The 57,671-nt window shown below is 61.3% G+C and carries 49 protein-coding genes (2 of these 49 only partly in view); 27 read left to right on the top strand and 22 right to left on the bottom strand.

From position 1 onward, the window contains the following. The 3 genes from holA to leuS all read right to left on the bottom strand — a co-directional run. On the bottom strand, positions 1–443 hold the start of the coding sequence (gene holA / locus BMY45_RS03520; protein WP_092394575.1) for a DNA polymerase III subunit delta. The gene continues 595 nt to the left of window position 1, outside the view; the window shows 443 of its 1,038 coding nt (coding positions 1–443); the start codon lies at positions 441–443; its stop codon lies off the left edge, out of view. Positions 444–482: 39 nt separating this feature from the next. Continuing rightward, a complete protein-coding gene (gene lptE / locus BMY45_RS03515; RefSeq protein ID WP_092394572.1) occupies positions 483–1,088 on the bottom strand; it encodes an LPS-assembly lipoprotein LptE in 606 nt (201 codons plus the stop codon). A gap of 88 nt (positions 1,089–1,176) precedes the next feature. Continuing rightward, positions 1,177–3,783, bottom strand: coding sequence for a leucine--tRNA ligase (gene leuS / locus BMY45_RS03510; protein WP_092394569.1), 2,607 nt, complete (start codon positions 3,781–3,783; stop codon positions 1,177–1,179). A gap of 293 nt (positions 3,784–4,076) precedes the next feature. Here leuS and BMY45_RS03505 point away from each other — a divergent pair, with 293 nt between their 5' ends. Beyond that, positions 4,077–4,397: a hypothetical protein gene (locus BMY45_RS03505; RefSeq protein ID WP_092394566.1), complete on the top strand. Its 321-nt coding sequence runs from the start codon at positions 4,077–4,079 to the stop codon at positions 4,395–4,397. 103 nt (positions 4,398–4,500) lie between these two features. Continuing rightward, complete coding sequence (locus BMY45_RS03500; RefSeq protein WP_092394563.1) at positions 4,501–5,262, top strand: YdcF family protein; 762 nt, start codon at positions 4,501–4,503, stop codon at positions 5,260–5,262. A gap of 156 nt (positions 5,263–5,418) precedes the next feature. Here BMY45_RS03500 and lnt read toward each other — a convergent pair whose 3' ends face one another. The 5 genes from lnt to miaB all read right to left on the bottom strand — a co-directional run bounded on the left by lnt (position 5,419) and on the right by miaB (position 10,857). Next, positions 5,419–6,942 carry an apolipoprotein N-acyltransferase gene (gene lnt / locus BMY45_RS03495; protein ID WP_092394560.1) on the bottom strand — a complete coding sequence of 508 codons (1,524 nt, stop codon included), beginning with the start codon at positions 6,940–6,942 and terminating at the stop codon, positions 5,419–5,421. A gap of 27 nt (positions 6,943–6,969) precedes the next feature. Then, on the bottom strand, positions 6,970–7,809 hold the full coding sequence (locus BMY45_RS03490; protein WP_025215634.1) for an HlyC/CorC family transporter: 840 nt from the start codon (positions 7,807–7,809) through the stop codon (positions 6,970–6,972). A gap of 40 nt (positions 7,810–7,849) precedes the next feature. Beyond that, positions 7,850–8,308, bottom strand: a complete 459-nt coding sequence (ybeY, locus tag BMY45_RS03485; RefSeq protein WP_047229507.1) for an rRNA maturation RNase YbeY — start codon at positions 8,306–8,308, stop codon at positions 7,850–7,852. Next, entirely contained in the window at positions 8,301–9,311 is a 1,011-nt protein-coding gene (locus BMY45_RS03480; protein ID WP_092394557.1) for a PhoH family protein, read from the bottom strand. The genes ybeY and BMY45_RS03480 overlap by 8 nt, the downstream gene beginning before the upstream one ends. A 217-nt stretch (positions 9,312–9,528) precedes the next feature. Continuing rightward, entirely contained in the window at positions 9,529–10,857 is a 1,329-nt protein-coding gene (miaB, locus tag BMY45_RS03475; protein WP_177193294.1) for a tRNA (N6-isopentenyl adenosine(37)-C2)-methylthiotransferase MiaB, read from the bottom strand. A 133-nt stretch (positions 10,858–10,990) separates the two neighbouring features. Between miaB and BMY45_RS03470 the strand changes: the two genes are divergently transcribed. Beyond that, complete coding sequence (locus BMY45_RS03470; protein WP_016773045.1) at positions 10,991–11,320, top strand: DUF1820 family protein; 330 nt, start codon at positions 10,991–10,993, stop codon at positions 11,318–11,320. 141 nt (positions 11,321–11,461) lie between these two features. On the opposite strand, the gene BMY45_RS03465 is transcribed toward BMY45_RS03470, so the two are convergent. The 4 genes from BMY45_RS03465 to BMY45_RS03450 all read right to left on the bottom strand — a co-directional run bounded on the left by BMY45_RS03465 (position 11,462) and on the right by BMY45_RS03450 (position 14,984). Then, the gene (locus BMY45_RS03465) at positions 11,462–12,016 is read right to left on the bottom strand and encodes a tetratricopeptide repeat protein (RefSeq protein WP_092394551.1); all 555 of its coding nucleotides are present in this window, start codon (positions 12,014–12,016) and stop codon (positions 11,462–11,464) included. A 219-nt stretch (positions 12,017–12,235) separates the two neighbouring features. Further along, positions 12,236–13,519 carry a glutamate-1-semialdehyde 2,1-aminomutase gene (hemL, locus tag BMY45_RS03460; protein WP_092394549.1) on the bottom strand — a complete coding sequence of 428 codons (1,284 nt, stop codon included), beginning with the start codon at positions 13,517–13,519 and terminating at the stop codon, positions 12,236–12,238. A gap of 24 nt (positions 13,520–13,543) precedes the next feature. Next, positions 13,544–14,170 carry a thiamine phosphate synthase gene (gene thiE / locus BMY45_RS03455; RefSeq protein ID WP_092394546.1) on the bottom strand — a complete coding sequence of 209 codons (627 nt, stop codon included), beginning with the start codon at positions 14,168–14,170 and terminating at the stop codon, positions 13,544–13,546. A gap of 16 nt (positions 14,171–14,186) precedes the next feature. Next, positions 14,187–14,984: a hydroxymethylpyrimidine/phosphomethylpyrimidine kinase gene (locus tag BMY45_RS03450; RefSeq protein ID WP_076383510.1), complete on the bottom strand. Its 798-nt coding sequence runs from the start codon at positions 14,982–14,984 to the stop codon at positions 14,187–14,189. A gap of 435 nt (positions 14,985–15,419) precedes the next feature. Here BMY45_RS03450 and BMY45_RS03445 point away from each other — a divergent pair, with 435 nt between their 5' ends. The 4 genes from BMY45_RS03445 (at position 15,420) to BMY45_RS03425 (ending at position 22,209) form a co-directional block, all read left to right on the top strand. Next, positions 15,420–17,804 carry a hybrid sensor histidine kinase/response regulator gene (locus BMY45_RS03445; protein WP_092394543.1) on the top strand — a complete coding sequence of 795 codons (2,385 nt, stop codon included), beginning with the start codon at positions 15,420–15,422 and terminating at the stop codon, positions 17,802–17,804. A gap of 74 nt (positions 17,805–17,878) precedes the next feature. Continuing rightward, positions 17,879–19,528: an acyl-CoA dehydrogenase family protein gene (locus tag BMY45_RS03440; protein ID WP_092394540.1), complete on the top strand. Its 1,650-nt coding sequence runs from the start codon at positions 17,879–17,881 to the stop codon at positions 19,526–19,528. Positions 19,529–19,975: 447 nt separating this feature from the next. Further along, entirely contained in the window at positions 19,976–21,475 is a 1,500-nt protein-coding gene (gene amn / locus BMY45_RS03430; RefSeq protein WP_177193293.1) for an AMP nucleosidase, read from the top strand. 167 nt (positions 21,476–21,642) lie between these two features. After that, on the top strand, positions 21,643–22,209 hold the full coding sequence (locus BMY45_RS03425; RefSeq protein ID WP_171061311.1) for a pseudouridine synthase: 567 nt from the start codon (positions 21,643–21,645) through the stop codon (positions 22,207–22,209). Here BMY45_RS03425 and BMY45_RS03420 read toward each other — a convergent pair. Continuing rightward, positions 22,204–22,413 (bottom strand): DUF2788 domain-containing protein, encoded by a 210-nt coding sequence (locus tag BMY45_RS03420; protein ID WP_047230243.1) that lies wholly within the window; start codon positions 22,411–22,413, stop codon positions 22,204–22,206. The genes BMY45_RS03425 and BMY45_RS03420 overlap by 6 nt on opposite strands. A gap of 109 nt (positions 22,414–22,522) precedes the next feature. Further along, complete coding sequence (locus tag BMY45_RS03415; RefSeq protein ID WP_092394531.1) at positions 22,523–23,968, bottom strand: SulP family inorganic anion transporter; 1,446 nt, start codon at positions 23,966–23,968, stop codon at positions 22,523–22,525. A gap of 415 nt (positions 23,969–24,383) precedes the next feature. On the opposite strand from BMY45_RS03415, the gene BMY45_RS03410 reads away from it, so the two are divergent. The 4 genes from BMY45_RS03410 (at position 24,384) to BMY45_RS03395 (ending at position 28,599) form a co-directional block, all read left to right on the top strand. After that, positions 24,384–25,733: a GntT/GntP/DsdX family permease gene (locus BMY45_RS03410; RefSeq protein ID WP_092394528.1), complete on the top strand. Its 1,350-nt coding sequence runs from the start codon at positions 24,384–24,386 to the stop codon at positions 25,731–25,733. A 27-nt stretch (positions 25,734–25,760) separates the two neighbouring features. Next, entirely contained in the window at positions 25,761–26,621 is an 861-nt protein-coding gene (locus BMY45_RS03405) for a MurR/RpiR family transcriptional regulator (protein ID WP_092394525.1), read from the top strand. Between the two features lies 1 nt (position 26,622). Next, positions 26,623–28,095, top strand: coding sequence for an N-acyl-D-amino-acid deacylase family protein (locus tag BMY45_RS03400; protein ID WP_092394522.1), 1,473 nt, complete (start codon positions 26,623–26,625; stop codon positions 28,093–28,095). Between the two features lie 135 nt (positions 28,096–28,230). After that, positions 28,231–28,599: a glyoxalase superfamily protein gene (locus BMY45_RS03395; RefSeq protein ID WP_092394519.1), complete on the top strand. Its 369-nt coding sequence runs from the start codon at positions 28,231–28,233 to the stop codon at positions 28,597–28,599. Positions 28,600–28,937: 338 nt separating this feature from the next. On the opposite strand, the gene BMY45_RS03385 is transcribed toward BMY45_RS03395, so the two are convergent. Beyond that, positions 28,938–30,857 (bottom strand): HAMP domain-containing methyl-accepting chemotaxis protein, encoded by a 1,920-nt coding sequence (locus tag BMY45_RS03385; RefSeq protein WP_092394512.1) that lies wholly within the window; start codon positions 30,855–30,857, stop codon positions 28,938–28,940. 367 nt (positions 30,858–31,224) lie between these two features. Beyond that, positions 31,225–33,489 (bottom strand): catalase/peroxidase HPI, encoded by a 2,265-nt coding sequence (gene katG / locus BMY45_RS03380; RefSeq protein WP_092394509.1) that lies wholly within the window; start codon positions 33,487–33,489, stop codon positions 31,225–31,227. Between the two features lie 362 nt (positions 33,490–33,851). Between katG and BMY45_RS03375 the strand changes: the two genes are divergently transcribed. Continuing rightward, on the top strand, positions 33,852–34,442 hold the full coding sequence (locus BMY45_RS03375) for a hypothetical protein (protein WP_092394506.1): 591 nt from the start codon (positions 33,852–33,854) through the stop codon (positions 34,440–34,442). A 99-nt stretch (positions 34,443–34,541) separates the two neighbouring features. On the opposite strand, the gene BMY45_RS03370 is transcribed toward BMY45_RS03375, so the two are convergent. The 3 genes from BMY45_RS03370 to BMY45_RS03360 all read right to left on the bottom strand — a co-directional run bounded on the left by BMY45_RS03370 (position 34,542) and on the right by BMY45_RS03360 (position 38,520). Next, positions 34,542–36,914, bottom strand: coding sequence for a TonB-dependent siderophore receptor (locus tag BMY45_RS03370; protein WP_092394503.1), 2,373 nt, complete (start codon positions 36,912–36,914; stop codon positions 34,542–34,544). 120 nt (positions 36,915–37,034) lie between these two features. After that, a complete protein-coding gene (locus BMY45_RS03365) occupies positions 37,035–38,018 on the bottom strand; it encodes a DUF4880 domain-containing protein (RefSeq protein WP_092394501.1) in 984 nt (327 codons plus the stop codon). Then, a complete protein-coding gene (locus BMY45_RS03360; RefSeq protein ID WP_092394930.1) occupies positions 38,005–38,520 on the bottom strand; it encodes a sigma-70 family RNA polymerase sigma factor in 516 nt (171 codons plus the stop codon). The genes BMY45_RS03365 and BMY45_RS03360 overlap by 14 nt, the downstream gene beginning before the upstream one ends. Before the next feature lie 205 nt (positions 38,521–38,725). Between BMY45_RS03360 and BMY45_RS03355 the strand changes: the two genes are divergently transcribed. Next, positions 38,726–39,559: an oxidoreductase gene (locus BMY45_RS03355; protein ID WP_092394498.1), complete on the top strand. Its 834-nt coding sequence runs from the start codon at positions 38,726–38,728 to the stop codon at positions 39,557–39,559. Between the two features lie 22 nt (positions 39,560–39,581). After that, a complete protein-coding gene (locus BMY45_RS03350) occupies positions 39,582–40,520 on the top strand; it encodes an AraC family transcriptional regulator (protein ID WP_092394495.1) in 939 nt (312 codons plus the stop codon). Between the two features lie 73 nt (positions 40,521–40,593). Here the strand turns inward: BMY45_RS03350 and BMY45_RS03345 are convergent, their stop codons facing one another. Continuing rightward, positions 40,594–41,280: a response regulator transcription factor gene (locus BMY45_RS03345; RefSeq protein WP_092394492.1), complete on the bottom strand. Its 687-nt coding sequence runs from the start codon at positions 41,278–41,280 to the stop codon at positions 40,594–40,596. Then, on the bottom strand, positions 41,255–44,632 hold the full coding sequence (locus BMY45_RS03340; RefSeq protein WP_092394489.1) for an ATP-binding protein: 3,378 nt from the start codon (positions 44,630–44,632) through the stop codon (positions 41,255–41,257). Before BMY45_RS03340 ends, BMY45_RS03345 begins: the two co-directional genes overlap by 26 nt. A gap of 321 nt (positions 44,633–44,953) precedes the next feature. Between BMY45_RS03340 and urtA the strand changes: the two genes are divergently transcribed. From urtA to BMY45_RS03295, 9 genes are all read left to right on the top strand, one after another. Next, entirely contained in the window at positions 44,954–46,198 is a 1,245-nt protein-coding gene (gene urtA / locus BMY45_RS03335; protein ID WP_092394486.1) for an urea ABC transporter substrate-binding protein, read from the top strand. Positions 46,199–46,297: 99 nt separating this feature from the next. Next, the gene (gene urtB, locus BMY45_RS03330) at positions 46,298–47,215 is read left to right on the top strand and encodes an urea ABC transporter permease subunit UrtB (protein ID WP_177193292.1); all 918 of its coding nucleotides are present in this window, start codon (positions 46,298–46,300) and stop codon (positions 47,213–47,215) included. Positions 47,216–47,225: 10 nt separating this feature from the next. Further along, positions 47,226–48,416, top strand: a complete 1,191-nt coding sequence (urtC, locus tag BMY45_RS03325) for an urea ABC transporter permease subunit UrtC (RefSeq protein ID WP_092394483.1) — start codon at positions 47,226–47,228, stop codon at positions 48,414–48,416. Continuing rightward, the gene (gene urtD / locus BMY45_RS03320) at positions 48,413–49,171 is read left to right on the top strand and encodes an urea ABC transporter ATP-binding protein UrtD (RefSeq protein WP_092394480.1); all 759 of its coding nucleotides are present in this window, start codon (positions 48,413–48,415) and stop codon (positions 49,169–49,171) included. The genes urtC and urtD overlap by 4 nt, the downstream gene beginning before the upstream one ends. Positions 49,172–49,181: 10 nt before the next feature. Next, complete coding sequence (urtE, locus tag BMY45_RS03315) at positions 49,182–49,871, top strand: urea ABC transporter ATP-binding subunit UrtE (RefSeq protein ID WP_092394477.1); 690 nt, start codon at positions 49,182–49,184, stop codon at positions 49,869–49,871. Between the two features lie 107 nt (positions 49,872–49,978). Continuing rightward, positions 49,979–51,208 carry a formamidase gene (fmdA, locus tag BMY45_RS03310; RefSeq protein WP_092394474.1) on the top strand — a complete coding sequence of 410 codons (1,230 nt, stop codon included), beginning with the start codon at positions 49,979–49,981 and terminating at the stop codon, positions 51,206–51,208. A gap of 10 nt (positions 51,209–51,218) precedes the next feature. After that, entirely contained in the window at positions 51,219–51,563 is a 345-nt protein-coding gene (locus tag BMY45_RS03305) for an FmdB family zinc ribbon protein (protein ID WP_092394471.1), read from the top strand. 14 nt (positions 51,564–51,577) lie between these two features. After that, positions 51,578–52,621, top strand: coding sequence for an aliphatic amidase (locus tag BMY45_RS03300; protein WP_092394469.1), 1,044 nt, complete (start codon positions 51,578–51,580; stop codon positions 52,619–52,621). Between the two features lie 3 nt (positions 52,622–52,624). Next, entirely contained in the window at positions 52,625–53,650 is a 1,026-nt protein-coding gene (locus tag BMY45_RS03295; RefSeq protein ID WP_256573618.1) for an AAA family ATPase, read from the top strand. Between the two features lie 112 nt (positions 53,651–53,762). Here BMY45_RS03295 and BMY45_RS03290 read toward each other — a convergent pair whose 3' ends face one another. Then, complete coding sequence (locus tag BMY45_RS03290) at positions 53,763–54,272, bottom strand: Lrp/AsnC family transcriptional regulator (protein ID WP_092394466.1); 510 nt, start codon at positions 54,270–54,272, stop codon at positions 53,763–53,765. Between the two features lie 197 nt (positions 54,273–54,469). On the opposite strand from BMY45_RS03290, the gene BMY45_RS03285 reads away from it, so the two are divergent. The 4 genes from BMY45_RS03285 to mdeB form a co-directional block, all read left to right on the top strand. Continuing rightward, positions 54,470–55,486 carry a 1-aminocyclopropane-1-carboxylate deaminase gene (locus BMY45_RS03285; protein ID WP_092394463.1) on the top strand — a complete coding sequence of 339 codons (1,017 nt, stop codon included), beginning with the start codon at positions 54,470–54,472 and terminating at the stop codon, positions 55,484–55,486. A gap of 138 nt (positions 55,487–55,624) precedes the next feature. Next, on the top strand, positions 55,625–56,083 hold the full coding sequence (locus BMY45_RS03280; RefSeq protein ID WP_092394460.1) for a transketolase: 459 nt from the start codon (positions 55,625–55,627) through the stop codon (positions 56,081–56,083). Positions 56,084–56,132: 49 nt separating this feature from the next. Next, complete coding sequence (locus tag BMY45_RS03275; protein WP_092394457.1) at positions 56,133–56,555, top strand: hypothetical protein; 423 nt, start codon at positions 56,133–56,135, stop codon at positions 56,553–56,555. Continuing rightward, positions 56,552–57,671, top strand: partial view of an alpha-ketoglutarate dehydrogenase gene (mdeB, locus tag BMY45_RS03270; RefSeq protein ID WP_092394454.1) — the beginning only. 1,577 nt of this gene lie beyond the right edge of the window; 1,120 of the gene's 2,697 nt are visible here — the first part of the coding sequence; it begins with the start codon at positions 56,552–56,554; its stop codon lies beyond the right edge, outside the window. The genes BMY45_RS03275 and mdeB overlap by 4 nt, the downstream gene beginning before the upstream one ends.

Below are 57,671 nucleotides of genomic sequence, written 5' to 3'. Positions count from 1 at the left end.
AACTGGCTGACGTCCACCGGCCAGATCTGTACGAACTGGGTCTGCTGACCTTCGACCAGGGCCTTGCCCCATTTGGTTTTCTGCGCGCTGCCGTCGAGTTTTGGCAGGCTGATGAGCAACACCGTGTCTTCGGCCGGCCGTGAGCAATATTCGATCAGCGCGGCGGCGCCCTTGTCACCGGGTTTGCCAGACGGCAAGCGCAGCTCCAGCAGACGCTTTTGCGCGAACAGCGACATGCTCGCACCAGCCTGCAACAGCGTGCCCCAGTCGAAACTGGCGTCGGCGGCGAACACCTGGCGTTCGTCGAAGCCTTGCTGGCGGGCGGCAGAGCGAATGGCGTCGGCGGCTTCCTGGCACAGCAGCGGATCATCGCCACTGATGATGTAGACCGGCGCGAGGGCGCCTTGCAGGTGTTTGCCGAGTTGGGCGGGAGCGAGCTTCATAAGAGAAGGCGAGCGGGGCGCCGGAGCGCCTCGCAAGGCTTATTCAGACGGGATTTGCATCGGCGACTGTTGCGGGGTTTCCGCCTCAGCCTTGCGCGCCGCTTCCAGTGCCTCGGCTTCTGCCTTGGCGCGGGCGTCGGCGGTCTGCTGCAACTGGTCCAGTTGGGCCGGGCTCAGTTGTTGCAGGCGCAGCATCATGCGTTGCACGAGGTCGCGACGCATTTCGTCACGTGCTTCGCTCGACTCCTGGTCGGAACCGGTGATGTTGTTGCCATCGTGCAGGTAGACCTTCTGCACTTGCAGTTTGTCGTCCAGCAACACCAGGTTGTTCTGGCCGCGGATCTCATAGCTCAGGACGTTGTTGAGTTCGTATTCGGCCGAGCGACCGGCACCGGCGTAACTCAGGCTGCGCTGGCTTTGCTGTTCGCTGGTCAGCACCAGTTTGTACGGCGCGCCGTTGTAGATCTTCACGCCGCTGTTCTCCAGCGTGTCACGCAGCATCTTCACGGTCTCGCCATAAGCGTCCCGGGCGCTGAGGTCCAGCTCCGTGATGGCCAGTTCGGTGGTGCCGGTGCCGCGCAGCTGGAAGCCGCAGGCGCTCAACAGGACCGCCAGGCCCATTACCAGCAGATTACGTTTGATCATCTTGTTGCTCCCCTTGAAACCCTATGGCTCGACAGTGCGGCCCCGCAGGTTATATTCGGCGCCCGGCCCAAGCCGGCGCCCGATCCAATTAGCTTGCGACGATGTTGACCAGTTTGCCGGGCACGACGATCACTTTGCGGATCGTCAGGCCATCGACGAAGCGCAACACGTTTTCATTGGCCCGTGCGGCGGCTTCGATTTCTTCGCGAGTGGCGGCGGCCGGCATTTCGATCTGGCCACGCAGCTTGCCGTTGACCTGGATGACCAGGGTCAGGCTGTCCTGCACCAGCGCGGTTTCGTCCACCACCGGCCAGCCGGCGTCAATCACCGGGTCAGCGTGGCCCAGGCGATTCCACAGCTCGTGGCTGATGTGCGGCGTGATCGGAGCCAGCAGCAGCGTCACGGCTTCCAGACCTTCGTGAATCAGTGCGCGATCCTGTTCGGTGCCTTGCGCGGCCTTTTCCAGGACATTCATCAGCGTCATCACCTGGGCGATGGCGGTGTTGAATTTGTGGTTCTGGCCGACGTCATGGCTGGCCTGCTTGATGGCCAGGTGGATCGAACGGCGAACGGCTTTCTGCTCGTCGTTCAGGCCGGCGACGTCCAGTTTGCCCGGCAGGCCCTGAGTGACGTGGGCTTGAGCCAGGCGCCAGACGCGCTTGAGGAAGCGGTGCGAACCCTCGACGCCGGAGTCGGACCATTCCGCGCTCATGTCGGGTGGCGAGGCGAACATCATGAACAGGCGGCAGGTGTCGGCGCCGAACTGGTCGATCATCGACTGCGGGTCAACGCCGTTGTTCTTCGACTTGGCCATCTTCTCGGTGCCGCCGATTTCCACCGGCAGGCCGTCTGCGATCAGTTTGGCGCTGATGACCTTGGCTTTGCTGTCGCGTTCGAGTTCGACGTCGGCCGGGTTGTACCAGGTGTAGGCACCGTTGGCTTCGCGACGATAGTACGTCTCGGCGATCACCATGCCTTGGGTCAGCAGGTTCTTGAACGGCTCGTTGGAGCTCACCAGGCCTTCGTCACGCATCAGCTTGTGGAAGAAGCGCGCGTAGAGCAGGTGGAGAATGGCGTGTTCGATGCCGCCGATATACTGATCCACCGGCAACCAGTGGTCAGCTGCGGATTTTTCCACCAGGCCGCCTTCATAGTGCGGCGAGGCGTAGCGGGCGTAGTACCACGAGGACTCGACGAACGTGTCCATGGTGTCGGTTTCACGCCGGGCCGGTGCGCCGCATTTCGGGCAGCTGCATTCGTAGAACTCGGGCATGCGTGCCAGGGGCGAGCCGGCGCCGTCGGGTACCACGTCTTCGGGCAGGACCACGGGCAGTTGATCTTCCGGCACCGGAACGTCACCGCAAGTATCGCAATGCACGATCGGAATCGGGCAGCCCCAGTAGCGCTGGCGGCTGATGCCCCAGTCGCGCAGGCGGAACTGGGTGCGGGAAGCACCGAGGTTCTTCTTGATCAGGGCCACTTCGATGGCGTCGAACGCGCCGGGGAAGTCCAGGCCGTCGAACTCGCCGGAGTTGATCAGTTCGCCGTGTTCGCCATAAGCGTCCTGCCATGGCGCTGGGGTCTGGTCGCCGGCGCTGGTACGCACCACGGCCTTGATCGGCAGGTTGTACTTGTGGGCGAACTCGAAATCGCGCTCATCGTGGGCCGGAACAGCCATGACGGCGCCGTCGCCGTAGTGCATCAGCACATAGTTGGCGACCCACACCGGGAGTTTTTCGCCGGTGAGCGGATGCTCGACGAACAGCGAGGTCGGCAGGCCTTTCTTCTCTTGAGTGGCGACATCGGCTTCAGCGACGCTGCCACCTTTGCATTCGGCGATGAACGCCTGCAGCTCGGGGTTGTTGCGGGCTGCCAGGGTCGCCAGCGGATGCTCGGCGGCCACGGCTACATAAGTGGCGCCCATCAGGGTATCCGGACGGGTGGTGAAGACCTTCAGGTTGCCCGCTTCGCCAATGGAGGCGACGTCGTAGGGGAACTGCACTTCCATGCCCCGGGACTTGCCGATCCAATTGCGCTGCATGGTCTTGACCTGTTCAGGCCAGCCGGTCAGCTCGTCGAGACTCTCCAGCAGTTCATCCGCGTAGGCGGTGATCTTGAAGTAGTACATCGGGATTTCGCGCTTTTCGATCAGCGCGCCGGAGCGCCAGCCGCGACCGTCGATCACCTGCTCGTTGGCCAGGACGGTCTGGTCCACCGGGTCCCAGTTCACGGTGCCGTTCTTGCGGTAGATCACGCCTTTTTCGAACAGGCGGGTGAACAGCCATTGTTCCCAGCGGTAGTAATCAGGCTTGCAGGTGGTGACCTCGCGGGACCAGTCCACCGCCAGGCCCAGGCTGCGCAGCTGGGTCTTCATGTAGGCGATGTTTTCGTAGGTCCACTTGGCGGGGGCCACGTTGTTCTTCATCGCGGCGTTTTCCGCCGGCATGCCGAAAGCGTCCCAACCCATGGGTTGCAGGACATTCTTGCCTTGCATGCGCTGGTAGCGGGAGATCACATCGCCGATGGTGTAGTTGCGCACATGCCCCATGTGTAGCTTGCCGCTGGGGTAAGGGAACATCGACAGGCAGTAGTAAGTCTCCTTGCCTGGCTGTTCACTGACTTCAAAGGACTTTTGCTCGTCCCAGAACGACTGGGCGGCGGCTTCGATTTCACGGGGCTGATAGTGTTCGTGCATGGCTACTTTTGTACTGAATGGGGTGGCCCAATCCTCTTCGTTGCCATGCTGGACGCAGACGACGCCTGATGCGGCGTTTTCGATGCCCAGCCGAGCTGGAAGTGGAGTTACAGGAAGCGCCGTAGCATACATGACCGTGCTCTGCCGAGGGAAACCCTGATTGCGTGCCGGGGCATTGTCGATACCCGGTGACGGCGGCTGTTCAGGGCCGTTGGTCGCGGCGCCCTGCCGGTTTGCCCAGCGAAGCTAAGCTTCTCAATGGGGAGTGAGTCTTATCTTCAATGAGGTGAGGGATGGTTGAATCACAACGAAAAGTAACTACACCTGAGTTGTACGAAAAACTGATCGATCGTCTCGGGATGGCCCTGGACGCTGCAAGAACCGCCGGTCGCTTGCGCGATGAACGCCCGGCAGAGCTGGAACTGCGTGGCTTGACGCCCGCAGAGTTCGAACTGGTCAAGGCTTACCTTGAGCAGGTCGGGCATCAAGCCCCCACAAGTGGGGCCCAGCTACTCAAGCGCCTCGATACACCCCGTTCGGCCAAGGTTGTATGGCTCAAGGATCGGACGCCCACCAGGGATGCTGTAAAAGTCCGGTCGCTGCAGTTCAAGTAAAGCCGGATTCACGCGTGTCGTTTTTTTTGATTCAAGGTTGTTTCGAATCTGTTGTCGCTTTGCGTCAACCCACCTAGGCTTCGGGCATCTATGGAGATGCCCGATGCCGTTTCGCTATTTCATCAAACAACTTTTATTGCCGCCCGGCATTCTTTTGCTGCTGTTGCTACTTGCCTGGTGGTGGCGCAACTCTCGGCCGCGCCTGGCTCGCCTGTGTTTCATTGCTGGGGTGGGCGGTTTCTGGCTGATGAGCTTGCCTGTGGTGGTGCAATGGAGCGCCAAGGCATTGGAGCGCGAGCCGCCGCTGCCTCGCAGCGAATGGGTGACATTGGCGCAACGTGCCGATGCCATCGTGGTACTCGGTTCTGGTCGTGATCGCGGTGACCTGGCCTGGGGCACCGACCAACCCACCGGCATCGGTCTGGAGCGCCAGCGGTATGCGGCGCGACTGGCCAAGGCATCGGGATTGCCGGTGCTGACCAGCGGCGGCTTGCATTATGGCTCCCCACCGAGTGAAGCGAAATTGATGGCCGATTCGATGCTCGATGATTTTGGTGTCACCGTGCGCTGGCAGGAAGGGCGCAGTCGCACGACCTGGGAAAACGCCCGGATGAGCGCCGAGATGTTGTTGCCGCAGGGCATCAGACGGATCGTGGTGGTGACCCATGCGTCGCACATGCCGCGGGCAGTGTGGAGTTTCGAGCGCTCGGGGTTTGAAGTGATTCCTGCACCGGTGGGCTTTCTGGGGCAGGACAATGCCCGCCCGCTGGGCGGCTGGATGCCGGAGTTCAAGTCGATCTGGCAATCGGGGCAGTTGATGAACGAGGCGGTGGGGCAGCTGGGGTATAGGTTGTTCTATCGTTGAGCGCTGTTGCTGCGAGGAAATTATCCCGCTGGAATGCGTCCGTAGGAGCTGTCGAGTGCAACGAGGCTGCGATCTTGCCCCAGACAATTGAGTCGCGAGCGAAGATCAAAAGATCGCAGCCTTCGGCAGCTCCTACCGGGTGTCACACGCCGGGTGTCAAACCGTCTTGGCCATCCGTCCCGCCATCAACGCCCAGCCCAGCAGCAACACGCACAAAATGATCAGCGGCCACGAGCGCCATTGCAGGTATGGCGTCAGCCCGTGCATCGGCACCACTTCGCCGTACAGGATGCCACGCTCGAATTGCGGGATCTGTGCGGTGATCTGGCCGAAGGGGTTGATCAGGCCAGTGACACCGTTGTTGGTGGAGCGAATCATCCAGCGACCGGCTTCCAGCGCCCGCATCTGGGCCATTTGCAGGTGTTGCAATGGGCCGATCGAGGTGCCGAACCAGGTGTCGTTACTGATGGTCAGCAGCAGGTCGCTGCGCGCCGAGAGGCCGGCGGCGAACTCCGGATAGACCACTTCATAACAAATGAACGGCGCGATCTGGTATCCCTTGGCTTGCAGCAACGGCTGGTCGGCCGGGCCACGGGCGAAATCCGACATGGGCAGGTCGAAGAACGCGATCAAACCACGCAGAATGTCCTGCAACGGCACGTATTCACCAAATGGCACGAGTTTTTGCTTCAGGTAAGTGCCGTCACCTTCGCCGGTCACGGTGATGCCGTTGAAATAACGCTTCTGTTGATGCACCACCTGGCGAATCGGCACGCCGGTAATCAGCGCCGAATTTCGCTCGGCGGCGAAGGTGCCCATCATGTCCAGGTAGCCCTGGGCGGATTCCTTGAGCACCGGCACGGCTGTTTCCGGCCAGATCAACAGGTCGACCCGTTTGGAGGCGAAACTCATGTCGCGGTACAACGCCAGTTGCGCGTTGAGCTGGTCCGGGTCCCACTTCATGCTTTGTTCGATGTTGCCCTGAATCGCCGCGACGCTCAGCGGATCACCCGAAGGGCTGGTCCAGGCATGGCCTTTGAGTGCCATGCCGGCGACCCATGGGCCGATCAGCAGGATCACGCCCGCTGCGATAAAGCTTTTGCGCCCGGTGCGGATCAACCGTGGCGCGTTGTACAGCAGCGCGGCGGTCAGGGCCAGGGTGAAGGACATCAGCCACATCCCGCCCAGCGGCGCGAGGCCGGCCAACGGGCCGTCAAGTTGGCTGTAACCGGAATACAGCCACGGGAAGCCGGTGAGGAACCAGCCGCGAAAGGCTTCCTGGCCCAGCCACAGGGCGGCGAAGGCCAAGGCGTCGGCCAGCGGGGCTTCGTTACGCCGCAACCACCGGGCCCAGAGCCAGGCGGGCAGGGCGAAAAACCAGGCAATGGCGGCGATGAACAGCAGCATCAAGAAACCGGCGAGCAGCACCGAGGCGCCGCCGAAGTTGTGAATGCTGACGTAGATCCAGCTGGTGCCGGCGCCAAACAGGCCGAAACCGAAACACCAGCCACGGCCGATGGCTTGACGCGGCGAAAGCTCGCGCAGGCCCGCATAGAACAGCCCGACCGCCAGCAGTGCCAGCGGCCAGATGTCGAACGGCGCCAAGGCCAGGGTGGTGATCGCGCCAGCCGCCATGGCCAGCAGGTTACCGGGCCAGCCGGGGCGGGTTATCCAGCGCATGTGTGTCCTTAGCGGGTCTCGCAGGGTTTATCGGGCAATGGGTGACAGGCGCAGCAAGTGGATCCGACGGCTGTCGGCGTTCAGGATGCGAAAGCGCCAGGAGCCGATTTCCGTGGTTTCATTGCGCTTGGGCAGGTGCCCGAAAGCACTCATCACCAAGCCGCCGACGGTGTCGAACTCATCGTCGGAGAACTGACTGTCGAAGAATTCGTTGAAGTTCTCGATCGGCGTCAGCGCCTTGATCAGGAAGTCGCCGCTGGGCAGCGGCTTGATGTAGCTGTCTTCCTCGACGTCGTGCTCGTCTTCGATGTCGCCGACGATCTGCTCAAGCACGTCTTCGATGGTGACCAGCCCGGCCACGCCGCCGTATTCGTCGATGACGATGGCCATGTGGTTGTGATTGGCGCGGAATTCACGCAGCAGCACGTTCAGGCGCTTGGACTCGGGCACGAAGGTGGCCGGGCGCAGCAAGTCCTTGATGTTGAAACTGTCGCCGTTCTCCTGAAGGATCAGCGGCAGCAGATCCTTGGCCAGCAGCACGCCCATGACGTCGTCATGGCTCTCGCCGACGACCGGGTAGCGCGAGTGAGCGGAATCGACCACGGCGGGCAGGAATTCGCGAGGTGTCTGGGTCGCCTTGATGCTGACCATCTGCGAACGGGGGACCATGATGTCCCGCACTTGCAGGTCAGCGACCTGGATGGCGCCTTCGACGATGGCCAGCGCTTCGCTGTCCAGCAGTTTGTTCTGGTGTGCATCGCGCAGCAGCTCCAGCAGCTCCTGGCGGTTTTTCGGCTCATGGGCAAAAGCCTGGGTGAGCTTGCCCAGCCATGACTTCTGCCCGTTGCTCGATCGATCTTCGCTCATAGCGATTACTCTGAATCCTTTGTCGTTACAGGTTGATGTATCAGTGTTCGTCGCCGGCGTAGGGGTCGGGGTGACCCAGCTCTGCAAGCAACGTTCGTTCCAGCGACTCCATTTCCTCGGCTTCGTCATCTTCTATATGGTCGTAACCCAATAGATGCAAGCAGCCGTGAATCACCAGATGGGCCCAGTGGGCCTCAGCGGTCTTGCCTTGTTCGGCAGCTTCGCGCTCCACCACCGGGATGCAGATCACCAGATCGCCCAGCAGCGGAATGTCGAGCAGTTCGTCGGGCACGTCGGCGGGGAACGACAACACATTGGTGGCATAGTCTTTCTGCCGCCAGGTGTGGTTTAGCTCACGGCCTTCGGGCTCGTCGACCAGGCGGATGGTCAGTTCCGAGTCGGCGCTGCGCTGGCGCAGGGCCAGCTCGCACCATTGGCGCAACTGAGCCTCGCTGGGAGCGGGGCGTTCGCTGGCCAGTTGCAGGTCAAGTTCAAGCATCGTGGCGATTGCCCTTGTCAGCGGTCGCCCGCTCATCCTGAAGGTTCTCGAAGCGCTCGTAGGCTTCGACGATGCGTTGCACCAATGGATGGCGCACGACGTCCTTGGGCATGAAATGCGTGAAACTGATGCCCGGCACGTCCTTGAGCACCTGGATCACATGGTTCAGCCCGGACTTGGTGCCACGGGGCAGGTCGACCTGGGTGATGTCCCCGGTGATCACCGCAGTGGAGCCGAAGCCGATCCGGGTCAGGAACATTTTCATCTGCTCGACCGTGGTGTTCTGGCTTTCGTCGAGGATGATGAAGCTGTTGTTCAGCGTACGGCCACGCATGTAGGCCAGCGGCGCAACCTCGATGACTTGGCGTTCGATCAGCTTGGCGACGTATTCGAAACCGAGCATTTCGTACAGCGCGTCGTAGAGCGGACGCAGGTACGGGTCGATTTTCTGAGCCAGATCGCCGGGCAGGAATCCGAGTTTTTCCCCCGCTTCAACCGCCGGGCGCACCAGCAGGATGCGGCGCACCTGTTCGCGTTCCAGCGCATCGACGGCGCAGGCCACGGCCAGGTAGGTCTTGCCGGTACCGGCCGGACCGATGCCGAAGTTGATGTCGTTGCCCAGGATTTCCTTCACGTAGCGCTGCTGATTCAAGCCGCGAGGGCGAATCATGCCTTTTTTCGTGCGCAGGGCCACGGCAGGTTCCGACGGAGCATGGTTCTCGAGTTCTTCGAGGGCTGACTCCTGCAGGAACAGGTGAACGGTGTCCGGCGACAACTCGCTTCCCTTGGTTTCCCGATAGAGGCGGCGCAGCAGGTTTTCCGCGGAGGTGGTGTGCTTGGGTTCGCCGATCAGTTCGAACTGGTTTCCGCGGTTGCGGATCTCGATGGCCAGGCGCTGTTCGATCAAGCGCAGATGCTCGTCGAATTGCCCGCACAGATTGGCGAAGCGGCGAGCCTCAAAGGGCTCGAGAATGAAACGATGTGGTTCGATGGGTGCGTTCAAGGTCGTTTTTAGCCGCCCTGGGGCAATTAAGATGAAATCAAGGATAACGCCAGTAGGCTGGGTGCGAAAGCTCTTAAACAGGCGAATCTGATTCCAGCGACCGGCGCGGTCTTTTGTGGGAGCGGGCTTGCTCGCGAAAGCGGTCTTGCATCCAGTACAGGTGTCGCCTGGTATGTCGCCTTCGCGAGCAAGCCCGCTCCCACAAGGATTCGCGTTGCTACTGAATCAGCGAGCCGCGCAGGGAGTGCGGTTGCGCGGCGTCGATGTGTACGTCGGCGAACTGGCCGATCAGGGCCGGGGTGTCGCAGCGGAAGTTGACGATGCGGTTGTTTTCGGTCCGCCCTTGCAATTCGCCCGGGTCTTTTTTCGAGTAATCGGTCACCAGAATCCGCTGGACGGAGCCGACCATTTGTCGGCTGATCTCGAAACCTTGCTGGTTCAAGCGATGTTGCAAGGCGTTGAGCCGTTCTTTTTTCACTTCTTCGGGGGTCTCGTCCGCCAGATCGGCCGCCGGGGTGCCGGGGCGCTGGCTGTAGACGAACGAATAGGAAAAATCGAAGCCCACGTCTTCTATCAACTTCATGGTCTGCTGGAAATCTTTCTCGGTTTCGCCGGGGAAGCCGACGATAAAGTCCGAACTGATGCAGATCCCTGGCACTGCCGCCCGCAGTTTGCGCAGCTTGGATTTGTACTCCAGCGCCGTGTGGTTGCGCTTCATGGCTGCCAGGATCCGGTCGGAGCCCGATTGCACCGGCAGGTGCAGATGCTTGACCAGCTCAGGCACTTCGGCGTGGGCCTGGATCAGGCTGTCGGAGAACTCCAGCGGGTGCGACGTGGTGTAGCGGATACGGTCGATGCCCTCCACGGCCGCCACCACGCGGATCAGCTCGGCGAGGTCCGCCAGGCGCCCGTCATGGGTCAGGCCGCGATAACCGTTGACGTTCTGCCCCAGCAGCGTGACTTCGCGCACGCCGTTTTCCGCCAGGTGGATGATCTCGGCGATGACGTCGTCGAACGGCCGGCTGACTTCTTCACCGCGGGTATAGGGCACCACGCAGAACGTGCAGTACTTGCTGCAACCTTCCATCACCGACACATAGGCGCTCGGGCCGTCGATGCGGGGTTCGGGCAGGTGGTCGAATTTTTCGATTTCCGGGAACGAAACGTCCACTTGCGGCAGTTTGGTGATGCGCGCGGCGTCGATCATCTCCGGCAGGCGGTGCAGGGTCTGCGGGCCGAAGACCACATCGACGTAGGGCGCGCGGTCACGAATGGCGGCGCCTTCCTGGCTGGCCACGCAACCGCCCACGGCGATGACCATTTCCGGGTTGGCCAGTTTCAGTTCACGCCAGCGGCCCAGCTGGGAGTACACCCGGTCCTGGGCGCGCTCGCGGATGGAACAGGTGTTGAGCAGGATCACGTCGGCGTCTTCGGCGCGGGCGGTGACTTCCAGGGCCTGGTGTTCACCCAGCAGATCGACCATGCGCGAGCTGTCGTACTCGTTCATCTGGCAACCGTGGGTTTCGATGTAAAGCTTCTTGGCCATGGACGGAGTCATCACGTGATTCAAAGAACCGCGCATTATAGGGAACAAGTCAGCCGGTTCCTACCGCTGTGCGAGCAGTGGCTATGCTATAGTTCGCGCCCTCATTTTTACCCGCCGATGTGTTTCGCCAGCCATGACCAAACGTGAAGCTCCAATCTACAAGGTGATTTTCCTCAACCAGGGCCAGGTGTTCGAAATGTACGCCAAGCAGATCTATCAAAGTGATCTGTGGGGCTTCCTGGAAGTCGAAGAATTCGTCTTTGGCGAGCGCACGCAAATGGTCGTCGATCCGAGCGAGGAAAAGCTCAAGGCGCAGTTCGAAGGCGTGGTGCGCAGTTTTGTGCCGATGCATTCGATCGTGCGTATCGACGAGGTCGAGCGCCTGGGCACCCCGAAAATCAGCGAAGCCCGCGGCGCGGTCGGTAATGTCATGCCGTTTCCGATGCCGATGCCTGAGAAGTAAGAATCAAGACCGAGTTGCCTTCATTCGCGAGCAAGCCCGCTCCCACAGTGGATCTCCTGTGAACACATTATTTGTGAACACTGAAGACCCCATGTGGGAGCGGGCTTGCTCGCGAAGGGGCCGGTAAGGCCACCGCAATGATCAGGGCAGTGGCGAGAAGGGCGTGCGCCCGTCGGCGTTCTGCAATTCCATCAGGTATTTGCGGAAGATCTGCCCCAGCACCTGGGTCGCGACTTCCAGCTCGTCGCGAGGCATCTGTTCGGCGACTTCGTCGGCGGTGTCCAGGGCTTCTTCGGCGCCATTGACCGCTGCCATCTTCAAGACAATGTAGGCCTGCACGTTGTTGGCCGGCACGCCTTCGCCATGGAAGAACATGCCGCCCAGCTTGTATTGCGCCTGGGCATGGCCTTGCAGTGAGGCTTTCTCGAAGTAGCTGAGGGCCAGCTTGAGGTCGCGCGGCGCAGCCTTACCGGCGTAGTAGAACTCGCCCAACTCGTATTGCGCTTGCGCATCGCCCGCGTCCGCCGCTTTTTGACAGGCGTCGAGTGCCGGTGCGAGATCTTGTGGCTGGGTGTTGAGCGTGCAACGGCCCATCGCCGGGATCAACAACGAGTTGCCGCCTGCTTGTGCGTTCACCAGCAGCGGCTGAAGGAGCAACAGGCAGCCCAGGGCAAGGGTGCGGCCGGTGCGGTTCATGGGAATCGACTTACCTCTGAGGGGCACGCGGACCCTCCGGGGGATCCAATAAGCGCGCATTATGAAATAAGCAGGGCCATCCTTACAAAGTCTTTACTCGTTTTTTCTGCTGCGAGGGAGCGCTATCGACAGCTTCGAGGGGTAATACGTAGGAAAAGAGGTAAGAGGTTGTCGTCAATCACTGACGCCAGCGTCAGCCGGCGTCAGTTATCCACAGGCTTACTTCAACGCGGCGAAGGCCCGCTCAGCGGCGTCGAGGGTGATTTTCAGCTCGGCCTCGCCATGGGCGATGGAGGTAAAGCCGGCTTCGAACGCGCTCGGTGCCAGGTACACGCCACCCTCGAGCATCAGGTGGAAGAAGCGCTTGAAGCGGTCAGCGTCGCTGGCCATCACCTCTTCGAAGGTCACGATGTCATCGGCGCCGCTGAAGTACAGGCCGAACATGCCACCGGCCTGGGTGGTCACGAACGGAATGCCCGCCGCGTCGGCACGAATCTGCAAACCGTCGAGCAGACGGGTGGTGTAGTCGGTCAGCTCGGCGTGAAAGCCGGGGCGGCTGATCAGACGCAGGGTGGTCAGGCCGGCGGCCATGGCCAGCGGATTGCCTGACAACGTACCGGCCTGGTAGACCGGACCCAGCGGCGCGATGCATTCCATGATGGCACGCTTGCCACCGAAGCAACCGACCGGCATGCCGCCGCCGATGATCTTGCCGAAGGTGCTCAGGTCCGGTGTCACGCCGTAATGGGCCTGGGCGCCGCCGAGGGCCACGCGGAAGCCGGTCATCACTTCGTCGAAAATCAGTACCACGCCGTGCTGGTCGCACAGGCTGCGCAGGCCTTCGAGGAAACCCGGCGCCGGCGGTACGCAGTTCATGTTGCCGGCCACAGGCTCGACGATGATGCAGGCCACTTCCTGGCCGACTTCGCCGAGCATCTTCTCGACCTCTTCGAGGTCGTTGAATGGCAGGGTCAGGGTGTGCTTGGCAAACGCCGCCGGTACGCCGGCCGAACTCGGTACGCCTTGGGTCAGTGCGCCGGAACCGGCCTTGACCAGCAGGCTGTCGGAGTGGCCGTGGTAGCAGCCTTCGAACTTGATGATGCTGTCGCGACCGGTGAAGCCCCGCGCCAGGCGAATCGCACTCATGGTCGCTTCGGTGCCGGAGCTGACCATGCGCACCATTTCCATCGACGGCACGATCGAGCAGACCAGGTCGGCCATCTCGGTTTCCATGGCGGTCGGGGCACCGTAGGACAGGCCATGCTGCAACTGGTTGCGCACTGCTTCCAGCACGTCCGGATGGCTGTGGCCGAGGATCATCGGTCCCCACGAACCGACGTAGTCCACATAACGCTTGTCATCCTCGTCCGTCACGTACGCGCCTTCGGCATGCTTGAAGAACAACGGGGTGCCGCCCACGCTCTTGAACGCACGAACGGGGGAGTTCACGCCGCCGGGGATATGTTTCTGGGCGTTGGCAAACAGGGTTTCGGAACGGGACATGGTTGGGCTCTCGAAATCGAAAAATTATTTGATCTGCAACAGATCGTTGAAGGCACGGGCGCGACGCGTCACTTCCAGGGGGCTGTCAGCGCCGAACAGGCCATGGACCACGGCCAGCAGGTCGACACCGTGAGCCACCAGCGCGGGGGCGTTGTCCAGGGTGATGCCGCCGATGGCGCACACCGGTATATGCAGTTTGAGCCTGGCCTGGTCGAGCAGTTCAAGGTTTGCGCTGGGTGCGCCGGGCTTGGTGTTGGAGTTGAAGAAGCGTCCGAACGCGACATAGCTGGCGCCTTCGCTGGCCGCCTGTTCGGCCAGCTCCAGGCTGGAATGACAGGTGGCGCCGATGATTGCATCGCGCCCCAGCAGCGCCCGCACCGGCGCCAGTGGGCCATCGGTCTGGCCCAGGTGAACGCCGACGCCCAGGCGCGCGGCCAGCTCGGCGTCGTCGTTGATGATCAACCGGGTCTTGTAGCGCTCGCACAGATTGCGCAGCGCTTCGGCTTCGCGCAGACGGCGGGCTTCGTCGCTGCTTTTATCACGGTATTGCAGCAGGGTGACGCCACCTTCCAGCGCCGCTTCTACATAGGCGAGGAATTTGCCGGCCAGCAGTTGGCTATCGGTGATGGCGTAAAGGCCACGTAGTTTCATTCCACAGCCTCCGGAGCTACGAGCAGAAATCCAGCGGCAGGCGCCGCGGAACGAACTGGCCTTTGCCCAATTGTTCGGCATCGCGCAGGGTGCGCCAAGTGTAATCCAGTGCTGTCTTGACCGCGCTGGCTAGGTGTTCGCCCTGGGCCAACCGTCCGGCCAGGGCGCTGGCCAGGGTGCAGCCGGAACCGTGGTAGCTGCCGGGCAAGCGCTGGCAGGTGAAGGTTTCGCGGCGACCGTCACGGCTGTACAGGCGATTGTGGACTTCATGTTCGTCGCCGTGACCACCGGTGATCAACAGGTGCTTGACGAAGGGCAGCAGTTTTTCGGCGCACTCATCGGCGCTGCCCTCGGGCAGTTCGGCGAGGATGCGTGCTTCCGGCAGGTTGGGGGTGGCAATGATTGCCAGGGGCAACAGGCGTTCGCGCATGGCGTAGCCGACTTCATCCTTGCCCAGGCGTCCGCCGCCACCGGCACGCAGCACCGGGTCGCAGACCATGGGCAAATGCGGGTGCGCCTGCAGCAGTTCGACCACCGTGTCGACCATTTCCAGTGAGCCGAGCATCCCCAGCTTGACCGCCGCTACCTGCGAATCGTTGAGCACGGCATTGGCTTGCGCCAGCACCCACTCCCGATCGAGCACGCGGAAATCGCTCACGTTAACCGTGTCCTGCACGGTCAGCGCGGTAACGGCCGGGGCGGCATGACAACCCTGGGCGAGCAGGGCTTCGATATCTGCCTGCAAACCGGCGCCACCACTGGGATCGTGGCCGGAGAGACAGAGGACAACGGGGCGAGAGCTGTAGATATTCATGGTGCGCGAGCTTACCACCAAACCCCTTGTCGGGCGCGCCTGTAGTGACGGGACTATCTACAGGCAGGATTTATTTGTGGCGAGGGGATTTATCCCCGCTGGGGTGCGAAGCGCCCCCATTCAAACTGTCTGATATACCGAGCCGACAGTTACTGGGGCTGCTGCGCAGCCCAGCGGGGATAAATCCCCTCGCCACAACCGAGCCTGACTCCAGGGCTGTATTGCACGCTGACCAAAGCAACAGCTCTATCTCAATGCTTCGCGCTGGAACGCCCGTTCTAGAGCCCTCTGTAGGAAAAATTTCAATGGTGCAAATTGGCCATCAACGGCTATGCTAGAAATGGATCCAACCAATAACAGGTAATGCCGGTTTTACGTCTACTCAGGGAATGGGGGGCTTCCTGATTCAACCGGACAGGCCACGCTGGGGCTTAAATGCGCTATTTGCTGATGTTGCTGCTGTGCTTGCCCGCTTTGGCAAGCGCCCTCGAGTTCGATGAATTCACCCAAAGCCTGCCCTTGGGCCATGCCCTGCAGGTATTCGAAGACACCAACGGCACGGCCACCATCGATGATGTCCTGGCAGAGGCCGCGGCGGGGCACTTCAAGCCCCATGACAAAGCGACGCTGAACGCGGGTTATTCGCGCTCGGCATTCTGGCTGAAAATAGATCTGCACTACCGCCCCGGCAATCCGGACGCCCAGCGCACCTGGTTGTTGGAACTGGCCTATCCGCCGCTGGACCATCTGGACTTGTATCTGCCTGATAGCGCCGGGGCGTATCGCCTGGTTCGCCAGACCGGCGATGCCTTGCCGTTCGCCAGCCGTGAAATTCGCCAGAACAACTACCTGTTCAGCCTGGACTTCAAACCCGGACAACGCCAGTCCGTGTACCTGCGCCTGCAAAGCCAGGGTTCGATCCAGGCGCCGCTGACGTTGTGGTCGAGCACGGCCTATCTCGAGCAACAACCCGTGCGCTTGTACGTATTGGGCATCATCTATGGCGTACTGCTGGGGATGCTGGTCTACAACCTGTTCATTTACCTGAGCGTGCGAGACACCAGTTACCTTTATTACATCGTTTATATCGCCTCGTTCGGCTTGTATCAGTTGTCGGTCAACGGAGCGGCCGTGGAGTATTTCTGGCCGGACAACCCCTGGTGGGCCAATGCCGCAACACCCTTTTTCATCGGTTGTGCGGGCCTGTTCGGCAGCCAGTTTGCGCGCAGTTTCCTGCAAACCGCGCAACACAGTCGTTGGCTTGACCGGCTGCTGCTGGCGCTGATCGTCTACAGCGCAGTAGTAGTGGGCCTGTCGCTGATGACCAGTTACGCTCTGGCCTTGCGCCTGGCGACGGCATTGGCGCTGGTGTTTACCGTGGTGATTTTCGCCGCTGGGCTGTTCGCCTGGTGGCGTGGCCTGCGGGTGGCGCGTTATTTCATCATCGCCTGGTCGGCGTTTCTGCTGGGGGGTGTGGTCAACACGATGATGGTGCTCGGTTATCTGCCGAACGTATTCCTGACCATGTACGCCAGCCAGATCGGCTCGGCCATCGAAGTGGCGCTGTTGTCCCTGGCCCTGGCCGACCGTATCAATGCCATGCGCGAGCAGCAGGCCCAGACCCTGTTCGATGCCGGGCAGAAACTTGAAGTGCTCAACCAGCAATTGGCCCACAGCAACAAACTCAAGGATGAATTCCTCGCCACCTTGACCCATGAACTGCGCACGCCGATGAACGGCGTGATCGGTTCTCTGGAGTTGATGGAAACCGTCGAAATGAACGAGGAGCTGACCCAGTATCAACAGACCGCCGCTGGTTCTGCGCGGGACATGATGCGTATGGTCAACGGCATCCTCACCCTTACCGAGTTGCAGGCCGGCAAGCTCAAGGCCTACCCGGCGCCGTTCAGCCTGCGCGCGATGGTCGACGCCTTGCAGGTGCAGTTCGGGGCCAATGCGGCGGTCAAGAGCCTGGATTTCAAGGTCGACGTGGCCCCCGGCCTGACGGACCGGCTGATCGGTGACAGTGGCAAACTGGCCCAATGCCTGGAATGCCTGCTGGACAACGCCGTCAAGTTCACCCGCACAGGGGGCTTGGCGCTGCGGGTCAGTGGCAGGCCGTCGGGGCTCGATCGGCTGGTGCTGTCCTTTGCCGTGATCGACACCGGTATCGGTTTCACGGACCTTGGAGAGGCGACCTTGTACCAGCGCTTCTTCCAGCTTGACGGTTCCATGACCCGGGAATACGGCGGCCTGGGTGTGGGTCTGGCGATCTGTCGACAGCTGGTGGAGTTGCTGGGCGGACGCTTGACCCACACCTCCGAACCCGGTCGCGGTAGCCGATTCCAGTTGGATGTCGAGGTGGAAGTGGCCTTGCCCGTGGAGGCGCCGACGCCATTCTCGTTCAGTCCGCGAGAAAGCGCGCGGTTGCCCCAGGATTGCACGGTGTTGCTGGCTGACGACAACAGCATTGATCTGCTGGTGATGCGCGGCATGTTGCTCAAGCTCGGTTACCGGGTGCGTACCGCCGACAGCGGCCGCGCGGCACTGGATATGCTGCAGGGCGAGAGTGTTGACGCGGTGCTGCTCGATTGCCAGTCGCCACCGCTGGACGGGGTGTCGGTCTGCTGTCAGATCCGTACGCTCGCCGGCTGCGAGGATCTGCCGGTGTTTGTGGTCAGTCCCCATCCGAATCACGAGCGCTGCACGTCGGGCGCGTTGACCGATTACCTGAGCAAACCGGTGAAATTCGAGGTGTTGCGCACGATTCTGCAACGACGGGTGCTTTGTCCAAGACAGGGTGAAAGCGCCGATATTTAGGCGGGTATGACACTTTGTTCGGCCTTGGGGCAGTGCTTAACTGAACCTCTGCTGGCCGACCAAGGAGCCCTGTCATGAACCTGCACCAGTTCGCCGAAACCCACGAGGTCACCAATCAGCCACCGTCCCTGGATGGCGCCAACCTCTATCGCATCGACCTGCCGCTGCAACAGTGGTCGCAGCGTTTCGGTGCGGGTTGGGCGCAAGGGCGGATCGACGCGTATGGGGCGCTGGCCGGCGGGCCGCTGATGGAAGCGGGGTTTCTGGCCAATCAGAACAAGCCGGTTTTTTCCAGCCACGATCGCTACGGTCATCGCATCGATCTGGTGGAATTCCATCCCGCTTATCACCAGTTGATGCGCACCGCCGTCGAGCATGGCCTGCCCAGCCTGCCATGGGCCCACCCGCAACCCGGCGCCCACGTCGCCCGAGCCTCGATGACCTATCTGCACAGCCAGGCTGAAGCCGGCACCGGTTGTCCGCTGACCATGACCTTCGCCAGCATCCCGGCGTTACGCTTGCAACCGGACCTGGCCGAGCTCTGGGTGCCCAAAGCGCTCGCCACCGAGTACGACTCGCGAAACGTTGGCATGGCCCACAAGGCCGGAGTCACCCTCGGCATGGCGATGACTGAAAAGCAGGGCGGCACCGACGTGCGGGCCAACACCACCAAGGCATATCCGGTGGGCGCCAGCGGTCCGGGGCAGGCCTATGAACTGGTGGGCCACAAGTGGTTCTGCTCGGCGCCGATGTGCGATGCCTTTCTGACCCTGGCCCAGACCGACAAGGGCTTGAGCTGTTTCCTGCTGCCGCGCCATCGCCCGGACGATACGCGTAATCAGTTCTATATCCAGCGGCTTAAGAACAAGCTGGGCAATTGTTCCAACGCCTCCAGCGAAGTCGAATTCCGTGGTGCGCTGGCCTGGATGGTCGGTGAAGAAGGGCGGGGCGTGCCGACGATCATCGAGATGGTCGCCATGACCCGTTTCGATTGCATGGTCGGTTCCAGTGCTCTGATGCGTCAGGCTCTGACCCAGGCCAGCCATCACTGCGCGCACCGCAAGGTCGGTGGCAAGTTGTTGAACGAACAGCCACTGATGCAAAACGTGCTGGCCGACCTGGCGCTGGAAAGCGAAGCCGCCCTGGCCTTGAGCCTGCGCATGGGGCGGGCGCTGGATCACTTGAGTGACGAACACGAGGCCAAGTTCGCGCGGCTGGTGACGGCGGTGGGCAAATACTGGATCTGCAAACGCGCCCCCGCGATGATCAACGAAGCCGCCGAATGCATGGGCGGTGCCGGTTACGTCGAAGACAGCATCCTGCCGCGCCTGTACCGCGAAGCACCGGTGAACTCGACCTGGGAAGGTTCCGGTAATGTGCAGTGCCTGGATGTGTTGCGGGCCCTGTCCAAGGAACCGGGCGTGCTTGAAGTGCTGTTCACCGAGTTGGGTGACGGCCACGGCGACAAACGCCTGGCTGCCCACATCGATCGGTTGCAGGCGGCGTTCAAGGATACCGCTGACATCCAGTACCGCGCCCGGCAATTGACTGAAGAGATCGCCATCGGCCTGCAAGCCAAGCTGCTGCTGGAAGCGGGCAACAGCGACGTCAGCGATGCCTTCATCGCCAGCCGCCTGGGTTCGGCTGGCGGGGCCTACGGCGCCTTGCCCCGAGGCCTGAATGTCGAGGCCATCGTGGCGCGCTCCACGCCCCAGGGTTTCTAAGAAGACTAAGAAACCCCTGTGGGAGCGGGCTTGCTCGCGAAGGCGTCGGCACATTCAACATCTTTGCTGACTGATACACCGCTTTCGCGAGCAAGCCCGCTCCCACAGGGGATTTGCGACGAATGAAGAATCTGCGGCTGGTGGTGATCAAGGGTGGGAGCGGGCTTGCTCGCGAAGGCGTAGGCACATCCAACATCACGGGTGACTGATACACCGATTTCGCGAGCAAGCCCGCTCCCACAGGGGATTTGCAACGAATGAAGAATCTGCGGCTGGTGGTGATCAAGGGTGGGAGCGGGCTTGCTCGCGAAGGCGTAGACACATCCAACATCACGGGTGACTGATACACCGATTTCGCGAGCAAGCCCGCTCCCACAGGGGATCTGCTGTGAATGATCGACCGCGCCCAATACGCCACTGTTCCCGTCAGGCGACGTTGCAGGCAAGATGAAGGCCTGCAAGTCAGAACACAGGAAGCTGATCGTGACCGAAGCGTTTATTGTCGTTCAAACCGCCGAACAAGCCGTGGATCGTCTGGCGGCCCTGCACGAGCGTGCGACCACTGCGCTGAACCAGGCGCTCAAGCGGTACCTCAAGGACCGCATCGAGCCGGATGCCGAACAGCGGGCATTGTTTCGCTATCCCGCCCTGCGCCTGACCTATCACTGCCACGGCGAAGTCCCGCAAACCACCCGCGCCTACGCCAAGGTCCAGTTGCCGGGCACCTACAGTGTCACCGTCACCCATCCGGCTGCGTTCCGTAAGTACCTGCTGGAGCAGTTGGTCCCGCTGATGCACGACTTTACCGTCACCGTGGAAGTGGGTGTCAGCGAGCAGAACATCCCGTATCCGTACGTGGTGGAGCAGGGTGATGAACTGGCCGGCTCCGGCGTGACCGCCGCTGTGCTGGCGCGGGTGTTTCCCAGTACCGACCTGTCGGCCGCCACCGATGGCATTGCCGACGGCCTCTACGACTGGGAAAACACCGACCCGCTGCCCTTGGCCCTGTTCGACGCCGCGCGCGTGGACTTTTCCCTGCGCCGGCTGGTGCATTACACCGGCAGCGACTGGCGCCATGTGCAGCCCTGGATCCTGCTGACCAACTATCACCGTTATGTTGACCAGTTCATCGTTCATGGCCTGGAACAACTGCGCAGCGACCCGCGTTTTGTGCGCATGGTCCTGCCGGGCAACGTGATCATCGAAAAGGGCATGGACCACGGTGAAGCCTCGGCGATCGCCGCAGGCGTGGTCTGGCACCGCTATCAGATGCCGGCCTATCACCTGCAGGCCAACGACGGCCATGGCGTGACCCTGGTGAACATCGGCGTCGGACCGTCCAACGCTAAGAACATCACCGACCACCTGGCCGTGCTGCGACCTCACTGCTGGCTGATGATCGGTCACTGCGGTGGGCTGCGGCAGTCCCAGACCATCGGCGACTACGTGCTGGCCCACGCTTACATGCGTCGCGATGGCATCCTCGACCGGGTCGTGCCGCCGAATATTCCGATCCCGGCCCTGGCTGAAGTGCAGATGGCTTTGCAACAAGCGGCCGCCAATGTCACCGGTGAAAAGGGCGACGAGCTGAAGAAGCGCCTGCGCACCGGCACTGTGCTGACCTACGACGACCGCAACTGGGAATTGCGCTGGGCCCAGGAGCGTCCGTTGATCAACCTGTCCCGCGCCGTGGCGGTGGACATGGAAAGCGGCACCATCGCCGCTCAGGGGTACCGCTTGCGGGTGCCATACGGCACATTGCTTTGTGTCTCGGACAAACCGCTGCACAGTGAAATCAAATTGCCGGGTTCGGCCAACGCGTTCTACGAACGGGCGGTCAACCAGCACCTGAAGATCGGCATCGCAGCGCTGGACCTGTTGCGCACCGAACTCAACTCGCTGCACTCGCGCAAGTTGCGCAGCTTCGACGAGCCGCCGTTCCGCTGATCGACTGATGTCCTGTTGATGGGGCAGTGGTTATTTAACGGTCGGGCCACTAGCATGGTCGGCCCAGACCGTTAGATGTTGTGTTTGCCATGCCCCGTCCGCCCCGTCCGCCCCGTCCCGCTTCCCGCCGTCCTGGCGCGAAACCTCCCGCATCCGCCCCGCGCCGTGTGGCCAAGGCCCCGCCGGCCGAGCCGCGACTGATCCTGTTCAACAAACCTTTCGATGTGCTGACGCAGTTCAGTGACGATCAGGGGCGGGCGACGCTCAAGGACTTTATCGACGTGCCCGGCATTTATCCCGCCGGGCGGCTGGATCGCGACAGCGAAGGGTTGCTGCTACTCACCAACGACGGGCAACTGCAGGCCCGCATCGCCGACCCCCGGCACAAACTGGCCAAGACCTATTGGGTGCAAGTAGAAGGCGAGCCCAGTGCCGAGCAATTGCAGCGTCTGTGCGATGGCGTGGAGTTGAACGACGGCATGACCTTGCCCGCACAAGCGCGGCAACTGGACGAACCGCAACTATGGCCGCGCAACCCGCCGGTGCGCTTTCGTAAAAGCGTGCCGACCAGCTGGCTGGAACTGGTGATTCGCGAAGGGCGCAACCGTCAGGTACGGCGCATGACCGCCGCGGTGGGCTTGCCGACATTGCGCCTGGTGCGGGTCAGGATCGGCGACTGGACGCTCGAAGGGCTGGATCAGGGCCAGTGGAAGGAAGTGCCGGCGCGTTTATAAGGTGCCGGTCTCGATCAGGCCGATCACCACGCTCTTGATGACGAATGCCGCCACGCCCAGTCCCAGCACGAAGAACAGGATGAACGAGCCGAAACGCCCGGCCTTGGACTTCTTCGCCAGATCCCAGACGATAAAACCCATGAAAATGATCAGGATGCTGACAAGGCCGGTCATCATCCACTCTTCGAAAACCACAGGATCCATCGAAACACTCCGGCGTGGGCGAGGTTGAAAAGGCGGGGCGAGTATACGGCATGGGAAGAGGGCGATGGATTGGGCTGCGACGGTGTGTCGCAGCTATTCGTCAGTCTTTTCAGTCGTGGTGGACGCCCGCCCGCTTGAGCATCTGTTTGCAGCGTTCGGACAAGTGAAACACCCGCAGGTGCTTGCCGGCCTTGCTATAGCGTTCACGCAGGGTCTTGAGCGCCGCGATGGCCGAATAGTCGACAAAGCTCAAGTGGCGGCAGTCCAGGGTCACCAGGGCCGGATCGTTGGCCGGGTCGAACTGGTTGAGAAACGGCGTGGTCGAGGCGAAGAACAGGGTGCCGTGCAGGCGATAGAGCTTGCTGCCGTCCGCCTCCAGATGCGTGTCGGCGTACAGTTCCCGGGCCTGTTGCCAGGCAAAGTTGAGCGCCGCAATGATAATGCCGCACAGCACCGCGGTCGCCAGATCGGTGAACACCGTGATGGTCGTCACCGCGATGATCACCAACACATCATTGACCGGCACTTTGTTGATCACCCGCAGCGAGGCCCAGGCAAAGGTCTGCTGGGACACCACGAACATCACGCCGACCAGCGCGGCCAACGGGATGCGTTCGATCAACGGCGACAGAAACAACACGAACAGCAGCACCATCACCCCGGCAATCACGCCGGATAACCGGCCGCGGCCGCCCGAACTCAGGTTGATCACGGTCTGGCCGATCATCGCGCAACCGCCCATGCCGCCGAACAGGCCAGAGGCCATGTTGGCCGCACCCAACGCCACGCACTCGCGGTCCGGGTAGCCGCGGCTCTCGGTGATTTCGTCGGTCAGGTTCAGGGTCAGCAGGGTTTCCAGCAGGCCGACCATCGCCATCACCACCGCATAGGGCGCGATGATCCGCAACGTATCCAGGTTCCAGGGAATGTCCGGCCAGACAAAGGCCGGCAGGCCGCCGGCGATATGCGCCATGTCACCCAGGGTGCGGGTCGGCAGGCCGAAGAAGTAGACCGCAAGACCCACCCCCAGGATCGCCACCAGGGCCGGCGGAACACTGCGGGTCAGGCGCGGCAACAGGTAGACGATGGCCATGGTCAGCGCCACCAGGCCGATCATCAGGTACAACGGGCCGCCGCTGAGCCAGCTCTCGCCACTCTTGAAGTGTTCCAGTTGCGCCAGCGCGATGATGATCGCCAGACCGTTGACGAAACCGAGCATCACCGGGTGCGGCACCATGCGCACCAGTTTGCCCAGCCGTAACAGCCCGAACGCCATCATGATCAACCCGCCCAGCAGCACAGTGGCCAGCAGGTATTGCACGCCGTGTTGCACCACCAGCGCGACAATCACCACGGCCATCGATCCCGCCGCGCCAGACACCATGCCGGGCCGCCCGCCAAACAGCGCGGTCAGCGTGCAAATGATGAACGCGCCATACAACCCCATCAACGGGTTGAGATGGGCCACCAGGGCGAACGCGATGCATTCGGGCAGCAAGGCAAAAGAAGTGGTGAGGCCGGCGAGGGCGTCGGCGCGAAGACGTGCTGGTTTCATGATTTTCCTGACTGCGCAGCGCTTGAACATCGGCTGCCGTGGGCTTGGTGCAAAAAAACAAGGTGGGGATGGTACGGAATTGAGCCCGATGCGGCCAGCCGTCTGTGGTGAGGGGATTTATCCCCGTTGGGCTGCATCGTAGTCCTAAGGCATTAGGCCCAATCTTGCTGGCACACCGAGTTGCCTGGTTTGGGGCTGCTGCGCAACCCAGCGGGGATAAATCCCCTCGCCACAAGAGAATGGTTGTGCATGAAAGTCCAGCGCGGGATTTTCATAGCGGCTGCATCGCGATGTCCGTCAGCGACATTTCTTGTCTGTGTACGAAAATTACTTTCAGCGTGTTTGAAGATTATTCCTCGAAATGATTTATGAGTTTCACAAACACAACGTCGTGACCCCATTCGAGGAGTAGCGCATGGCCCCTGCATTCGGTTATTGGCTGTTGGTCTACGCGGCCATCGCCATCATTGCACTGATCGTCTTGATCGCCCGATACCGGCTTAATCCGTTCATTGTCATTACCCTGGTGTCCATTGGCCTGGCGCTGCTGGCCGGGATGCCGCCGTCCAGTGTGGTTGGGGCGTACGAGGCAGGCGTGGGCAAGACCCTGGGGCACATCGCGCTGGTGGTGGCCTTGGGCACGATGCTCGGCAAGATGATGGCCGAGTCCGGCGGGGCCGAGCGCATGGCGCAAACGCTGATCGAGCGCTTCGGCGAGCGTAACGCCCATTGGGCCATGGTGTGCATTGCCTTCCTGGTGGGGTTGCCGTTGTTTTTCGAAGTCGGTTTCGTGCTGCTGGTGCCCATCGCGTTCACCATTGCCCGGCGCGTCGGCGTGTCGATCCTGATGGTGGGGTTGCCGATGGTCGCCGGGCTCTCGGTGGTGCATGCCCTGGTGCCGCCGCACCCGGCGGCCATGCTGGCGGTGCAGGCGTTCCAGGCCTCGGTGGGGCAAACCTTGCTGTACGCGATCCTGATCGGTATCCCTACCGCGATCATCGCCGGGCCCGTGTACGCCAAGTTCATCGTGCCGCGCATCCAACTGCCGGACGATAACCCGCTGGAGCGACAATTCCTCGACCGCGAGCCCCGGGCCAATCTGCCGGGTTTCGGGATAACCCTGGGGACCATCCTGCTGCCGGTGATGCTGATGTTGATCGGCGGTTGGGCCAACCTGATCTCCGAGCCGGGCAGTGGCTTCAATCAGTTCCTGCTGTTCATCGGCAACTCGGTGATTGCCTTGCTGCTGGCGACCCTTCTCAGCTTCTGGACGCTGGGCCTGGCCCAGGGTTTCAACCGTGAATCGATCCTCAAGTTCACCAACGAATGCCTGGCGCCGACGGCCAGCATTACGTTGCTGGTGGGCGCTGGCGGTGGTTTGAACCGGATTCTGGTGGACGCCGGGGTTACTCAACAAATCGTCGGCCTGGCCGAGGAATTTCAACTATCGCCATTGGTCATGGGCTGGCTGTTCGCCGCCCTGATGCGTGTCGCCACCGGCTCGGCCACGGTGGCGATGACCACGGCGTCGGGCATCGTCGCGCCTGTGGCGATCGGTCTGGGCTATCCCCATCCCGAGCTGTTGGTACTGGCCACCGGAGCCGGCTCGGTGATTTTTTCCCACGTCAACGACGGCGGCTTCTGGCTGATCAAGGAATACTTCAATATGACCGTCACTCAAACTTTCAAGACCTGGACCGTACTCGAAACGCTGATCTCCCTGGTTGCGTTCGGCCTGACTCTAGGACTTGCGCGCTTGCTTTAATCGCAGCGCTCCCACACAGGTGCCGTCATGGACATCCTTTACCAGATTCGCTCCCGTCAGGATTCCTTCAGCGCCGGCGAAGGAAGAATCGCCCGGCTGATGCTCGACGACGTAGGATTCGCCGCCTCGGCCAGTCTGGATGAACTGGCCCAGCGCGCCGAAGTGAGCAGCGCCACGCTGTCACGGTTTGCCCGTACCGTTGGCTGTCGCGACCTGCGGGACTTGCGCCTGCAACTGGCCCAGGCCAGTGGCGTCGGCAGCCGGTTTCTCGACCCCGCCGGCGCGCCCGAGCAATCGGCGTTTTATGGGCAGATCGTCGGCGATATCGAGACGACCCTGCGTCAGCACCTGTCGGCATTCGAAGAGTCTCGGTTCGGCGACGCCGTGCGGATGCTCGGCAAGGCGCGGATGATTCATGCGTTCGGGCTCGGCGGTTGGTCGGCGCTGTGCGGCGAGGAATTGCAGGTCCGGCTGGTGCGTTTCGGCTACTCGATTGCCGCCTGCCGGGATCCGGTGATGATGCGCATCACCGCCACCTCATTGAGCCAGGAGCATTTGGTCATCGCCTGTTCACTCACCGGCATCACCCCGGAACTGCTCGGCGCGGTTGAACTGGCGCGCAGTTATGGTGCGGCAATCCTGGCCATCACCCGCGCCGACTCACCGTTGGCCCGACTGGCCGATGTGGTGTTGCCCCTGCAAGGCGCCGAGACCTCGTTCATTTATAAGCCCACGGCGGCGCGCTACGGCATGCTGCTGGCCATCGATGTACTCGCCACCGAGTTGGCGCTGGCCCACCCTGAAGACAATCAAGAACGCCTGCGGCGAGTCAAACTCGCCCTGGATGATTACCGCGGCGGCGACGATCACTTGCCGCTGGGAGACTGAGATGCTGTACGACACGCTTATCCGCAACGCACTGGTCATCGATGGCAGCAACACCCCCGGTTACAGCGCCGACGTGGCGATCCGCGCCGGTCGCATCGAGCGCATCGGCGACTTGAGCGATACCCGGGCGCTTGAAGAAATAGACGCCGCCGGCCGTGTGCTGGCGCCAGGGTTCATCGATGTGCACACCCACGACGACACGGTGGTCATTCGTCAGCCGCAGATGCTGCCCAAGCTCAGCCAGGGCGTGACCACGGTGATCGTCGGCAATTGCGGCATCAGCGCTTCGCCGGTGAGCCTGCGAGGTGAGCCGCCGGACCCGATGAACTTGCTCGGCACGGCCCAAGCGTTCACCTATCCGCGTTTCGATGATTATCGTTCGGCGGTGGAGGCGGCCACGCCGGCGGTGAACGTGGCGGCGCTGGTGGGGCACACGGCACTGCGCAGCAACCACATGGACGATTTGTTGCGCACAGCCAGCGTGGGAGAAATCGCCGCCATGCGTCAGCAACTGCGCGAAAGTCTGGAGGCCGGTGCACTGGGGTTATCCACCGGCCTGGCCTACGCCAACGCCTTTTCGGCCTCCACCGACGAGGTGATGCAACTGACCCAAGAGCTGAGCGCATTCGGTGCGGTCTACACCACTCATCTGCGCAGCGAGTTCGAACCGGTGCTCGAGGCCATGGACGAGGCCTTCCAGATCGGCCGTCACGCCCGGAGCCCGGTGATTATTTCCCACCTCAAATGTGCGGGGGCCGGTAATTGGGGGCGCAGTCCGCAGGTGCTCGCGGCGTTGGAGAACGCGGCGAAAACCCATCCGGTCGGTTGTGACTGCTATCCCTATGCGGCCAGCTCCTCGACCCTGGATCTCAAGCAGGTGACCGATGCCCATCGCATCACCATCACCTGGTCGACGCCTCATCCGCACATGGGCGGGCGCGACCTGGCTGACATCGCCGTCGAATGGGACGTATCACTGCTGGATGCAGCGCGCCGCCTGCAACCGGCCGGCGCGGTGTACTACGGCATGGACGAAGGCGATGTACGACGAATCCTCGCCCACCCGTTGTCCATGGTCGGCTCCGACGGTTTGCCGGAGGATCCGTTTCCGCATCCGCGCCTGTGGGGTGCTTTCCCGCGGGTACTGGGGCATTTCAGTCGTGACGTGGGGCTTTTTCCGTTGCACACCGCCGTGCACAAAATGACCGGTCTGTCGGCGGCGCGCTTCGGCCTGAAGGACCGTGGTGAAGTTCGTGAGGGGCATTGGGCGGATCTGGTGTTGTTCAATCCTCATACCATCAGGGACGTCGCCGATTTCAACGAACCACAACGGGCCGCCGAAGGCATCGATGGGGTCTGGGTCAATGGCGTCGTGAGCTACAGCGAGGGCCAGGCGAACGGGCGCAGGCAAGGACGGTTTCTGGCACGAGAAGGGGATTTAAGCCTCGGATTCAGTTCGTCACGCGAGGCTTGAGAGGTGCAAACCAATTGCAGTTATCCGTGATCGTCCTCTCAGTGGTGGCATTGCGATATTAAAGAAGCCGCCGCCAAAGCCGAAGCAATGGGTTCAACCCATCTAAACTGGGTCTTTTCAGCCAGGGAGTTACCCATGAGCTTCGGTAAAACCACCCCGATCCTGCGGATCTTCGATGAAACCAAGGCATTGGCGTTTTATGTCGACTTCCTGGGGTTTACCCTCGACTGGCAACATCGCTTCGGTGACGATTTTCCGCTGTATCTGCAAGTGTCCCGTGGCGATTGCGTGTTGCACTTGTCCGAGCACCATGGCGACTGCACACCCGGCTCGGCGCTGCGGATAGAAACCGATGAACTGGAAGCTTTCCAGGCGCAACTGCTGGCCAAGCAATACCCCTTCGCCCGCCCTCAGATTCAGGCCATGCCGTGGGGCAGCCAGGACATGACGGTGGTAGATCCGTTTGGGAATCGGTTGGTGTTTACCAATGCGATCAGTGTGTAACAGGTAGGGCTGGGTGATAAAACGTCATGTTAGTCTCGTTCGTTCAAACCGACAGAGTAGGAGATCGTACGCATGACTCATCATCCAGACTCTCGAGAGCGCTTGGACAATGCTAAGACCGACGTGGAGCGCTCCAAAGCGGACACTCAGTCAGTTGTGACCGAAAATTCGGGCGTAATTGATAGCGCTTCAGGATTGGGTACACGGATCCAAGAACGGTTCCGGGACATTGGTGGGGTTGAGCTGGATTTGCCGATTCGATAAACGGTGACAGGACTCTGCTGCTCAAGCTTGAGCTGTCCGCCGGCCACCTAAAGGAGGCCGGCGGATGCACTTCATCAAACCCGGAAGTGACTCACCATCATCTGCAACTGATTACCCAAGCGGGCCAGTTCAACACTGGACGCGGCGGTTTCTTCGCTGGCGGCGGCGGTCTGTTCGGACACGTCGCGCACGTTGATGATGCTGCGGCTGATTTCCTCGGCCACGGCGCTTTGCTCTTCAGCGGCTGCGGCGATCTGCTGGTTCATCGACTGGATGTTCGACACCGTGCGGGTGATGTTTTCCAGTGATACGCCGGCTTTGCGGGTCAGGGCCACGCTGCTGTCGGTGAGGCTGCGGCTGTTGTTCATCACGGCGGCCACTTGCTGGGTGCCGTTCTGCAGGCCGGCCACCAGGCCTTCGATCTCCTCGGTGGACTTTTGCGTGCGCTGGGCCAGGCCACGGACTTCGTCGGCAACCACTGCAAAGCCACGACCGGCTTCACCGGCGCGCGCCGCTTCGATCGCCGCGTTCAGGGCCAGCAGATTGGTTTGTTCGGCCACGGCCTTGATCACGTCCATGACACTGCCGATCTTGTCGCTTTCCTGTTGCAGCACAGTCATGGCGTCGGTGGAGCGCTCCACTTCACTGGCCAGGCGTTCGATCTGGGCGATGGCCTCGTTGACCACCTGGTCGCCGGCACGGGCTTCACCGTCTGCGGCGGCGGCTGCCTGGGACGCTTCTTCGGCGTTGCGGGCAACTTCCTGCACCGTGGCGGTCATCTCGTGCATGGCGGTCGCCACCTGATCGGTCTCGACTTTCTGGCTGTTGACTCCGGCGCTGGTCTGCTCGGTCACTGCGGACAATTGTTCGGCGGCGCTGGCGATCTGGGTCACGCCATCACGGATGCCGCTGATCAAGTCGCGCAGGGTCACGCCCATGCGCGCAATGCCCTGTTGCAGCACGCCCAGCTCATCACGACGGGTGACAATCGGGGTGTGCGACAGGTCGCCACCGGCAATGCGTTCGACCACGGCCAGGGTTTCGCGCAGTGGTCGGGTGATCTGGCGAGTGATGACCACGGCCGCAATGATGCCTACCAGCAATGCCAACAAAGTGCTGACCAGTTGCAGGGTGCGGGCCTGGGCGCTTTCGGCATCGCGACGGTCGAGCTGGATCTGATACAGCTGTTCGCTCAGGGAGACGATGGTCGTGCCCTGGTCGGTCATTTCCTTGCGGGCCTGCGCCGCCTCGGCAATGGCCAGGGTGAAAGCCTGGACGGAGCTGCGGTATTGAGTCAGGGCAGCTTCCAGCTGACGCAGCTCACCTTGCCGGGTGCTGGCGAAATACGCATTCAGCGGTTGGAGCGAAGCGAGGGCGGCGTCCAGTTGGGCGACGGCCTTGCGTTCGTTTTCGGGGTTGCTGTTGGCGGTGTAACCGCGCACTTCATAGCGGGCCAACATGAACGTCTGCTTGGCCTCGGTGATGGCCTGGTATTGTTCGAAGCGCTGGTCGCTCAAGGGCGTTTGCTGCACGTCGGTGTTGAGCGTCTCGATCAGTTGATAGGCGACCCCGGCGTTGGCTGTCATCGCATCGCGGGCGGTGTTCCCGGTGCGGTAGGCGTTGCGCATTTTGTTCAGGGACACTTGATAGGCGCTGATGGTCGCGCTCTGCTCCTTGAGCAGCTTGACGTTTTCCGGGCTCTTGAAGCTGCTGAGCAGCGCGTTCTGTTGCGCGACGAAACCATCGAGGGTGGTTTGCACATTCTGTGCGGCGGTCTCGTCGCCGTTGGTCAGCATGTATTGCAAGCGCACGACCCGAAGCTTGGTCAGGCCGGCATTGAGCTTGGTGATGTCGCTCATCCAGTTGCTGCGGTCGATCAGCCCTCCCAGGCTGGTCCAACTGGTCAGTGCCAGGATGCAGGTCAGTACCAGCACCAGGCCAAAGCCCAGGCCCAGTTTCATGTTGACGCTAATATTGCCAAACCAGCTATTCATCAAATTCCTCCAGGAACGTTGTGCTGCTTGATTGTCGGTACGCTGGAAGATTGTTGTTTTTGAGCCAGCTAAAACGTGTAACAGGGCTGTATCGGCTGCCGGCGCTGGATCTGAAAGGATTATTTCCGGGTGTCAGGCATTGCTGAAGATTTTGCTGTGCGCCTCAGGGTTTTCCTGAATTTCAGGCAAAAAAAAGCCCGCGGGAGGGCGGGCTAAAACCTTAGTTTCTTGAATGAGCGAGGGGACTTTACCCAATCCCACCAAAGCGTTGGGTGAAGAAAAGTTCATGGGGGACGAGTTGCAATGAGCAGAGAACGAAGCCCTCAACCTGGATCAGATTGAGGGCTTGTCTGCGAACCTGACAGCCTCACCTCAGATCAAACCGATCCAGGTTCATCACCTTGACCCACGCCGTGATGAAGTCGTTGACGAACTGCTCCTGCGCGTCCGAGCTGGCATAGACTTCGGCCAGGGCCCGCAGTTGAGCGTTGGAGCCGAAGACCAGATCGACCCGCGTGCCGGTCCATTTGACTTGACCGGTCTTGCGGTCACGGGCTTCGAACGTCTGCTGGTCGTCTGAGAGCGGTTTCCATTCCACGCCCATGTCGAGCAGGTTGACGAAGAAGTCGTTGGTCAGCGCCCCAGGCCGTTGGGTGAAAACCCCATGTTGAGTGTGGCCGACGTTGATATCGAGCACGCGCAGGCCGCCGATCAGTGCGGTCATTTCCGGGGCGCTGAGGGTCAGCAGTTGCGCCTTGTCGATCAGCAGTGCCTCGGCGGGTACGCGGTATCTGCCCTTGAGGTAGTTGCGAAAACCATCGGCGATGGGTTCAAGAAAGCCGAACGACTCGACGTCGGTCTGCTCCTGGCTGGCGTCCATACGCCCTGGCGAGAACGGCACCGTCACGCTGAGCCCGGCATTTTTCGCCGCCTGTTCAATGCCGGCGCTGCCTGCCAGCACGATCAGGTCCGCCAGGGAGATTTTCTTGCCGCCGGCCTGGGCCCCGTTGAACTCGCTGCGGACCTTTTCCAGAGTCGCCAGCACTTGCGCCAATTGTTCCGGCTGGTTGGCCGGCCAATCTTTTTGCGGGGCCAGGCGCAGCCGTCCGCCGTTGGCACCGCCACGTTTGTCGGAACCTCGGAAGCTGGACGCAGCCGCCCACGCCGTAGACACAAGCTGTGGCACCGACAGCCCCGAGGCCAGCAGTTTGTCCTTGAGGGACGCAACGTCACTGTCGTTGACCAGTGCATGGTCGACCGCCGGGATGGGGTCTTGCCAGAGCAACTCTTCGTTGGGCAGTTCCGGGCCGAGGTAGCGCGAGAGTGGGCCCATGTCGCGGTGGATCAACTTGAACCAGGCGCGGGCGAAGGCGTCGGCCAATTGGTCCGGGTTCTCCAGGAAACGCCGGGAGATTTTTTCGTAGATCGGGTCGAAGCGCAGCGCCAGGTCGGTGGTCAGCATCGTTGGGTTGCGGCGCTTGGACGGGTCGTGGGCGTCCGGGATGATGCCGGCGCCAGCACCGTTTTTCGGTGTCCACTGGTGTGCACCGGCCGGGCTCTTGGTCAGCTCCCACTCGAAACCGAACAGGTTCTCCAGATAATTGTTGCTCCAGCGGGTGGGCGTGGTGGTCCACGTCACTTCCAGGCCACTGGTGATGGTATCGGGGCCTTTGCCGGTGCCAAATGCGTTCTTCCAGCCCAGGCCCTGTTGCTCCAGGCCGGCGGCTTCTGGCTCGGCACCGACATTGTCCGCGGGCCCGGCACCGTGGGTCTTGCCGAAGGCGTGGCCGCCAGCGATCAGGGCCACGGTTTCTTCATCGTTCATTGCCATGCGGCCAAAGGTTTCGCGGATGTCCAGCCCGGCGGCGACCGGGTCCGGTTGCCCCTCGGGACCTTCCGGGTTGACGTAGATCAGGCCCATCTGCACGGCGGCCAGCGGGTTCTCCAGATTGCGCCCCAGGTCGGTACGGCTTTCTTCATTGCCAGGTTCGGCCACCAGTTGGCCGTCGCCGGGATCTTGCATCGCGGCCTTATCCGGTTTGCCGTAGCGGGTGTCTCCGCCGAGCCATTTGTTTTCGGAACCCCAATAGACGTCTTCGTCCGGCTCCCAGACGTCGGGACGACCGCCGGAAAAACCGAAGGTCTTGAAGCCCATGGATTCCAGCGCGACGTTGCCGGTGAGCACGATCAGGTCGGCCCAGGAGATGTTGCGACCGTACTTCTGTTTGATCGGCCATAGCAGCCGCCGCGCCTTGTCGAGGCTGACGTTGTCCGGCCAGCTGTTGAGGGGCGCAAAACGCTGCTGGCCGGAGCCCGCGCCACCGCGCCCGTCACCGGTGCGGTAGGTGCCGGCGCTGTGCCAGGCCATGCGCACAAAGAGCGGCCCGTAGTGCCCGAAGTCCGCCGGCCACCAGTCCTGGGAGTCGGTCATCAGCGCATTCAGGTCATTTTTCAGGGCCTGGAAATCCAGGCTTTTGAACGCTTGGGCGTAATTGAAATCCTCGCCCATGGGGTCGGACAGCGGTGAGTGCTGGTGCAGGATTTTCAGATTCAGTTGGTTGGGCCACCAATCACGGTTGGTGGTGCCACCACCGGCAGCATGATTGAACGGGCATTTCGATTCGTTTGCCATGAGGAGCTACCTTGGTCGTGTTCATCCAGCTATCGAGCCCGGCCGGGCGCTATAGCGACAGGTGAAAATCACTACGTAGATGCAGGGCTCACAGTTCGCTCATTGATCGTTCGGCCTTCCGGCAATCGACGTCGATTACCCGCATCGTGGCCCACGGCAAGCCCAGTACGTTTCGAACGCTTTCGTATCTCTTGTCAGGTCTGATCTGGCCAGCTTTCGCCAGCGCTGAATCAAGGCTAGTTCTTCTGTGGCAGATCGCTAATAGCCACAGTATTAATGGGTAATAGGCAGATTCTTTTACCCGGCTTGCCGGTCGAGGCAGATGATAGGGCCAGCGCTTGGTTACGGGAGAGGACCGGACCATGAACGAACGCCCCCGCAGCACGGCCATCCACGAAGCCGGCCACGCCCTGGCTTTTTGGTGGAACGGTCTGCCGATAAAACGCATCACCGTGCGCACCAGGGACGAAGCGTATGCGGGACCGATGATCGATCTGCTCGGTAACCCGCACTACGCCGACGGGTTGGTGGAGGCCGATTATCTGGTCCTGCGCCCGGCGTTGGCCGCCCGGGGGATTGCTGAATATTTGCCCTCCATGGTTGATTCAATTGAGCGCGACCTGCTCCATTGCTTCGCCGGGCCTGTGGCCGAAGCGGTCTATCGACACGGCAGGTCCGACCGGATGATCAGCACCAGTGGCCGTGGCGATCTGGACCGGGGGCACGAGTTGATCTGCCTGCTGCCCCCACGCATGTTGCTCGACGCCGAATCACGGGCCATCGCCCGCTGCAGTTGCCTTGTGCATCGTTACTGGTTTGCTGTCTGTGCTGTGGCGGGGCTTCTGCAAGAGCAAGGCGTGGTCGAGGGCAAAGTGGTCACGGCGCTGCTGTGCGAGATCACCGGAGAGTCGCCCAGCTTGCTTGGCAATGGCGTGAGAAGCCTTGATTCGTGATCGAGAAGCGGCAAGCGTCGCACCCGTGGGAGCAGGTTTTGCTCCCACGGGGTTTACGCCATTTGAGGGTCGACCGGTATCAGGCCGTGAACGGCTGGCTTACCAGTTGTAACTCAGCTTTGCAGTGATTTCGCGGCCCGGGTTGTAGTAGTTCGCGGTACCGGAACCGACCACATGTTGCTCATCCAGAAGGTTGCTGACGTTGATCGCCAGGTCAGTGCCTTTGAAGAGGTTGTAGTTGAAAGCCGCATCGAAGAGCGTCGTACCATCGCTGGTGCCGGTGTTGGCAGCGTCGAAGTAGTAGGCACCCACATACCGGGCACCCAGGCCGACGCTGACAGCCGTGTTGGGTACGTTGTAATAGCTCCACAGCGAAGCGGAGTGTTTGGGCGCCGTGGCGAACTCATTCCCCTTGAGTGAACTTCCGTCGTACAAAGTACCGCGCAATACTTCGGACTCCATATAGGAGTAGCCACCGACCAGGCTCAGGTTGGGCGTCAACTCAGCCTTGGCTTCCAGGTCCAGCCCGCGCACACGTGATTCGCCAACGGTTTGCTGCTCGATGACACCACTGGGCAGTACGACGGCAATGCTGACATTTTCCTGGGTGAGGTCGTAGACGGCTGCCGAGAACAACGCGTCCATACCGATGGGCGCATATTTCACACCCACTTCATATTGTGTGCCCGTCTTCGGGACAACGCCCACCGTTGGCGGTGAGACCGACTCGACCATGCTGACGTAGGTGGAGACTTCGTCGTTGACGATATAGGTCAGCGCGCCGCGATAGGAGGTTTCCGAGAAATCATCCGACTCTTTTACGTTGTTGATGTCGGTACTGGACAGATCCAGCGAGTCGTTGCGCACACCGGCGGTGACGATAAAGCGCTCATAGAAGGACAGGTTCTGCTGCAGGAACACGGCCTTGGTTTTGGTATCGAGCTTGTTGTTGCTGTAGGGCGCGACTGCGCTTGGCACACCGGTGAACACCGGGTTGGCCAGGTCGATGGATCCTGTCGTGGCGTATACGGAGCGTTCCTCAGTCGAAGAGTCGCCATACTCCACGCCCACCAACGTGCTGCTGTCGATGTTTTCGAAGCGGGCATCGTATTGCAGCATCAAGTTGCCGTTCAGTTGCTCGGCTTCGCTGTCAGTGCCAAAAATGTAGCGGGGGATCGTGGTGCCGGTGCGGGTAGGGGAGTCGCTGAGGAACACATAACCGAAATCATCGTTCAGTTCGCTGTAGCGCAGGTTGCTGCGCAATACGAACCCATTGTCGAAATCATGGCTGAAGGTGCCGCTGATATTGGTGCGTTCGACATCGTGGAAATTGTAGCTGGGCTCGCCGTAGAACTTGTCGCGGTCGTATTCCTTGTCCAGCGGGTAACCGCCGCTGTTGGGCGAGCTTTGGGTCTTCAGGTAGTCCACGATTACGGAGGCCGAGGTGAAGTCCGTAGGGGCCCAGGTCAGGCCGCCCATCAAGAACTTGTTGTCGTCCTGTGAATGGTCGTACTCGCGTTCACTGTCTTGCATCTTTGCCGTGAAGCGACCGGCCAGGGTTTGCTCTTCGTTCAGCGAGTCCCCGACATCGATGCCGGTTTCGACATGGTCGAAAGAACCGTAGGTGACGTAGCCCTGGCCGAACTTGTCGAAGCGTGGCTTCTTGCTGACAAAGTTCACCGAACCGCCCGGGTCAGCCGGGCCGAACAGTGTGGAGTTGGCCCCGCGTATCACCTCAACGCGCTCATAGGCAAAAGGTTCCTCGCGCACACCGCGCATTGACCCCAGGGTCAGGCCGTCCCGATAGGTCGTGGCCTGAAAGCCGCGGATCTGGAAGTAATCGTTGCGGTCGTCAGTGCCGTAATAGTCGGTAAGAACCCCCGGCGTGTATTGCAGCAGTTCTTCGGTGGTGCTCACGCTGCGTTGCTTCATTTCCTTGTCGGTCACCACGGAAACCGAGGCGGGGGTGTTGAGGATGCTGGTGGCCACCTTACCGCCGACCCAGAGTTCCTGGGCGACCACCGAGTTGGCGTCTTCGGTACCGTCGACCCTCGCCTTGGCGTTGACGAGGATGGGCGCGAGGCGAAAGGTGTCGAGTTCGCCGTCCGCCCTGGCTTGCGGCGTCAGCAAGTAAGCGTTCGGGCCTTGCTGCTGTATCGCGATGTCGCTCCCCTGCAACAACGACGACAGAGCTTGGGGCGTATCGAGTGTCCCGCTCACGCCCTGGGTATTGCGGTTCGCTACGCTTGACGCATCGAAGGAAAGACTGATGCCCGCCTCGCGCGCAAAGCGGTCAAGCGCCGGTGCCAATGGGCCGGCAGGAATGTTCCACGAGTGAACCTGATGGGCCTGATCAACGCTCGAGGATTGCGCCAGAGACGGTAGCGCGTAGCTGCTGACAATGACGCCAAAGATCGCACCGTGTATGGCTCGATTCAGTCGGTGGCGCTGTGGAACCGGGGACGAACTCATTTACTCGCTCCAAGAAAGGGGATCGGCAGATCGGCCTGTATTTCAGCCTTTCTTACATGCCGAACGAGAATGAGAAATCACCTCATTTTTATTTGGTGTTGGCGCGCGACGGAAAAGGGCTTAGCTGGCGGCGCTCAACGTCACCCAATATTGGGTTCGATAATCAATCCGTAAGTGCAGTGACTGCGCCACCAATGCCAGTACCTGATCGGTGTCGGCGAGTTGAAAGGTCCCGGAAACGCGCAGGTCCGCGACTTCTTCGGCGCATCGCAACAGGCCGGGCCGATAGCGCGACAAGGCCCCAATGAAATCACCGAGGCGCATATGGCGTGCGCTGATCACCCCGTCACTCCAGCTCCATACATCCAGGCCGTTATCCTTGAACTCACGAACGCCATTTGAGGTGAACAGCCGCTGATTGCCGGCCTGGACAGTGTTGTTAACCGAAAGGGTTTGGCTGGATCCGGGAAATACGCTGACTGCGCCGCGCTGCACCGCCAGAAGGGTCCCGTCGTCACGCTCGTATGCCAGGAACCGGGCGTTCTGGGTGCTTATGATTGCGTCGCGGGTTTGTACCCAGAAAGGACGCGGTTGAGCTGAGCCCGCATCGGCGCCGGTATTCACGATGATTTCGCCGCGCCGCAGAACGATCAGGCGCCGCTGTTCGTTGAAATAGCTGTCGACCGCACTGTCGCTATTGAGCTGGATAAGGCTGCCGTCATCGAGTTGGAAGCGTCTCTGCTCGCCGGTTCTGCTGTGCTGCTGGGCAAGCAAAGCCGGCAATGGTGTGTAGTCGCGGCCCAGCCAGGTCGCTCCTCCAACAGTGGCCAGCACACCCAGTAGCTTCAGGCTTTGGCGCCGATGCATGCCTGAGCGGGCGCCTTTGAGGGTGTGCCGGGCCAAATCAGGTGGAACGCCCGCGAAGTCATCGCCAAGCGCTTCTACACGCTGCCACGCTAAAAAATGCTCAGGACGCTGCCGCAGCCAGTGCTCAAAGGTGCGCTGGGTTTGCTCGTCGGCTGGATTGAAGCGCAGGCGCACCAGCCAGTGGATCGCCTGGTCGACCACGGCCGGGTCCAGCACCTGCGCTTCACTGTTCGGCATAACGCAAGCGATAGCAGTGTTGCAGGGCCTTGGCCAAGTCGCGTTCAACCGTAGAGCGGGAAACGCACAATTTTTCGGCGATTTGCAGGCAGGTCAAACCGTCGAGCTGGGCGAGTAGAAAAGCCTGGCGAACTCTCGGTTTCAGCAGGTCGAGCAGACGGTCGATGCGCTCAAGGCTGTCAAGAATCAGCAACCGTTCTTCTTCCGAGGGGGCCGCTTGTGGAGGGAGCAGCGCGAGACTCTCGAAGTAGGCGCGTTCGAGTTCGCGACGGCGATAGCGATCGATCATCAGTCCGCGGGCGATGCTGCTCAGATAAGCCCGGGGTTCGCGCAACGGGCTTATCTGACGGGATTTGAGCAGGCGTACAAACGTGTCCTGCGCCAGATCTGCTGCGCTTTCGTGACATCCGATGCGCCGGCTCAGCCAGCTGTGCAACCAGGAATGGTGGCTGCGATAGAGCAGCGCGAGATCGGCATTGCCCAGTGTGTCGTTGCTGCGCATCAGCATCTCGGAAAATACATAATTGATAATGAATCGCATTATATTCAGACAGGTGACGTCAGGGCAATGTGCGGAACCTGATGTTCGAGATGGGCCTGGTCTCGAGTCCTGATAGGAATAGGCAATGCTGCAAGGCAAACCGGCATAGGGGCCCCGGTTCTGCCTCGCTACCATGGCCTTGCACCCACCTTATTGGAGGCTCGCCATGAGCAGCAGAAAAACCCTATTCATCACCGGCGTCAGCAGCGGCCTGGGCAACGCCCTGGCGCGGGAAGCGCTTGCGGAGGGCCATCGAGTCATCGGCACCGTGCGCAGTGAAGCGGCGTTGCAGGCCTTCGAGGCACTGTCCCCGGATCATGCCCATGGCGTGATCCTGGATGTCACTGACTTCGAGCGGATCGACAGCGTTGTCGCTTCCACACAAGCCAGCCACGGCCCGGTCGATGTGCTGGTCAACAATGCCGGCTATGGCCATGAGGGCATCTTCGAAGAGTCGCCGTTGGAAGAGATGCGCCGCCAGTTCGACGTCAACGTGTTCGGCGCGGTGGCGGTGACCAAGGCCTTCGTGCCGTATTTCCGCAAACGTCGTGCCGGTCATATTCTCAATATCACCTCGATGGGCGGAACCATCACGATGCCGGGTATTGCCTACTACTGTGCGAGCAAGTTTGCGCTGGAAGGTATCTCCGATACGCTGAGCCAGGAATTGCTGCCGTTCAACATCTTCGTGACCGCCGTGGCGCCCGGCTCGTTTCGCACTGACTGGGCAGGTCGTTCGATGCAGCGCACGCCGCGCAGCATTGCCGACTATGACGCCAGTTTCGACCCGGTGCGTAAAGCGCGGGAAGAGAAAAGCGGTAAACAGCTCGGCGACCCGCGCAAGGCTGCCCAAGCAATGTTGCAGGTCATCGCCAGCCCGACGCCACCGGCGCACTTGTTGTTGGGCAGTGACGCGTTGAACCTGGTGCGTGACAAATTGACTCGAACGGCCAGTGAGATTGACCGATGGGAGGCGCTGACCCGCTCGACTGACGGTTGAGCGGCCAGCAAAGGGGGCAATGATGACGCCGACCGATCCACACACCTTGCGCATGGTGCAGTTGATGGAGCAGCTCGCGCCGGTCGAGGGCTACAACCTGAGCGCGCTGGACGACATCCGCTTTCTGCGTTCGAACCGGCCACTGACCCGCACGCCGGTCTTGTATGACCCGGGCATCGTCATCCTGTGTCAGGGGCGCAAGCGCGGCTATCTGGGGGAAGACGTCTACGTGTATGACGCCCAGCATTATCTGGTGGTGTCCGTCCCCGTGCCCTTCACCATGGAGACCGACGCCAGCGCTGCCGAGCCCATGCTGGCGATCTACATGCGGCTCGACTTTCAGCTGGCCAGCGAGTTGATATTGCAAGTCGATGAGGTGCTGGGCCCAAGTGATGCCCTGCCCAAGGGCATGTATGCCTCGCCCATGGATGACCGGCTGCGTGCCTCGACGCTGCGTTTTCTTGAAGCCATGAGTCGTCCGGGTGACGCGCAAATACTCGGGCCGTCACTGGTACGAGAAATCTACTACCGCATCCTCACTGGCGAGCAGGGCGGCTCAATGCATGCCGCGCTTAATCGCCAGGGGCACTTCGGTAAGATCGCTCGCGTGATTCGCAAAATCCACAGCAGCTACCAGGAGCGTCTGGACGTCGAGTCACTTGCCCATGAGGCCGGCATGAGCGTGCCCAACTTTCACCTGCACTTTCGCAGCGTGACCGACTCCTCGCCCATGCAGTACTTGAAGTCGACGCGCCTGCACCAGGCACGCCTGCTGATGCTACGCAATGCCATGAGCGCTTCGGCAGCGGCGTTCAACGTGGGCTACGAAAGTGCGTCGCAATTCAGCCGTGAGTTCAAGCGCTTCTTTGGCCGTACCCCCCAGGCCGAGATCGAGTGGATGAAGGCGACTTATGCGTTGCCCGCGCCTGCCACGCCGTCTATCTATGTGTCATCGCATTAGAGAGGCATCAACTGGACGCGCCAGACCAGCCTTCGGTAGCCGTGGATGTCGCCGCCAGGCTCACGTAAATGCGCTACGTCCGTCGGTGCTCAGTCATCGCCGAAAGCACCACCGACGTTGCCGCTGTACGCGTCTCCACCCCCAGCTTGATATACACATGCTCCAGATGCTTGTTCACCGTACGTGGGCTCAAATCCAGGATGGTGCCGATGTCGCGATTGGTTTTCCCGCAGGCCACCCAGCGCAGCACTTCAACCTCTCGCCCCGTCAGTTGAAAGCGTGCCGACAACACCTGGCTGGCCGGTTCGTCGTTCAGGCTCAAGGCCGCCACTGGCTGCGACGCCGCACGGGCAGAATGCAGAATGCGCGAAGTGCGCAGGTGCGCGGCGACCCGCGCCAACACTTCGTCGATCTGGATCGGCTTGGTCACGTAGTCGCTACCACCCACTTCAAAACCCTGAACCACATGGCAGCTTTCCGTCAGCGCGGTCATGAACAGCACCGGGATATCAGCGCTCTGGGGTTGCGCCTTGATCCGCCGACAGGTCTCGAAGCCATCCAGGCCCGGCATCATTGCGTCCAGCAGGATCAGATCCGGGCGTCGACGCTCGATACGGTTCAACGCACTTAGCCCGTCAAGGGCCACCAACACCATATAGCCGGCATCGTTCAGCGCGTCGGAGAGCAGGGCGAGGTTGTCCGGGGTGTCATCCACAATCAGCACAACACCGGGTTCAGCGACTGTGGTCAGTGCATTCATCTTCTGCCTCCTTGAGGGCGCGGTTGATTTCGTCCAGGCGAAAGTTCTTCAGCAACTTGCGCAGTGTCCCGATAAACGCTGCCGTCTGCGGTGTCTCGGCCTGGATGCTGTCGAGCTTTTCCTGTAACCCACGGACATAGCCCATGGCGCTGAGCTCGCCGAGGGTGACAAGGTCCGGGTGTGAGGGTAAGACCCAGTGTGCGGGGAGTGCCGCGGACGCAGGCCTTTCACGCCGCACCCACTGCAGGTCAAGTTGCGCCTGGATGCGCTCCAGCAACTCCGGCGTGCGCACGGGTTTGGCCAGATAGTCGTTGCAGGCACTGGCCAGGTTGCGTTCGTCGTTGAAGGCATTGGCCGAGATCACGATGATCGGAACGTTGGACAACCCGTTGCGGCGAATCAGGCGGCTGGTTTCCCAGCCATCCATGGTCGGCATCGACAGGTCCATCAGGATCAGGTCCGGCCCCAGCAGTGCCACCTGGCGAATGGCTTCCTGGCCGTTGCTCGCTTGCACGACCTCAAAACCCAGCGGTGTGAGCATGCCGGTGAGCACCTTGCGATGGTCGACATGATCGTCCACCACCAGCACACGACGCGGTGGCCCCTGGTAGCCGATGATGTCGTGCTCGACATGGACCACCGCCTGGGGCGCGCGCACCTGGGAGAGAAACAGCCGCACCTGGAAGCAGGTGCCCTGGTCCTGCTGGCTCTTGACCTGCAATTCACCGCCCATCAGCGAGGTGAGCATGCGGGTGATGGTCAGACCGAGGCCGACGCCCTTGTCCTGGCGCATCAGGTCGCCACGTTCGAACGGCTGGAAGATCCGTTCGATATGCTCGGGGTCTATGCCGATCCCTGTGTCGATGACCTCGAAGGTCGCCGTTTCGCGCATGTAACTGACCCGCAAGCAGACCTCACCGCTGTCAGTGAAATTGACCGCGTTGCCCAGCAGGTTGATCAGGATCTGCCGCACCCGTTTCTCGTCACCCCGCACCACCGCCGGCATCTTGCCGATCAGTTCCAGGCGAAAGCGCAGGCCTTTTTCCTCGGCCTGCGGGGTGAACATCAGTTCCAGGTCGTGGATCAGCTCCGGGAAGGGGATTTCCGTCAGTTCCAGGCGCAGTTTGCCGGCCTCGATCTTGGCCACGTCGAGCAGGCCGTCAATCAACGACAGCAGGTGCGAGCCGCTGCGCAGAATGGTCGCCAGGGCATCCTGATGCTGCTCCGGCATCGCCGCGTCGCGTTGCAGGTTCTGGGTAAAGCCCAGGATGCTGTTGAGCGGCGTGCGCAACTCATGGGACAGCCCGGTGATGTAGCGACTCTTGGCCGCATTGGCTGCCTCGGAGGCCTCCTTGGCATCCTGCAGGGCCTGGTCAGTGACGCGGTGCGCGGCGATTTCCTGCATCAGCAACTGGGTCTGGCGGGTCGATTCCTCCTGGGCCACATGGCGGCTTTCCCGGGTCAGGACGATCCACCAGGCGAGAATCGCCGCCAACATTGAGAGGGTCAGGAAAGCCTTGAAAAACGCCTGGTACAGCGGCGCCGAATGGGGCAAGCCTCCAGAGGCCTGGCTGTAGATCAGCGCGAGGGCCCCGCTGAGCATCAGGATCAGCACCAGCAACAGGCCCAGGTAATGCATCAGCCGCGTGTGCAGGCGGGGCACCATGCTGTTGGGCAGCAACCAGCGCAACAGCGACTCGAACTGCGCGGACAGACGCCCCTGGGGTTTGCAACGATCGCCGCAACGCGCGTCCAGCGAACAGCACAGCGAGCAGATGGGCGTGCTGTAGGCCGGACAGAACGCCATGTCGGCGCTCTCAAACGAGTTGCTGCACAGGCCGCAGGTGATCTGCGTACCCGCTTCTACCGGGTGCAACAACAATGGGTCGCTGGCACGGGCGATGTAATAACGACTGCCCGTCGCCCAGGCCAGCAGCGGCACCATGATCAACGCGGCACCCAGGGCGACAAAGGGTGGGGCGGCCTGAGCCAGGGCACCGAACAGACCGAAGTGGGCGAGAATCGACAGCAGCGAGGCAATCAGCATCGCGCCGACACCCACCGGGTTGATGTCGTAAAGGTGCGCGCGCTTGAACTCGATGTGTTTGGGCGACAACCCCAAAGGTTTGTTGATTACCAGGTCCGCGACCACACAGCCGATCCAGGCGGTGGCGATATTGGCGTAGAGGCCGAGCACCTGGTCGATGACGTCGAACACGCCCAGTTCCATCAGCATTAACGCAATCGCCACATTGAACACCAGCCATACCACGCGACCCGGGTGACTGTGGGTTACCCGGGCAAAGAAATTCGACCAGGCGAGTGAGCCGGCGTAGGCGTTGGTCAGGTTGATCTTCATCTGTGAGACGAACACAAACAGCACCATGGCGCCCAAGGCCCATTCCGGCGAGGAGAAGACGTAACTGAAGGCCACCAGGTACATCTGGGTCGGTTCGGCGGCACGCTCCATGGGAATTTCGTGTTGCAGGGCGAGAAAGGCCAGGAAGGCTCCAGCGGCCATTTTCAAGGCGCCGGGAATGATCCATCCGGGCCCGGCGCAGAGCAGGGCGGCCCACCAGCGTTTGCGGTTGGCGGCGTTTTTCTCTGGCAGAAAACGCAGGTAATCGACCTGTTCACCGATCTGCGTCACCAGCGAAAGGGCCACGGTACAGGCCGCGAAAAATTCCAGCAGATTGAAGTCGCCGCCGCTGGCACTGCGCCCCAAAAAGCTGGTCCAGTCGCTGAAGGCCTGGGGATTTTTTGCCAGCACGAACAGATAGGGCAGCACCAGCAGAACCAGCCACAGTGGCTGAGTCCAGAGTTGCAGGCGGCTGATCAGGGTCACCCCGTAGGCCACCAGCGGAATCACCAGCAGCGAGCAGATCACATAGGCGAAGGCCAGTGGAATATGAAAATACAGCTCGAGCGCCAGGGCCATGATCGCCGCTTCCAGGGCGAAGAACAGGAAGGTGAAACTGGCGTAGATCAGCGAGGTGATGGTCGAGCCGATATAGCCGAAACCGGCGCCACGGGTCAGCAAGTCCATGTCGACGCCGTAACGGGCGGCGTAGTAACTGATCGGCAGGCCGGTGAAGAAAATCACCAGGCTCACCGCGAGAATCGCCCAGAACGTGTTGGTGAAGCCGTAACTCAAGGCCAGCACCCCGCCGATGGCTTCCAGCGCCAGGAACGACACCGCACCCAGGGCGGTGTTGGCGATACGCAGCTCCGACCACTTGCGAAAGGACTTTGGCGTGTAGCGCAGGGCGTAGTCCTCCATGGTCTCGTCGGCGACCCATCGGTTGTAGTCACGACGGATCTTGGCGATGCGCTGGGTGCCGGGTGGTAGCACGGTAAAAGCCTCCTGCGGTCAAGGCGCTCCATGCCTGGCGGGTGTTGCGCTGGTGAAAAATTGAGCAATTTCCATGCCTCGGGCCGCCGGGTTGCGTCGACGGCTGCCCATGCGCGTGCCCGCGCGTGAGGGAGCAAGGTGGCATGGGCCCGGAGCGCTAGCCTGCACCAGCTTTGTGCGATTTTCCCTACGTCAAATGACGTATGCCTTTACGTCAGGCTGCGTATACCGGCTGCCGCTCCGCGCCGCCATGCTGATGCCATCACCGTTGCTGGCCGCCCCCAGGGCGAACCCGCAGCGCCACCGCAGAGGAGTAGCAGCATGGAACCACGATTGATCCGCACCCAAGGTCTGTTGCCGCGCCGTCTGGCGCTGGGAGCAGCGGCCCTGTCGTTACTGGCCGCCAGTGTGTTCAGCCAGGGTGTCCTGGCGGATGAGGCCAACAGCACCGGTCTGGCCGTGACCCCGACCGAAGTCACGGTCGGCCAATTGCACTCGGCCACCGGGACCATGGCAATTTCCGAAACCGGCTCCATCCAGGCCGAACGCCTGGCCATTGAGCAGATCAACGCCTCGGGCGGCATCCTCGGCCGGCAGATCAAGGTGATCCAGGAAGACGGCGCGTCCGACTGGCCGACTTTCGCCGAGAAGGCCAAGAAGTTGCTGGTCAATGACAAGGTGGCGACGGTGTTCGGCTGCTGGACTTCGGCCTCGCGCAAGGCCGTGCTGCCGATCTTCGAGAAGGAAAACGGCCTGCTCTACTACCCGACGTTCTATGAAGGGCTGGAGCAGTCCAAGAACGTGATCTACACCGGCCAGGAAGCCACCCAGCAGATCCTTGCCAGCCTCGACTGGATCGCCAAGACCAAGGGCGCGAAGACTTTTTACCTAGTGGGCTCGGACTACATCTGGCCGCGTACCTCAATGAAGATCGCGCGCAAGCACATTGAAAACGTGCTGCACGGTGAGGTGGTCGGGGAAGACTACTACCCGCTGGGCAACACTCAGTTCGGCTCGCTGATCAACAAGGTCAAGCTGAAGAAACCCGACGTGGTGTTCGCTGCCGTGGTCGGCGGTTCCAACGTGGCGTTCTACAAGCAACTCAATGCCGCGGGCGTCAACGCGGCCAAGCAGACCTTGCTCACCCTGTCGGTGACCGAAGATGAACTGCTCGGGATCGGCGGCGGGAACATGGCCGGGTTCTATGCCTCGATGAAGTACTTCCAGAGCCTGGACAACCCCAACAACAAGGCGTTCGTCGAAGCCTTCAAGGCCCGGTACGGCAAGGATGCGGTGATCGGCGATGTGACCCAGGCGGCCTATCTGGGGCCATGGTTGTGGAAGGCCGCGGTGGAGAAAGCCGGCAGCTTTGACGTCGACAAAGTGGTGGCGGCCTCACCGGCTATCGAACTGACAACCGCGCCTGAAGGCGACGTGAAAGTGCATGAAAACCATCACCTGTGGAGCAAGACCCGTATCGGTGAGGTACAGCCCGATGGCCAGTTCAAGGTGGTCTACGAGTCGGGTCTGATCGAGCCGAATCCGTTCCCTAAAGGTTACCAATAACGCTCGGGCCTCATCGGCGGCGGCCGGGCTCCTGCAAGAGCCGGGCTTGGCGCCGGTGCGGCTTGCTTACTGCCATCTTCCCAGCAGGAGACCCTCATCATGGAATGGCTATCGGAGTTTGGTGCCATCGCGGCAATGCAGGGGTTCAACGGCTTGTCCGTGTTCTGTGTGCTGCTGTTGATGGCATTGGGACTGGCGATCATCTTCGGGCAAATGGGGGTCATCAACATGGCCCACGGCGAGTTCCTCACCATAGGTGCCTATACCACCTATGTCTGTTCGAGCCTGACCAGCCATTTCGCCCCGGCGTTCGGGCCCTATTATTTTTTCTTCGCCATCGCCCTGTCGTTCCTGGTTGCCGGCGCCATCGGCTGGCTGGTGGAGTGGGCGATGATCAGCCGGCTCTACAAACGCCCACTGGACACGCTGCTGGCAACCTGGGGCTTGTCCCTGGTCATGCAGCAGACCTTCCGTTCAGTGTTCGGTGCCCGTGAAGTCAGCGCCACACCTCCGGAGTGGCTGATGGGCTCGTTCAACCTGACGGACGCTATCGAGATTCCGCGCAACGGCCTGTTCATGATGGCCCTGACCTTGCTGCTGACGGCGGGCATTTTTGTGTTGCTTTACCGTTCACGCTGGGGACTGCATGTGCGGGCCACTGTGCAGAACCGGGTGATGAGCCGGGCAGTGGGCATCAACACCCGCAAGGTCGACCGCATGACGTTTGCCCTGGGTTGCGGTGTGGCCGGCGTGGCGGGCGCGGCGTTCACCACCATCGGTTCCACCGGGCCCACCGCCGGCTCGCAGTACATCGTCGACACCTTCCTGGTGGTGGTCTTCGGCGGTGCGCAAAGCCTGTTCGGCACCATCGCGTCCGCGTTCGTGATTGCCCAGACGCAATCGATCTCGGAGTTCTTCCTGAGCGGCTCGATGGCCAAGGTGCTGACCCTCTCCGGGGTCATCCTGATTCTGATGCTGCGCCCCCAGGGGCTGTTCTCCATCAAAGTGCGCAAGTAGAGGCGAGCCGATGAACGTTCTAGACAAGATGCTGGCGGGCAAGCCGAACCTGCTCGGCGTGGCGCTGTTGGCGCTGCTGATTTTCGTGGTGTTCCCGCTGACCCTGGATGCCTTTCGCCTGAACATGGTCGGCAAATATCTGACCTACGCCTTTGTCGCGGTCGGCCTGGTGTTGTGCTGGGGGTATGGCGGCATTCTGAGTTTGGGGCAGGGGGTGTTTTTCGGTGTCGGCGGCTATTGCATGGCGATGTTCCTCAAGCTGGAAGCCTCCGACCCGGTCAGCACCAAGATCCAGACCACACCGGGAATTCCAGACTTCATGGACTGGAACCAGATCACCGAGTTGCCGTGGCTCTGGGTGCCGTTCCACAGCTTCAGCTTCACGCTGCTGGCGGTCATCCTGGTGCCGGTGCTGCTGGCTTTTATCATTGGCGTGGCGTTGTTCAAGCGACGGGTCGGGGATGTGTATTTCTCCATCGTCACCCAGGCCATTGCGCTGATCCTGACGGTGCTGATTGTCGGCCAACAGGGCTTGAGCGGTGGGGTCAACGGCATCACCGACCTCAAGACCTTGCTCGGCTGGGACCTGCGCACCGACAGCGCCAAGCTGGTGCTGTATTTCATTAATGCGGGGTTACTGTTCGGCTGCATTTTCATTGGTCGTTTTGTTCTCGCTTCCAAGCTGGGGCGGTTGCTGATGGCCATGCGCGACAAGGAGGAGCGGGTGCGCTTTTCCGGTTACGACGTGGCCGCCTTCAAGATCTTCGTGTTCTGTATCGCCGCCGGATTCTCGGCCATCGGCGGTGCGATGTTCGCCTTGCAGGTGGGCTTCATGTCGCCGTCGTTCGTCGGCATCGTGCCGTCCATCGAGATGGTGATTTTCACCGCAGTCGGCGGGCGCATGTCGCTGCTCGGCGCGGTGTATGGAGCCTTGCTGGTCAACTACGGCAAGACCTATTTCTCCGAGTCCTTTCCCGAGCTGTGGCTGTACCTGATGGGTGGGTTGTTCATTGCCGTGGTCATGTACTTCCCCAATGGCCTGGCCGGGCTCTGGGACAGCTATGGTCGCCAGGCCCTGGCTCGCTGGTTGCGGCGCACCCCGCGCCGGCTACCGGTGGACGCGCCCTTGCCGCCGCCAGCCCCCCGTATCGAACCGACCACCCCAGCCCCCGAGCGTGCTTCCCTGGAGACACAGCCATGACCGCCGTCGGTTTTCAGATGAACAAGCCGGTGCTGGCTATCGAGGGGCTGACGGTGTCTTTCGATGGTTTCAAGGCGGTGGACGATCTCAATCTCTATATCGATCGCAATGAAGTGCGGGTGGTGATCGGCCCCAACGGTGCGGGCAAGACCACCTTGCTCGACCTGATCTGCGGCAAGACACGCGCCACCAGCGGCAGCATTCAGTTCGACGCAAAGGAGCTGACCAAGATGCACGAGTACAACATCGTCCGCGCCGGGGTCGGGCGCAAATTCCAGAACCCGTCGATCTACGAAAACCTCACGGTGTTCGAGAACCTGGAGATGTCCTACCCCGCCGGGCGCAAGGTGTTCAGCGCCTTGTTCTTCAAGCGCAGCGCAGCGGTGATTGCCAGGGTGCAAGAGGTGGCCGGGGAGATATTTCTCGGCGAGTTGCTGGAGCAACAAGCTGACTTGCTTTCCCACGGGCAGAAGCAGTGGCTGGAGATCGGCATGCTGCTGATGCAGAACCCCGACCTGCTGATGCTCGACGAACCCGTCGCCGGGATGAGCGTCAACGAGCGTGTGCAGACTGCCGAGTTGCTCAAGCGCATCAGCCAGGGACGGTCGGTGCTGGTGATCGAGCACGACATGGAATTCGTCAAGAGCATCGCCCACAAGGTCACGGTGTTGCACCAGGGCAAAGTGCTCGCCGAGGGCAGCATGGAGTCGGTGCAAAGCAACCCGAAAGTCATTGAAGTCTATCTGGGCCATTGAGGAAACAGGCATGTTCAACGTCAACAAGCTGTCCTGTGGCTACGGCCAGAGCCAGATTCTCCACGACCTCGACCTGTCCGTGGCCCGGCGGGAAATCGTCGCCGTGATGGGGCGCAACGGCATGGGCAAGACCACGCTGTTCAAGAGCCTGATGGGTATTCTCCCGCAATGGGAGGGGCAGGTCAGCGTCGATGGGCGTGAGGTCTCCAGCCTTGAGACCCATGAGCGGGTCGAGCACGGCATCGCCTATGTGCCCCAGGGGCGGATGATTTTTCCTGGCATGACGGTGCTGGAAAATATCCAGACCGGCTTGCCGGCCTCGGCCCGAGGCCAGGTGCCGGAAGACCTCTATGCCTTGTTCCCGGTGCTTCACGACATGCGCTCGCGCAAGGGCGGCAACCTCTCGGGCGGGCAACAACAGCAACTGGCGATTGCCCGGGCGCTGGCGACCCAGCCCAAGGTGCTGTTGCTGGATGAGCCCACCGAGGGCATCCAGCCGTCGATCATCAAGGACATTGCCCGCACCCTGAAGGAAATCCGCCACCTGCGCGACCTGACCATCGTCGTCTCCGAACAGGTGTTGTCGTTCACCCTGGAAATCGCCGACCGCTTCCTGGTGATCGAGAAGGGGCGTTTCGTCATCGAGGAAACCCGCGACAAGGTCGACGAGGCGACCATCAGCCGTTACCTCTCCGTGTAGGCCCGCCCCGGCACGGGGCGCTACGTCATCCGACGTATTGGCCGATTCGCGCCGCCATTGAAGACTGCTGCTAACGCTGTACATCCCTACCGTTCAGGAGCTTTGCCATGACCGATACGTTGATCAAAGTCGACCTCAACCAGCCTGCCACCGAGAATGAGCAGATCCACAACCGCTGGCATCCAGACATCCCGATGGCCTGCTGGGTCAAGCCGGGAGATGACTTCATTCTCGAGACCTATGACTGGACCGCCGGGGCGATCAAAAACAACGACGATGCGGCGGATGTGCGCGATATCGACCTCTCTACCGTGCACTACCTGTCCGGCCCGGTGGGCGTACACGGTGCCGAACCGGGTGATCTGCTGGTGGTCGACCTGCTGGATATCGGCGCCAAGGCCGACTCGCAGTGGGGGTTCAACGGTTTCTTTTCCCGGCAGAACGGTGGCGGTTTTCTCACCGACCATTTCCCTAGCGCGCAGAAAGCCATCTGGGATTTCAATGGCATGTTCACCCGCTCGCGGCATATCCCAGGGGTCAACTTCGCCGGGCTGATCCACCCCGGGCTGATTGGTTGCCTGCCTGATCCGGTGATGCTCGCCGACTGGAATCGCCGTGAGCAGGAACTGATCGACACCAACCCGACCCGCGTGCCGCCACTGGCCAACGCCCCCCTGGCCGCCACCGCGCACATGGGCAAGCTCAAGGGCCAGGCCCGCGATGACGCGGCGGCCACCGGTGCCCGCACGGTGCCACCGCGCGAGCATGGGGGTAACTGCGATATCAAGGACCTGTCCCGGGGCTCGAAAATCTTCTTCCCGGTCTACGTCAATGGCGCCGGGTTGTCGGTGGGCGATCTGCATTTCAGCCAGGGTGACGGTGAGATCACCTTTTGCGGCGCCATCGAGATGGCCGGCTGGGTGCACATGAAGGTCGAGCTGATCAAGGGCGGCATGGCCAAGTACGGGATCAAGAACCCGGTGTTCAAGCCGAGCCCGATCACCCCGAACTACAACAACTACCTCATCTTCGAAGGCATCTCGGTGGACGAGAGCGGCCAGCAGCATTACCTGGACGTCAACGTCGCCTACCGCCAGGCCTGCCTGAATGCGATCAACTACCTGACCAAGTTTGGCTACTCCCCGGCCCAGGGTTATGCATTGTTGGGCTCGGCGCCGGTGCAGGGGCATATCAGCGGTGTGGTGGACATTCCCAATGCCTGCGCGACGTTGTGGCTGCCGACCGAGATCTTCGACTTCGACATCAACCCCAATGCTAGCGGTCCGATCAAGCATCTGGATGGCAGCATCGACCTGCCCATCGCTCCCGACCTGTAGGACGCCCACCATGCCGACCTACGAATACCAGTGCCAAGCTTGCGGCACCTTCACGCTGTTGCGGCCCATGAGCCAGCGCCACGAGCCTTGCCAGTGCCCCTATTGTGGCGGCGCTGGTGGTGGCTTGCAGCTGTCGGTGCCGGCGTTGAACTGCCTCTCGAGCAGTCAGCGTCAGGCCATTGCTACCAATGAGCGCAGCACCCACGCGCCGCAGACCGTCGCCGAGTACCAGCAGCGGCGCCATCCCAAGGGTTGCGGTTGCTGTACCCCGAACAAACCGGTGGTGCCGAGCAAGGCCAATCCCCTGGGACTCAAGAGCAAGACCGGGCCAAGACCCTGGATGATCAGTCACTGACGGAGGATTTCTTCATGCGCCATGGCGACATTTCCAGCAGCCCCGATACCGTCGGTGTTGCTGTCGTGAACTACAAGATGCCGCGCCTGCACAGCAAGGCTGAGGTCATCGACAACGCCCACAAGATCGCCGAAGTGATCAAGGGCATGAAACAGGGGCTGCCGGGCATGGACCTGGTGGTGTTTCCTGAGTACAGCACCATGGGCATTCTCTATGACCGTGACGAGATGATGGCCACCGCCGCGACTATTCCCGGCGAAGAGACCGCCATCTTCGGCGCGGCCTGTCGCGAGGCCAATACCTGGGGCGTGTTTTCCCTGACCGGCGAACGCCACGAGGAACATCCGCACAAGGCGCCTTACAACACCCTGGTGCTGATCGACAATCACGGGCAGATCGTCCAGCGCTATCGCAAGTGCATCCCCTGGTGCCCCATCGAAGGCTGGTACCCCGGTGATCGCACCTATGTCTGCGACGGCCCCAAGGGCATGAAGATCAGCCTGATCATCTGCGATGACGGCAACTACCCGGAGATCTGGCGCGACTGTGCGATGAAGGGCGCGGAGCTGATCGTGCGCTGCCAGGGCTATATGTACCCGGCCAAGGAGCAGCAGGTGCAAATGTCCAAGAGCATGGCCTGGGCCAACAACTGCTACGTCGCGGTGGCCAACGCCGCCGGCTTCGACGGGGTGTATTCATACTTCGGACACTCGGCGATCATCGGTTTCGACGGGCGGACCCTGGGCGAGTGTGGGGAGGAGGAAATGGGCATCCAGTACGCCCAATTGTCGATCTCGCAGATACGCGATGCCCGGGCCAACGATCAGTCGCAGAACCATTTGTTCAAGCTGCTTCACCGTGGCTACACCGGCCTCTACGATTCAGGCGATGGTGACAAGGGTATCGCCGACTGTCCGTTCGAGTTCTATCGCACCTGGGTTCTGGATGCGCAGAAGGCCCGGGAGGATGTGGAAAAAATCACCCGGCGCACCGTGGGGGTGGCGGACTGTCCGGTGGGGCAGTTGCCCCACGACGGCAAAGAAAAGACGGCGGGCTGAGGCATGTCATCGATTCGGCAGATCCCGGCGGCGGGACCGCCCGAGGTACACCCGCCGATTTCGCGCTTTATTTTCGAGCCGCAGCAGGTGATGGAGCTGCTGCGCGCGCGCATCGTCGGTCAGGACGCGGCGTTGGCGGCGGTCGAGGCGCAACTCAAGGTGCTCAAAGTGGACATCGGCGAGCGAGAGCGCCCGCTCGGGGTCAATCTGTTCATGGGCCCGACGGGGGTTGGCAAGACCGAGATCGTCCGCTTGCTGGCCCAGGCCCTTCACGGACGTGCCGACGCGCTGTGCCGCATCGATATGCAGACCCTGGCCCAGGAACATTACGCCGCGGCGCTGACCGGGGCGCCGCCGGGTTATGTGGGCAGCAAGGAGGGCGTCAGCCTGTTCGACAGTGAGTTGATCCAAGGCAGCTATAGCCGTCCCGGTATCGTCCTGTTCGATGAGCTGGAAAAGGCCAGCGATGAGGTACTGCGCAGCCTGCTGGGAATTCTGGAGAATGGCCAGCTCACCTTGACGGGCGGCAGTCGCACTCTGGATTTTCGCAACAGCCTGATCTTCATGACCAGTAACATCGGCGCGCGTCAGGCCATTACCCGCAGACAACGTTTGAACCGCGGCTGGCGACGTCTGTTGGGCTGGTTCACGGAGGCTGAGACAGCGCTGCTGGAGCGGGCGTTGCACAAGCGTTTCGAGCCTGAATTTCTCAATCGCATCGATCGTATCCTGGTGTTCGACCCTATAGAGGGTCGCTGGCTGGACGCTCTTTTGGATATCGAGCTGGCCAAACTCAATCAACGCCTGGGAGCGCATCGCCAGCTTTCAGTGGACGAACTGGCTCGGGCCTGGTTGGGACGCAAACATGATTCTCGCTTCGGCGCTCGCGCCTTGGTGCGCAGAGTGCGGATCGAGCTGGAGCCCGCGATAGCTGACTGTCTGCTGGCTAGCGCCGAGACTGGACAGATGATCGCAACGGTACAAGACCAGCGGCTGGTGGTGCGGCGGCAGAAATGTCCGTCCGGCTAGTTTTCCAGCCACTGCCAACCCTCGGTATTCCACTTTCCTGCCCACCGGGACCCGAGCTGTTTCAACGTGCAAGCCGACGTAAGTTGAACCTGACATCGGGCCAAATTGAGCCTCAAAAGGGGATATGGGTGGTCGACAAGACCTGGCGCAAACCCATGAACGAGCGAATCTGACGAACCCCGGGCAGGTAAAGCAGTTGCTCCGCGTGGAGCCGGTTGAAGCTGTTGCTGTCCTTGGTTCGGATCAACATGAAGTAGTCGAATTCCCCCGTCACCACATGGCATTCCATGCAGCCGGACACTTTTTGTGCGGCCGCCTCGAATGCGGCGAAGGACTCCGGTGTGGAGCGGTCCAGCACCACGCCGATCAGGACCACCATCCCAGCATCCAGCGCTTGATTGTCCAGCAGTGCAACGATGTTCTTGATCAGGCCGGCCTGTTTGAGCCGTTCGACGCGTCTCAGGCATGCCGGTGCGCTCAATTTCACCTTCTCTGCAAGCGCCACGTTGGAGATGGAGGCATCTCGCTGCAGGGTCTTGAGGATGGCACGGTCGGTTCGATCCAGCGGCTGCGGCATTGGGACTGTTTCGCCCGACTTGCTGTGATTATTTGTTGCGTTCATATTTATTTATACACAATAAAAATATGTTTTAGTTGGTTATGTGAAAATTATGTTTCTTTATTTGGCGATTATTTGCAATACATATTTTTTGATTTCTTCTTAGTATTGAACTCATCGAAGCCCCCTGAAAGAGCCTGGAATGCAGCCTTTGTTTTTCGGCCTGGCGCTTGGATATTCAATAATCGAGGAGCAGAGTCATGAACCTGAATCGTTTTAAACGTTATCCGCTGACCTTCGGTCCTTCGCCCATCACGCCCTTGAAACGCCTCAGCGAACACCTGGGCGGCAAGGTCGAGTTGTATGCCAAACGCGAAGATTGCAACAGCGGCCTGGCCTTCGGCGGCAACAAGACGCGCAAGCTCGAATACCTGATTCCTGAGGCCCTCGAACAGGGCTGCGACACCTTGGTGTCCATCGGCGGGATCCAGTCGAACCAGACCCGCCAGGTCGCTGCCGTCGCCGCTCACCTGGGCATGAAGTGCGTGCTGGTGCAGGAAAACTGGGTGAACTACTCCGACGCCGTGTATGACCGCGTTGGCAACATCGAGATGTCCCGCATCATGGGCGCGGACGTACGGCTGGATGCCGCCGGGTTCGACATCGGTATTCGGCCCAGCTGGGAGAAGGCCATGAGCGACGTGGAGGAGCGGGGCGGCAAGCCGTTCCCGATCCCGGCGGGTTGTTCCGAACACCCTTACGGCGGGCTGGGGTTCGTCGGCTTTGCCGAGGAAGTGCGGGAGCAGGAAAAACAACTGGGGTTCACGTTCGACTACATCGTGGTCTGCTCCGTGACCGGCAGTACCCAGGCCGGCATGGTCGTCGGTTTCGCCGCGGACGGCCGTTCGAAGAACGTTATCGGCATTGATGCCTCGGCCAAGCCCGAGAAAACCAAGGCACAAATTCTGCGTATCGCTCGGCACACCGCTGAGCTGGTGGAACTGGGTCGCGAGATCACCGAAGAGGACGTGGTGCTCGATACACGTTTCGCTTACCCGGAATACGGTTTGCCCAACGAAGGTACGCTGGAAGCCATTCGCCTGTGCGGCAGCCTGGAAGGTGTGCTGACCGACCCGGTGTATGAAGGCAAATCCATGCACGGCATGATCGAAATGGTCCGCCGCGGCGAGTTCCCCGAAGGCTCGAAAGTGCTTTATGCGCACCTGGGCGGGGCACCTGCGCTGAACGCCTACAGCTTCCTGTTCCGCAACGGCTGATTAAACGCCAATAACCTGTGGGAGCGAGCTTGCTCACGAAGCGCTGGGTGAGTCGGCATTAATGTTGAATGTCACGGCCTTATCGTCGGATCGCCGCCGAGAGCAAGCTGCTGCAATCAAGCCGCCGGGAGTACCGCCATGCATGCGATATCGCAATCCGCAGTCTGGATCAAGGAACCTTCGGCGGATGCCGGGGTGGTCATCGTGACCAGCGCTGCGTTGCCCAAGTACATGATCGACAAGCTGCACGTGGCGATAGATGACTGGGACCAGGTGGCTTATCTGGCCGTCAAGCAAGCGGAAGCGTTGATGGTCGACTGGCTGCGGGTCGGCTCCAACCCGCAGCCGTCTGCCGGGGGCGAGGTGTGTTATGCCAGCCAACTGTTAGGCGCTGTCCCCCACGGCAGCTTTTTACTGGAAGTGGGTACGTTCTCTGGTCTGACCTGGTTGGGATCCGTCTGCGGCCACCCGCTGCGCGTCGTCGAACTTGGCGAAATAGCCTCATCCACGGTGGCGATGGATCGCCAGGTGGAAGAGGTGTTATTGGCGACCCAAAGTCTGGCGAAAAGCGTGCTGCAGGCGCGCGGCGTCATCTAACCCATGCCCTCGTCAATACGCTTGTTGAAACAGGAAAAAGGCAAAGCTTATGAGCCGAACCGCCGAGGGTCGTGCCCACGCCATGACGTGGATGCGCGAGCCTTCCAGTTGTACGCGCATCGTGGTCATCGTGAGCGGACTTGATAGTGATCATATTGAGTTGATCCATCAGGGGTTCAGCTGTTTTGACAATGTTGCACTGATCCATGTCGATACGCTGAACACCGCGCCGGGCAAGCTCGTTGGCGTGCCAGTGGCCAAGCGTGACTGCCATTTTGTGGTGCTCGGTGAACTTGATGAGCGCTTCTTGCACGACCTTTCAATTGGTCAGCCATGCCTCTACCCGGTTGCACCAGACGAGGCGGCCGAACATGCCGTCATCGCGGCGGTTGAGCAGGTCAAAAGCCTCGCCCGAGTGAGCCATTCGCGCCACCTTGAAGTGATACCCGACACCTGCAGGAGTTGCCTATGAACCTGTCCGCTCCCCATGCCCAATGGCCGGGCCAGGCTGCCGAGGATGAAGAAATGACCGAGTGGCGTGAGGCATTGCTCTCCGTCGCAGCCCACGGCGGCACGGGCCGGGCCAAACAGATCCTCGACATGCTGCTGGCCGTGGCAAACGCTTCGGACATCGGCTGGCGGCCCAGCCATGGCACCCCATACATCAATACCATCAGTGTTGAGCAGCAACCGATGTTTCCAGGCGATCTGGCCATCGAAGAGCGTCTGGCCTCGATCATGCGCTGGAATGCCCTGGCGATGGTTGCCCGGGCCAATCACGCCTACGGCGAATTGGGTGGACACATTGCCAGTTATGCCAGCGCGGCGGATCTGTTTGAAGTGGGCTTCAACCATTTCTTCAAGGCGCGCACCCAAACCGGCGTCGGTGACCTGGTGTTCTACCAACCGCACTCGGCGCCAGGCGTCTATGCCCGGGCGTTCCTTGAGGGACGCCTGGAAGAAAAGGACCTGCAGCACTATCGGCAAGAGATCGGCGCGCGCGCCAATGGCGCCCGGGGTTTGTCGAGTTATCCACACCCGTGGTTGATGCCGGACTTCTGGCAGTTCCCGACGGGCTCCATGGGGATCGGTCCGATCAGCTCGATCTACCAGGCGCGTTTCATGCGTTACCTGGAGCACCGCGGCCTGCAAGAGACCTCGGGGCGAACCGTCTGGGGGGTGTTTGGCGACGGTGAAATGGATGAGCCGGAAAGCATGTCGGCGTTGACCCTGGCGGCACGCGAAGAGCTGGATAACCTGGTCTGGGTGGTCAATTGCAACCTGCAGCGGCTGGACGGCCCGGTGCGTGGCAACGGTCGCATCATCGACGAGCTCGAGGCATTGTTCGGCGGTGCGGGCTGGAACGTGATCAAACTGGTGTGGGGTTCCGACTGGGACAGATTGTTTGCCCGGGATAAAGACGGTGCGCTGGTCCGCGCATTGTCGGCCACGGTCGATGGCCAGTTCCAGACGTTTGCGGCCAAGGATGGGCGCTTCAACCGCGAGCATTTCTTCGGCCAGGACGCGGCCTTGGCGCATTTGGCCGAAGGCCTGACCGACGAGCAGATCGACCGCCTCAAACGCGGCG

It is taken from the genome of Pseudomonas sp. NFACC39-1, from assembly GCF_900110355.1.
Taxonomy (GTDB): domain Bacteria; phylum Pseudomonadota; class Gammaproteobacteria; order Pseudomonadales; family Pseudomonadaceae; genus Aquipseudomonas; species Aquipseudomonas tehranensis.
Note: the sequence above shows the minus strand (reverse complement) of the source record. Positions and strands in the feature narration are given on the sequence as shown.

What these genes read in the sequence shown, in the direction of transcription:
- lptE (WP_092394572.1), bottom strand. Translation starts at nt 1,088, where the DNA reads ATGATCAAACGTAATCTGCTGGTAATGGGCCTGGCGGTCCTGTTGAGC.
- leuS (WP_092394569.1), bottom strand. Translation starts at nt 3,783, where the DNA reads ATGCACGAACACTATCAGCCCCGTGAAATCGAAGCCGCCGCCCAGTCG.
- BMY45_RS03505 (WP_092394566.1), top strand. Translation starts at nt 4,077, where the DNA reads ATGGTTGAATCACAACGAAAAGTAACTACACCTGAGTTGTACGAAAAA.
- BMY45_RS03500 (WP_092394563.1), top strand. Translation starts at nt 4,501, where the DNA reads ATGCCGTTTCGCTATTTCATCAAACAACTTTTATTGCCGCCCGGCATT.
- lnt (WP_092394560.1), bottom strand. Translation starts at nt 6,942, where the DNA reads ATGCGCTGGATAACCCGCCCCGGCTGGCCCGGTAACCTGCTGGCCATG.
- BMY45_RS03490 (WP_025215634.1), bottom strand. Translation starts at nt 7,809, where the DNA reads ATGAGCGAAGATCGATCGAGCAACGGGCAGAAGTCATGGCTGGGCAAG.
- ybeY (WP_047229507.1), bottom strand. Translation starts at nt 8,308, where the DNA reads ATGCTTGAACTTGACCTGCAACTGGCCAGCGAACGCCCCGCTCCCAGC.
- miaB (WP_177193294.1), bottom strand. Translation starts at nt 10,857, where the DNA reads ATGGCCAAGAAGCTTTACATCGAAACCCACGGTTGCCAGATGAACGAG.
- BMY45_RS03470 (WP_016773045.1), top strand. Translation starts at nt 10,991, where the DNA reads ATGACCAAACGTGAAGCTCCAATCTACAAGGTGATTTTCCTCAACCAG.
- BMY45_RS03465 (WP_092394551.1), bottom strand. Translation starts at nt 12,016, where the DNA reads ATGAACCGCACCGGCCGCACCCTTGCCCTGGGCTGCCTGTTGCTCCTT.
- hemL (WP_092394549.1), bottom strand. Translation starts at nt 13,519, where the DNA reads ATGTCCCGTTCCGAAACCCTGTTTGCCAACGCCCAGAAACATATCCCC.
- thiE (WP_092394546.1), bottom strand. Translation starts at nt 14,170, where the DNA reads ATGAAACTACGTGGCCTTTACGCCATCACCGATAGCCAACTGCTGGCC.
- BMY45_RS03450 (WP_076383510.1), bottom strand. Translation starts at nt 14,984, where the DNA reads ATGAATATCTACAGCTCTCGCCCCGTTGTCCTCTGTCTCTCCGGCCAC.
- BMY45_RS03445 (WP_092394543.1), top strand. Translation starts at nt 15,420, where the DNA reads ATGCGCTATTTGCTGATGTTGCTGCTGTGCTTGCCCGCTTTGGCAAGC.
- BMY45_RS03440 (WP_092394540.1), top strand. Translation starts at nt 17,879, where the DNA reads ATGAACCTGCACCAGTTCGCCGAAACCCACGAGGTCACCAATCAGCCA.
- amn (WP_177193293.1), top strand. Translation starts at nt 19,976, where the DNA reads ATGAAGGCCTGCAAGTCAGAACACAGGAAGCTGATCGTGACCGAAGCG.
- BMY45_RS03420 (WP_047230243.1), bottom strand. Translation starts at nt 22,413, where the DNA reads ATGGATCCTGTGGTTTTCGAAGAGTGGATGATGACCGGCCTTGTCAGC.
- BMY45_RS03415 (WP_092394531.1), bottom strand. Translation starts at nt 23,968, where the DNA reads ATGAAACCAGCACGTCTTCGCGCCGACGCCCTCGCCGGCCTCACCACT.
- BMY45_RS03410 (WP_092394528.1), top strand. Translation starts at nt 24,384, where the DNA reads ATGGCCCCTGCATTCGGTTATTGGCTGTTGGTCTACGCGGCCATCGCC.
- BMY45_RS03405 (WP_092394525.1), top strand. Translation starts at nt 25,761, where the DNA reads ATGGACATCCTTTACCAGATTCGCTCCCGTCAGGATTCCTTCAGCGCC.
- BMY45_RS03400 (WP_092394522.1), top strand. Translation starts at nt 26,623, where the DNA reads ATGCTGTACGACACGCTTATCCGCAACGCACTGGTCATCGATGGCAGC.
- BMY45_RS03395 (WP_092394519.1), top strand. Translation starts at nt 28,231, where the DNA reads ATGAGCTTCGGTAAAACCACCCCGATCCTGCGGATCTTCGATGAAACC.
- BMY45_RS03385 (WP_092394512.1), bottom strand. Translation starts at nt 30,857, where the DNA reads ATGAATAGCTGGTTTGGCAATATTAGCGTCAACATGAAACTGGGCCTG.
- katG (WP_092394509.1), bottom strand. Translation starts at nt 33,489, where the DNA reads ATGGCAAACGAATCGAAATGCCCGTTCAATCATGCTGCCGGTGGTGGC.
- BMY45_RS03375 (WP_092394506.1), top strand. Translation starts at nt 33,852, where the DNA reads ATGAACGAACGCCCCCGCAGCACGGCCATCCACGAAGCCGGCCACGCC.
- BMY45_RS03370 (WP_092394503.1), bottom strand. Translation starts at nt 36,914, where the DNA reads ATGAGTTCGTCCCCGGTTCCACAGCGCCACCGACTGAATCGAGCCATA.
- BMY45_RS03365 (WP_092394501.1), bottom strand. Translation starts at nt 38,018, where the DNA reads ATGCCGAACAGTGAAGCGCAGGTGCTGGACCCGGCCGTGGTCGACCAG.
- BMY45_RS03360 (WP_092394930.1), bottom strand. Translation starts at nt 38,520, where the DNA reads ATGCGCAGCAACGACACACTGGGCAATGCCGATCTCGCGCTGCTCTAT.
- BMY45_RS03355 (WP_092394498.1), top strand. Translation starts at nt 38,726, where the DNA reads ATGAGCAGCAGAAAAACCCTATTCATCACCGGCGTCAGCAGCGGCCTG.
- BMY45_RS03350 (WP_092394495.1), top strand. Translation starts at nt 39,582, where the DNA reads ATGACGCCGACCGATCCACACACCTTGCGCATGGTGCAGTTGATGGAG.
- BMY45_RS03345 (WP_092394492.1), bottom strand. Translation starts at nt 41,280, where the DNA reads ATGAATGCACTGACCACAGTCGCTGAACCCGGTGTTGTGCTGATTGTG.
- urtA (WP_092394486.1), top strand. Translation starts at nt 44,954, where the DNA reads ATGGAACCACGATTGATCCGCACCCAAGGTCTGTTGCCGCGCCGTCTG.
- urtB (WP_177193292.1), top strand. Translation starts at nt 46,298, where the DNA reads ATGGAATGGCTATCGGAGTTTGGTGCCATCGCGGCAATGCAGGGGTTC.
- urtC (WP_092394483.1), top strand. Translation starts at nt 47,226, where the DNA reads ATGAACGTTCTAGACAAGATGCTGGCGGGCAAGCCGAACCTGCTCGGC.
- urtD (WP_092394480.1), top strand. Translation starts at nt 48,413, where the DNA reads ATGACCGCCGTCGGTTTTCAGATGAACAAGCCGGTGCTGGCTATCGAG.
- urtE (WP_092394477.1), top strand. Translation starts at nt 49,182, where the DNA reads ATGTTCAACGTCAACAAGCTGTCCTGTGGCTACGGCCAGAGCCAGATT.
- fmdA (WP_092394474.1), top strand. Translation starts at nt 49,979, where the DNA reads ATGACCGATACGTTGATCAAAGTCGACCTCAACCAGCCTGCCACCGAG.
- BMY45_RS03305 (WP_092394471.1), top strand. Translation starts at nt 51,219, where the DNA reads ATGCCGACCTACGAATACCAGTGCCAAGCTTGCGGCACCTTCACGCTG.
- BMY45_RS03300 (WP_092394469.1), top strand. Translation starts at nt 51,578, where the DNA reads ATGCGCCATGGCGACATTTCCAGCAGCCCCGATACCGTCGGTGTTGCT.
- BMY45_RS03295 (WP_256573618.1), top strand. Translation starts at nt 52,625, where the DNA reads ATGTCATCGATTCGGCAGATCCCGGCGGCGGGACCGCCCGAGGTACAC.
- BMY45_RS03290 (WP_092394466.1), bottom strand. Translation starts at nt 54,272, where the DNA reads ATGAACGCAACAAATAATCACAGCAAGTCGGGCGAAACAGTCCCAATG.
- BMY45_RS03285 (WP_092394463.1), top strand. Translation starts at nt 54,470, where the DNA reads ATGAACCTGAATCGTTTTAAACGTTATCCGCTGACCTTCGGTCCTTCG.
- BMY45_RS03280 (WP_092394460.1), top strand. Translation starts at nt 55,625, where the DNA reads ATGCATGCGATATCGCAATCCGCAGTCTGGATCAAGGAACCTTCGGCG.
- BMY45_RS03275 (WP_092394457.1), top strand. Translation starts at nt 56,133, where the DNA reads ATGAGCCGAACCGCCGAGGGTCGTGCCCACGCCATGACGTGGATGCGC.